Origin of the sequence: Glycomyces arizonensis DSM 44726 (assembly GCF_000482705.1) — a bacterium.
GTDB lineage: Bacteria > Actinomycetota > Actinomycetes > Mycobacteriales > Micromonosporaceae > Glycomyces > Glycomyces arizonensis.
The window spans coordinates 398,174-454,374 of the sequence record NZ_AXWO01000001.1 but is presented as its reverse complement, the minus strand read 5'-3'; the positions used below and the strand labels follow the sequence as shown (position 1 = coordinate 454,374).

At 70.4% G+C, this 56,201-nt stretch carries 54 protein-coding genes, 1 tRNA gene and 1 pseudogene (1 of these 56 cut by a window edge); 33 read left to right on the top strand and 23 right to left on the bottom strand.

Annotated features, from left to right (window positions below):
- Positions 1-463 carry the 5' end (the start) of an adenylyl-sulfate kinase gene (gene cysC / locus H613_RS0102080; RefSeq protein ID WP_026922491.1) on the bottom strand. 1,082 nt of this gene lie to the left of the window's left edge, so the window shows 463 of its 1,545 coding nt (coding positions 1-463); its start codon is at positions 461-463; its stop codon lies off the left edge, out of view.
- Positions 464-876: 413 nt separating this feature from the next.
- On the opposite strand from cysC, the gene ppc reads away from it, so the two are divergent.
- The gene (gene ppc, locus H613_RS0102075) at positions 877-3,633 is read left to right on the top strand and encodes a phosphoenolpyruvate carboxylase (RefSeq protein ID WP_026922490.1); all 2,757 of its coding nucleotides are present in this window, start codon (positions 877-879) and stop codon (positions 3,631-3,633) included.
- A gap of 13 nt (positions 3,634-3,646) precedes the next feature.
- Here ppc and H613_RS23865 read toward each other — a convergent pair whose 3' ends face one another.
- Entirely contained in the window at positions 3,647-4,513 is an 867-nt protein-coding gene (locus H613_RS23865; RefSeq protein WP_051392819.1) for an arylamine N-acetyltransferase family protein, read from the bottom strand.
- A 141-nt stretch (positions 4,514-4,654) separates the two neighbouring features.
- On the opposite strand from H613_RS23865, the gene H613_RS0102065 reads away from it, so the two are divergent.
- The 9 genes from H613_RS0102065 (at position 4,655) to thpD (ending at position 14,652) form a co-directional block, all read left to right on the top strand.
- Complete coding sequence (locus tag H613_RS0102065; protein WP_026922489.1) at positions 4,655-5,500, top strand: metal-dependent hydrolase; 846 nt, start codon at positions 4,655-4,657, stop codon at positions 5,498-5,500.
- Positions 5,501-5,617: 117 nt separating this feature from the next.
- Positions 5,618-9,208: a transcription-repair coupling factor gene (mfd, locus tag H613_RS0102060; RefSeq protein WP_035735534.1), complete on the top strand. Its 3,591-nt coding sequence runs from the start codon at positions 5,618-5,620 to the stop codon at positions 9,206-9,208.
- Positions 9,209-9,239: 31 nt separating this feature from the next.
- Positions 9,240-9,638, top strand: a complete 399-nt coding sequence (locus H613_RS0102055) for a hypothetical protein (protein WP_026922487.1) — start codon at positions 9,240-9,242, stop codon at positions 9,636-9,638.
- A 96-nt stretch (positions 9,639-9,734) separates the two neighbouring features.
- A complete protein-coding gene (locus H613_RS0102050; RefSeq protein ID WP_156925770.1) occupies positions 9,735-10,319 on the top strand; it encodes a hypothetical protein in 585 nt (194 codons plus the stop codon).
- Positions 10,316-11,251 (top strand): MazG nucleotide pyrophosphohydrolase domain-containing protein, encoded by a 936-nt coding sequence (locus H613_RS0102045; protein ID WP_026922485.1) that lies wholly within the window; start codon positions 10,316-10,318, stop codon positions 11,249-11,251. Before H613_RS0102050 ends, H613_RS0102045 begins: the two co-directional genes overlap by 4 nt.
- 75 nt (positions 11,252-11,326) lie before the next feature.
- Entirely contained in the window at positions 11,327-11,884 is a 558-nt protein-coding gene (gene ectA / locus H613_RS0102040) for a diaminobutyrate acetyltransferase (RefSeq protein WP_084546226.1), read from the top strand.
- 187 nt (positions 11,885-12,071) lie between these two features.
- On the top strand, positions 12,072-13,331 hold the full coding sequence (gene ectB / locus H613_RS0102035; RefSeq protein ID WP_026922483.1) for a diaminobutyrate--2-oxoglutarate transaminase: 1,260 nt from the start codon (positions 12,072-12,074) through the stop codon (positions 13,329-13,331).
- Positions 13,328-13,741 (top strand): ectoine synthase, encoded by a 414-nt coding sequence (locus H613_RS0102030; protein WP_026922482.1) that lies wholly within the window; start codon positions 13,328-13,330, stop codon positions 13,739-13,741. Before ectB ends, H613_RS0102030 begins: the two co-directional genes overlap by 4 nt.
- Before the next feature lie 23 nt (positions 13,742-13,764).
- A complete protein-coding gene (thpD, locus tag H613_RS0102025; RefSeq protein ID WP_026922481.1) occupies positions 13,765-14,652 on the top strand; it encodes an ectoine hydroxylase in 888 nt (295 codons plus the stop codon).
- An 88-nt stretch (positions 14,653-14,740) separates the two neighbouring features.
- Here the strand turns inward: thpD and H613_RS0102020 are convergent, their stop codons facing one another.
- From H613_RS0102020 to H613_RS0101990, 7 genes are all read right to left on the bottom strand, one after another.
- Positions 14,741-16,213, bottom strand: a complete 1,473-nt coding sequence (locus H613_RS0102020) for a hypothetical protein (RefSeq protein WP_026922480.1) — start codon at positions 16,211-16,213, stop codon at positions 14,741-14,743.
- Positions 16,214-16,232: 19 nt separating this feature from the next.
- Positions 16,233-16,745 carry a SigE family RNA polymerase sigma factor gene (locus H613_RS0102015; RefSeq protein WP_026922479.1) on the bottom strand — a complete coding sequence of 171 codons (513 nt, stop codon included), beginning with the start codon at positions 16,743-16,745 and terminating at the stop codon, positions 16,233-16,235.
- Between the two features lie 237 nt (positions 16,746-16,982).
- Positions 16,983-18,542 carry a hypothetical protein gene (locus H613_RS0102010; protein ID WP_026922478.1) on the bottom strand — a complete coding sequence of 520 codons (1,560 nt, stop codon included), beginning with the start codon at positions 18,540-18,542 and terminating at the stop codon, positions 16,983-16,985.
- Positions 18,543-18,549: 7 nt separating this feature from the next.
- Positions 18,550-19,068, bottom strand: coding sequence for a SigE family RNA polymerase sigma factor (locus H613_RS23860; protein WP_035735531.1), 519 nt, complete (start codon positions 19,066-19,068; stop codon positions 18,550-18,552).
- Between the two features lie 103 nt (positions 19,069-19,171).
- On the bottom strand, positions 19,172-19,987 hold the full coding sequence (locus tag H613_RS0102000) for a hypothetical protein (RefSeq protein WP_026922477.1): 816 nt from the start codon (positions 19,985-19,987) through the stop codon (positions 19,172-19,174).
- A gap of 39 nt (positions 19,988-20,026) precedes the next feature.
- The gene (locus H613_RS28820; protein WP_026922476.1) at positions 20,027-20,629 is read right to left on the bottom strand and encodes a permease prefix domain 1-containing protein; all 603 of its coding nucleotides are present in this window, start codon (positions 20,627-20,629) and stop codon (positions 20,027-20,029) included.
- Complete coding sequence (locus tag H613_RS0101990) at positions 20,626-20,943, bottom strand: PadR family transcriptional regulator (protein WP_026922475.1); 318 nt, start codon at positions 20,941-20,943, stop codon at positions 20,626-20,628. Before H613_RS0101990 ends, H613_RS28820 begins: the two co-directional genes overlap by 4 nt.
- 79 nt (positions 20,944-21,022) lie before the next feature.
- On the opposite strand from H613_RS0101990, the gene H613_RS23850 reads away from it, so the two are divergent.
- On the top strand, positions 21,023-21,598 hold the full coding sequence (locus H613_RS23850) for a hypothetical protein (protein ID WP_051392818.1): 576 nt from the start codon (positions 21,023-21,025) through the stop codon (positions 21,596-21,598).
- Between the two features lie 99 nt (positions 21,599-21,697).
- A tRNA-Gln gene (locus tag H613_RS0101980) sits at positions 21,698-21,769 on the top strand.
- A 371-nt stretch (positions 21,770-22,140) separates the two neighbouring features.
- Here H613_RS0101980 and H613_RS23845 read toward each other — a convergent pair.
- Both H613_RS23845 and H613_RS32510 read right to left on the bottom strand, forming a co-directional pair.
- Complete coding sequence (locus H613_RS23845; protein ID WP_035735529.1) at positions 22,141-22,656, bottom strand: hypothetical protein; 516 nt, start codon at positions 22,654-22,656, stop codon at positions 22,141-22,143.
- Between the two features lie 77 nt (positions 22,657-22,733).
- Positions 22,734-23,081: an NmrA family NAD(P)-binding protein gene (locus tag H613_RS32510; protein WP_342673002.1), complete on the bottom strand. Its 348-nt coding sequence runs from the start codon at positions 23,079-23,081 to the stop codon at positions 22,734-22,736.
- A 151-nt stretch (positions 23,082-23,232) separates the two neighbouring features.
- On the opposite strand from H613_RS32510, the gene H613_RS0101970 reads away from it, so the two are divergent.
- Positions 23,233-24,105, top strand: a complete 873-nt coding sequence (locus H613_RS0101970; RefSeq protein WP_026922474.1) for a tetratricopeptide repeat protein — start codon at positions 23,233-23,235, stop codon at positions 24,103-24,105.
- A gap of 57 nt (positions 24,106-24,162) precedes the next feature.
- Here H613_RS0101970 and H613_RS0101965 read toward each other — a convergent pair whose 3' ends face one another.
- Together H613_RS0101965 and H613_RS31255 are read right to left on the bottom strand one after the other, a co-directional pair.
- The gene (locus tag H613_RS0101965; RefSeq protein WP_051392817.1) at positions 24,163-25,338 is read right to left on the bottom strand and encodes a TIGR02679 family protein; all 1,176 of its coding nucleotides are present in this window, start codon (positions 25,336-25,338) and stop codon (positions 24,163-24,165) included.
- 221 nt (positions 25,339-25,559) lie between these two features.
- Positions 25,560-26,012: a MarR family winged helix-turn-helix transcriptional regulator gene (locus tag H613_RS31255; protein ID WP_026922472.1), complete on the bottom strand. Its 453-nt coding sequence runs from the start codon at positions 26,010-26,012 to the stop codon at positions 25,560-25,562.
- A gap of 84 nt (positions 26,013-26,096) precedes the next feature.
- On the opposite strand from H613_RS31255, the gene H613_RS31250 reads away from it, so the two are divergent.
- The gene (locus H613_RS31250) at positions 26,097-26,732 is read left to right on the top strand and encodes a hypothetical protein (protein ID WP_026922471.1); all 636 of its coding nucleotides are present in this window, start codon (positions 26,097-26,099) and stop codon (positions 26,730-26,732) included.
- 41 nt (positions 26,733-26,773) lie between these two features.
- Here the strand turns inward: H613_RS31250 and H613_RS0101950 are convergent, their stop codons facing one another.
- On the bottom strand, positions 26,774-27,439 hold the full coding sequence (locus tag H613_RS0101950; protein ID WP_026922470.1) for a type 1 glutamine amidotransferase domain-containing protein: 666 nt from the start codon (positions 27,437-27,439) through the stop codon (positions 26,774-26,776).
- A gap of 136 nt (positions 27,440-27,575) precedes the next feature.
- Between H613_RS0101950 and H613_RS0101945 the strand changes: the two genes are divergently transcribed.
- Positions 27,576-28,295: a DUF981 family protein gene (locus H613_RS0101945; protein ID WP_026922469.1), complete on the top strand. Its 720-nt coding sequence runs from the start codon at positions 27,576-27,578 to the stop codon at positions 28,293-28,295.
- Between the two features lie 6 nt (positions 28,296-28,301).
- Here H613_RS0101945 and H613_RS0101940 read toward each other — a convergent pair whose 3' ends face one another.
- Both H613_RS0101940 and H613_RS0101935 read right to left on the bottom strand, forming a co-directional pair.
- Positions 28,302-29,582 (bottom strand): MFS transporter, encoded by a 1,281-nt coding sequence (locus H613_RS0101940; RefSeq protein WP_051392816.1) that lies wholly within the window; start codon positions 29,580-29,582, stop codon positions 28,302-28,304.
- Between the two features lie 58 nt (positions 29,583-29,640).
- On the bottom strand, positions 29,641-30,087 hold the full coding sequence (locus H613_RS0101935) for a MarR family winged helix-turn-helix transcriptional regulator (protein ID WP_026922467.1): 447 nt from the start codon (positions 30,085-30,087) through the stop codon (positions 29,641-29,643).
- Positions 30,088-30,201: 114 nt separating this feature from the next.
- Between H613_RS0101935 and H613_RS31595 the strand changes: the two genes are divergently transcribed.
- Positions 30,202-30,927, top strand: coding sequence for a hypothetical protein (locus H613_RS31595; RefSeq protein WP_026922466.1), 726 nt, complete (start codon positions 30,202-30,204; stop codon positions 30,925-30,927).
- 80 nt (positions 30,928-31,007) lie between these two features.
- Here the strand turns inward: H613_RS31595 and H613_RS0101925 are convergent, their stop codons facing one another.
- On the bottom strand, positions 31,008-32,192 hold the full coding sequence (locus H613_RS0101925; RefSeq protein ID WP_026922465.1) for a homogentisate 1,2-dioxygenase: 1,185 nt from the start codon (positions 32,190-32,192) through the stop codon (positions 31,008-31,010).
- Positions 32,193-32,511: 319 nt separating this feature from the next.
- Between H613_RS0101925 and H613_RS0101920 the strand changes: the two genes are divergently transcribed.
- Both H613_RS0101920 and fahA read left to right on the top strand, forming a co-directional pair.
- Entirely contained in the window at positions 32,512-33,309 is a 798-nt protein-coding gene (locus H613_RS0101920; protein ID WP_026922464.1) for a hypothetical protein, read from the top strand.
- Entirely contained in the window at positions 33,306-34,520 is a 1,215-nt protein-coding gene (gene fahA / locus H613_RS0101915; protein WP_026922463.1) for a fumarylacetoacetase, read from the top strand. The genes H613_RS0101920 and fahA overlap by 4 nt, the downstream gene beginning before the upstream one ends.
- Positions 34,521-34,761: 241 nt before the next feature.
- Here the strand turns inward: fahA and H613_RS0101910 are convergent, their stop codons facing one another.
- Positions 34,762-35,256 (bottom strand): Lrp/AsnC family transcriptional regulator, encoded by a 495-nt coding sequence (locus H613_RS0101910; protein ID WP_026922462.1) that lies wholly within the window; start codon positions 35,254-35,256, stop codon positions 34,762-34,764.
- 164 nt (positions 35,257-35,420) lie between these two features.
- Between H613_RS0101910 and hppD the strand changes: the two genes are divergently transcribed.
- The 8 genes and pseudogenes from hppD to H613_RS0101870 all read left to right on the top strand — a co-directional run bounded on the left by hppD (position 35,421) and on the right by H613_RS0101870 (position 45,552).
- On the top strand, positions 35,421-36,638 hold the full coding sequence (gene hppD, locus H613_RS0101905) for a 4-hydroxyphenylpyruvate dioxygenase (protein WP_084546223.1): 1,218 nt from the start codon (positions 35,421-35,423) through the stop codon (positions 36,636-36,638).
- A 229-nt stretch (positions 36,639-36,867) separates the two neighbouring features.
- Positions 36,868-38,505 carry a urocanate hydratase gene (hutU, locus tag H613_RS0101900; protein ID WP_026922460.1) on the top strand — a complete coding sequence of 546 codons (1,638 nt, stop codon included), beginning with the start codon at positions 36,868-36,870 and terminating at the stop codon, positions 38,503-38,505.
- Between the two features lie 22 nt (positions 38,506-38,527).
- Positions 38,528-39,730 carry an allantoate amidohydrolase gene (locus H613_RS0101895; RefSeq protein ID WP_026922459.1) on the top strand — a complete coding sequence of 401 codons (1,203 nt, stop codon included), beginning with the start codon at positions 38,528-38,530 and terminating at the stop codon, positions 39,728-39,730.
- Positions 39,724-41,022 carry a formimidoylglutamate deiminase gene (locus H613_RS0101890; protein ID WP_026922458.1) on the top strand — a complete coding sequence of 433 codons (1,299 nt, stop codon included), beginning with the start codon at positions 39,724-39,726 and terminating at the stop codon, positions 41,020-41,022. The genes H613_RS0101895 and H613_RS0101890 overlap by 7 nt, the downstream gene beginning before the upstream one ends.
- A complete protein-coding gene (gene hutI / locus H613_RS23840) occupies positions 41,019-42,206 on the top strand; it encodes an imidazolonepropionase (RefSeq protein ID WP_051392855.1) in 1,188 nt (395 codons plus the stop codon). The genes H613_RS0101890 and hutI overlap by 4 nt, the downstream gene beginning before the upstream one ends.
- Positions 42,207-42,229: 23 nt before the next feature.
- Positions 42,230-43,762 (top strand): annotated as a pseudogene (gene hutH / locus H613_RS23835) (histidine ammonia-lyase); the annotation flags it as partial.
- 666 nt (positions 43,763-44,428) lie between these two features.
- The gene (locus tag H613_RS29735) at positions 44,429-45,043 is read left to right on the top strand and encodes a helix-turn-helix domain-containing protein (protein ID WP_211234659.1); all 615 of its coding nucleotides are present in this window, start codon (positions 44,429-44,431) and stop codon (positions 45,041-45,043) included.
- Positions 45,040-45,552 (top strand): DUF6036 family nucleotidyltransferase, encoded by a 513-nt coding sequence (locus tag H613_RS0101870; RefSeq protein ID WP_026922457.1) that lies wholly within the window; start codon positions 45,040-45,042, stop codon positions 45,550-45,552. Before H613_RS29735 ends, H613_RS0101870 begins: the two co-directional genes overlap by 4 nt.
- A gap of 141 nt (positions 45,553-45,693) precedes the next feature.
- On the opposite strand, the gene H613_RS0101865 is transcribed toward H613_RS0101870, so the two are convergent.
- Positions 45,694-46,380, bottom strand: a complete 687-nt coding sequence (locus H613_RS0101865) for an IclR family transcriptional regulator domain-containing protein (protein WP_026922456.1) — start codon at positions 46,378-46,380, stop codon at positions 45,694-45,696.
- Between the two features lie 67 nt (positions 46,381-46,447).
- Here H613_RS0101865 and leuC point away from each other — a divergent pair, with 67 nt between their 5' ends.
- From leuC to H613_RS23825, 3 genes are all read left to right on the top strand, one after another.
- Complete coding sequence (gene leuC, locus H613_RS0101860) at positions 46,448-47,875, top strand: 3-isopropylmalate dehydratase large subunit (RefSeq protein ID WP_051392814.1); 1,428 nt, start codon at positions 46,448-46,450, stop codon at positions 47,873-47,875.
- Between the two features lie 14 nt (positions 47,876-47,889).
- Positions 47,890-48,489, top strand: coding sequence for a 3-isopropylmalate dehydratase small subunit (gene leuD / locus H613_RS0101855; protein WP_026922454.1), 600 nt, complete (start codon positions 47,890-47,892; stop codon positions 48,487-48,489).
- Positions 48,490-48,726: 237 nt separating this feature from the next.
- Entirely contained in the window at positions 48,727-49,290 is a 564-nt protein-coding gene (locus tag H613_RS23825; RefSeq protein ID WP_084546219.1) for an HU family DNA-binding protein, read from the top strand.
- A 73-nt stretch (positions 49,291-49,363) separates the two neighbouring features.
- Here the strand turns inward: H613_RS23825 and H613_RS23820 are convergent, their stop codons facing one another.
- Positions 49,364-50,758, bottom strand: a complete 1,395-nt coding sequence (locus H613_RS23820) for a D-arabinono-1,4-lactone oxidase (protein ID WP_084546218.1) — start codon at positions 50,756-50,758, stop codon at positions 49,364-49,366.
- Between the two features lie 212 nt (positions 50,759-50,970).
- On the opposite strand from H613_RS23820, the gene H613_RS0101840 reads away from it, so the two are divergent.
- Positions 50,971-51,390 carry a hypothetical protein gene (locus H613_RS0101840; protein ID WP_026922453.1) on the top strand — a complete coding sequence of 140 codons (420 nt, stop codon included), beginning with the start codon at positions 50,971-50,973 and terminating at the stop codon, positions 51,388-51,390.
- Positions 51,391-51,518: 128 nt separating this feature from the next.
- Here H613_RS0101840 and H613_RS0101835 read toward each other — a convergent pair whose 3' ends face one another.
- From H613_RS0101835 to H613_RS23815, 3 genes are read right to left on the bottom strand one after another with little or no spacing between them, the layout of a single operon-like run.
- The gene (locus H613_RS0101835; RefSeq protein WP_026922452.1) at positions 51,519-52,409 is read right to left on the bottom strand and encodes an NUDIX hydrolase; all 891 of its coding nucleotides are present in this window, start codon (positions 52,407-52,409) and stop codon (positions 51,519-51,521) included.
- A 49-nt stretch (positions 52,410-52,458) separates the two neighbouring features.
- Entirely contained in the window at positions 52,459-52,668 is a 210-nt protein-coding gene (locus tag H613_RS0101830) for a hypothetical protein (RefSeq protein ID WP_026922451.1), read from the bottom strand.
- 6 nt (positions 52,669-52,674) lie between these two features.
- Positions 52,675-52,890, bottom strand: a complete 216-nt coding sequence (locus tag H613_RS23815) for a hypothetical protein (RefSeq protein ID WP_211234658.1) — start codon at positions 52,888-52,890, stop codon at positions 52,675-52,677.
- A gap of 388 nt (positions 52,891-53,278) precedes the next feature.
- Here H613_RS23815 and H613_RS0101820 point away from each other — a divergent pair, with 388 nt between their 5' ends.
- Genes H613_RS0101820 through H613_RS0101810 form a run of 3 tightly spaced genes read left to right on the top strand, consistent with a single transcriptional unit; the run spans position 53,279 to position 56,119 of the window.
- Positions 53,279-54,061, top strand: coding sequence for a lysophospholipid acyltransferase family protein (locus tag H613_RS0101820; RefSeq protein ID WP_211234657.1), 783 nt, complete (start codon positions 53,279-53,281; stop codon positions 54,059-54,061).
- 11 nt (positions 54,062-54,072) lie between these two features.
- The gene (locus H613_RS0101815; RefSeq protein WP_026922449.1) at positions 54,073-55,077 is read left to right on the top strand and encodes an NAD(P)H-dependent glycerol-3-phosphate dehydrogenase; all 1,005 of its coding nucleotides are present in this window, start codon (positions 54,073-54,075) and stop codon (positions 55,075-55,077) included.
- The gene (locus tag H613_RS0101810) at positions 55,070-56,119 is read left to right on the top strand and encodes a D-alanine--D-alanine ligase family protein (RefSeq protein WP_026922448.1); all 1,050 of its coding nucleotides are present in this window, start codon (positions 55,070-55,072) and stop codon (positions 56,117-56,119) included. The genes H613_RS0101815 and H613_RS0101810 overlap by 8 nt, the downstream gene beginning before the upstream one ends.
- The last annotated feature ends 82 nt before the right edge of the window (positions 56,120-56,201 follow it).

The following is a 56,201-nucleotide window of genomic DNA, read 5'->3' as shown; positions in this document are numbered from 1 at the left end:
CGACCAGCGCCAGCACCCGCGACTTCGTGTAGGTGGTCTTCGCCTGCTCGGGGGTGGCCCGCAGGCCGATGAACACGCCGTGGGCGGCGTCGGCGATGCGCCGGACCGGCCCGCCGACGCGGACGATGTCGGGCCCGAGCGGGTCGAGCGAGTGGCACTCGACGGCCGCCACCGGCGCGCCCTCGGGGTCGGTGATGCGCAGCACCCGGCGCTTGCGGTCGGGGTTGTCGAGCTGCTCGGCGAGTTCGACGGGCACGTCGAGCGTCACCGGCACCGGCCAGGCCGTGCCGTCGCTCAGCATGCCGGTCCGCGTGACGTGGCGGGCCTCGGCCTCGCTCATGAAGCCGCGGAGGGGGGCGTAGGCGCCGTAGAGCAGCAGTTCGAGGTCGGCCAGTTCATGGGGCAGCGGAGTGTGGCTCGGCGCCTCGGCGAGGACCTCGTCGGGCAGTACCCAGTCAGACATCGTTGGTCGCGATCCCTTCGAGTGCTCGGGCGGTTGTGCACTGTCGGCCGGTTCGGTGGTGGCACCAGGGTATTCCACGGCTCCGTCACGCGCCTCACCCGCTGTGCGGGAGTGCGGACGATCTCGGCGGCCCGACCGGCGCCGATGCCGCGGCCGTCCCGCATCGCGGGCCGAGCGAGTGACGCGACCGTCGCCGGTAAGTTACGCTGGCAGCGCTGATTTACGGCTCGCAAGCATCGCCGAGGGTGCCTATCCACGGCTCTGAAAGCGTCGTCATCGGGAGCGAGACCGCCTCGCGGACGCGGCCCCGGCAGCCGTGCGATCGGCAGTAGTGCAGCAGTGACCGCGGACATCGGCGTCGGCGCGAGCGGCCCCAGGACCGGGGTTTGCCCAACCCACCTACGGAGAACTCCATGGACTACTACGACACGCCCGGCGAAGGAGACGACAAGCAGCTCCGCCGGGACATACGCCGCCTCGGCAACCTCCTCGGCCAGGCGCTGGTCCGCCAGGAGGGGCCGCAGCTGCTCGAACTCGTCGAGGAGGTCCGCGGCCTGGTCCGCGACAAGCCCGCGGCCGTCGCCGCCCGCCTCTCCAAGCTCGACGTCACCGAAGAGGTCGACCTGGCGCGCGCGTTCGCCACCTACTTCCACCTCGCGAACATCACCGAGCAGGTCCACCGCGCCCGCGACATGCGCCGCTCCCGCGCCGAGAACGGCGGCTGGCTCGAGCAGGCCCGCGCCGAGATCACCGCCGAGGACATCCCGGCCGACCAGATCGCCGCCGCCGCCGACCGCCTCGAGGTCCGGCCCGTCTTCACCGCCCACCCCACCGAGGCCGCGCGCCGCTCCATCCTCGTCAAACTGCGGAACATCGCCGACCTGCTCGACGCCGAGACCGCCGAGCGCGCCGTCCTCGGCTCGGCCGACGTCGACGCCGTCAACTCGCGCCTCGCCGAGATCATCGACCTGCTGTGGCAGACCGACGAGCTGCGCGTCGAGCGGCCCGAGCCCACCGACGAGGCCCGGAACGCGATCTACTACCTCACCGACCTGTACCGCGACGCCGCGGCCCGCGTCCTGACCGACCTCAACGCCACCCTCACCGACCTCGGCGGATCGCCCCGGCCCGGCTCCGCCCCGCTCAAGTTCGGCACCTGGATCGGCGGCGACCGGGACGGCAACCCCTTCGTGACCCCCGAGGTCACCAAACAGGTGCTCTTGATGCAGCACGAGCACGGCATCGCCGCCGCGGAAGGCGCCGTCGCGGAACTCATCAACGAGCTGTCGGTCTCCCAGGCCGTGCGCCCCGCCGCCCAGGAGCTCGTCGACTCGGTGGCCGCCGACCTCGACCGGCTCGACAACATCCCGGCCCGCTACCGGCGCATCCACGCCGAGGAGCCCTACCGGCTCAAGGCCCGCGCCATCGAGGCGAAGCTCGCCAACACCCGCACCCGCCACGCGAAGGGCCTGGCCCACCGGCCGGGCATCGACTACGCCGACGGGCGCGAGCTGATCGCCGACCTCCAGGTCATGCGCGACTCGCTCGCCCGCCACCGCGGCCAGCTCGCCGCCAAGGGCGTCCTCGACCGCGTCATCCGCACCGTCGCCGCCTTCGGCCTGCAACTGGCCACGATGGACGTCCGCGAGCACTCCGAGGCCCACCACGCGGTCCTCGCCGAGCTGTACGACACCGCCGGGGAACTCGACAAGCCCTATGCCGAGCTGACCGACGCCGAGCGCGACGAGCTGCTCGCGCGCGAACTGTCGGGCCACCGCCCGCTCGCGCCCGCCGACGTCGCGCTCTCCGAGGCCAACCGCAAGACCTTCGGCGTCTTCCGCGCCATCAAGGACGCCCAGGAGGAGTTCGGCGAGTCCATCGTGGAGTCCTACATCATCTCGATGACCCACGAGCCCGCCGACGTCCTCGCCCCGGCGATCCTCGCCCGCGACGCCGGACTGGTCGACGTCGCCCGCGGCAGGGCCGACGTCGGCTTCGTGCCGCTGCTCGAAGAGGTCCGCGAGCTCGCGGGCGCCGAGGCCCTCATGGACCGGCTGCTGAGTCTGCCCGCCTACCGGGCGATCGTCGCCGCGCGCGGCGACGTCCAGGAGGTCATGCTCGGCTACTCCGACTCCAACAAGGACGCGGGGATCACCACGAGCCAGTGGTCCATCCAGGCCGCCCAGCGCCAGCTGCGGGACGTCGCCGCCAAGCACGGCGTGCGCCTGCGCCTGTTCCACGGCCGCGGCGGCACCATCGGCCGCGGCGGCGGCCCCACCCACGAGGCCATCCTCGCCCAGCCCTCGGGCACGCTCGACGGCGCCATCAAGATCACCGAGCAGGGCGAGGTGCTCTCCGACAAGTACACGCTCCCGGCGCTGGCCCGCGAGAACCTCGAGCTGACCGTGGCCGCCTCGCTGAAGGCGACGCTGCTGCACACCGAGCCCAGGCACCAGCCGGACGTGCTGCACCGCTGGTTCGACGTCATGGAGCAGACCTCGGGGGCCGCCAAGGCCGCCTACCGGGAGCTGACCGCCATGCCGGGCCTGTCGGACTACTTCTGGGCCGTCAGCCCCACCGAGCTGCTCGGCGCGCTCAACATCGGCTCGCGTCCCTCCAAGCGTCCCAACACGAGCGCGGGACTGGAGGGCCTGCGGGCGATCCCGTGGGTGTTCGGCTGGACCCAGTCGCGGCAGATCGTGCCCGGCTGGTTCGGCGTCGGCTCGGGCCTGGCCGCGGCTCGCGAGGCGGGACTGGGCGACGAGATCGCCGAGATGCACGGCAAGTGGCACTTCTTCTCCAACTTCATCTCGAATGTGGAGATGACGCTGGCGAAGACCGATCTCGACATCGCCGCGCAGTACGTGGCGGCGCTCGTCCCCGAGAAGCTGCATCCGGTCTTCGAGGCCATCAAGGTCGAGCACGCGCGCACCGTCGCCGAGATCCTCGCGCTCACCGGCGAGGAGCGGCTCCTGGACGCCAATCCGCAGCTCGCACGCACCCTGGAGGTCCGCGACCGCTACCTGGCGCCGCTGCACCACCTGCAGGTCTCGCTGCTCAAGCGCTACCGCGCCGAGGGCGGCGCCGAAGGCGGCGTGGACCCGCAGCTCAAGCGGGCCCTGCTCATCACCGTCAACGGCATCGCCGCCGGGCTGCGCAACACCGGCTGAGCCGCAAGGGCACTCAGCTCGCCGAGGGCGCCTTCTCCGCGTCCTCGGCGAGTCGCCGCTCGTGCTGCTCGCAGGCCCGCTCCCACAGCACTTCCATGTCCTCTTCGGACAACGCCAGGCCGAACCGGCCGCCGAGCAGCTCGGCGAACTCGCCGTGGTCCTCGACCAGGTGCACCGACTTCCCTTCGGGGAGCGTCGGATCGAAGACGGTGAGCGTGCGCGCCCGCAGCACCGTCGTCGCCGCCGAGCCCGGCCGCTGGACGGTCAGCGTCTTGACGAACGGCGAGTCCGGCGAGGTCGACAGCTCGCGGCACTTCGGCGCGAACTCCTCGACGGACCTGGCCGACGTCTCGAAGTCGAACGAGAGGTCCTGCACGCGCGGGTCGATCGAGCAGCGCCACAGACCCGCGTCGTCGTCGATGCGCCACAGCCCGAAGTTGAACGCCCCCACCCGGTGGCTGCCCTCCCGCAGCGGCAGGGGGTCGCGGAAGCCCACGCCGAGGCCGGCGTCCACGAGGTATTCCCCGCGCCCGGCGCGCACGATCAGCGGCAGGTGGTTGAACCAGTTGCCGTCGCCCTCGACGGCGCGGGCGACCCCGCCCAGGACGCGGCGCACCTCGAAGCCGACGGCCTCCAGCGCCAGCGCCAGCGTGTGGTTCTGCTCGTAGCAGAAGCCGCCGCGCCGCCCGGCGACGATCTTCTCGAACAGCGCGCCCTTCTCCAGGCGGATCGGCCGCCCGAGCTGGATCTCGAGGTTCTCGTACGGGACGGTGTCGATGTGCGCGCGGTGGATCCGGGCCAGCGCGTCCGCCGTCAGTCGCTTCGGCCTTGCGAGCCCGATCCGCTCCAGGTAGGCGTCGAGCTGGGAGGTGCTGAACACCCTCTGACCCTATCGCGGGCGTGTCGCACCATCGACATAGATTGGGAATGCGCCCGCCGCCGTGACCGCACTCCTTGCGGTGGTATGGCATAGTCGCATCGTCCTCCCCCGGAACCGCCCTGTTTGAAGGAGACCTCAACCATGGTCATGGGCCCCACCCACGCCATGTCCGGAGCCGCCCTCTGGCTCGCCGGATCGGCCATCGCCTCCTTGGCGTTCGACATCGACCAGTCCTCAGCCGAACTCATCGTCGGCACCATCGCCGTCTCCGGCGCCTCCCTGTACCCCGACATCGACTGCGCGGGCAAGGTCACCGAGAACAAGGGAGGGTCCACAGTGGCCCGCTCCTTCGGCGTCGTCTCGCTGTTCTTCGCCGAGTGCGTCGAGCGGCTGTGCTACTGGTTCTACCTGCTCACCAAGTCTAAAAAGGACAAAAAACGCAAGAACGGGCACCGGACCTTCACCCACACCGCCGTCCACGCCGCGCTCGTCGGCACCGGCGTCGGCTACCTCGGCGCCTACTTCGGCAAACCGGCGGTCATCGCCGTCCTGTTCGTCCTCACCGGACTCGCCGTCCGCGGGCTGCTCCCCTCGGCGGTGAACAAGAAGGGCTGGATCGTCACCACCGCCGTCGCCCTCGCCGGTGCCTACGGCATGTACCGCCTGCTGCCGCCCGACCGCTCCTACTGGATCGTCGGCCTCGCCATGGGCATCGGCTGCTTCATCCACATCCTCGGCGACATGATCACCAAGATGGGCTCGCCCCTGCTGTTCCCCATCCCGATCAAGAAGCGCCGCTGGGCCGACCTCGGCCTGCCCAACAACATCGCCCTGCGTGCCGGAGGCAAGGCCGAGAACCGGATCCTCCTGCCGGTCCTCACCTTCATCGTCGTCCTCGGCATGTTCTACAACCTCCCCGAAGTCCAGGAGTTCCTCTTCGGCGGCTCCGTCGACGGCACGGCCATGGGCAGCCTCCTCGGGCGATGAAGCCCGCAGAGCGGACGCCGAGCGCGAGGTAGACTCGACCGGTTGCCGGTTCCGCGCCTCTCCCAGTCGCGGCACCGGCCCGTCCGCGTGCCCAGAACACGGGTTGGGAGTCCCCGAATGTCCGAAGGCAAGGCCGCCTCCAAGCTCACGAGCCTGCTCGACGCCGCGTCCGCCTCCGCGAAGCTCGCCCGCGTCGCCGAGCTCGCGCGCGCCTCCGACCGGGCGGTGGACGTGATCGCCGTGCCCGGCGCCCGCCCGCTCGCCCTCGCCCAGGCCGCCCGGCACGCGCCAGGACCGCTCCTGGCCGTCACCGCCACCTCCCGCGAGGCCGAAGAGCTCGCCGAGGCCCTCGCCTCCTTCATCCCCGAAGACGACATCGCGCTCTACCCCGCCTGGGAGACCCTCCCGCACGAGCGCCTCTCGCCCCGCTCCGACACCGTCGGCACCAGACTCGAACTGCTGCACCGCATCCACGGCGGCGACGTGCCCCGCGTCATCGTCACCCCGGTCCGCGGCGCCCTCCAGCCCCAACTCAAGGGCCTGGGCGCGCTCGAACCGATCCACCTGCGCCGCGGCGACGAGACCGACCTGCCCGAATTGTCCGAACGCCTCCTCGGCCTCGCCTACGAGCGCGTCGACCTCGTCGAGAAGCGCGGCGAGTTCGCCGTGCGCGGCGGCATCCTCGACGTCTTCCCGCCCACCGCGCAGCACCCGCTGCGCCTGGAGTTCTTCGGCGACGAGGTCGACGCGATCCGCGAGTTCTCCGTCGCCGACCAGCGCTCGCTCGACCCGGCCGACGAGCTCCGCGCCACGGCCTGCCGCGAGCTGCTGCTGACCGACGACGTCCGCGCCAAGGCCGCCGCGCTCGCCGACTCGCACCCGGGCATCGCCGAGATGTGCGCCAAGCTCGCCGAGGGCATCCCCGTCGAAGGCATGGAATCGCTCATGCCCTCCCTGGTCGGCCCCGAGAACCTCGAACTGTTCAGCGAGACGCTGCCCGCCGACGCCCTGGTGGTCGCGATCGAGCCCGAGCGCATCCGCACCCGCGCCACCGACCTGGTCGCCACGTCGAACGAGTTCCTGGAGGCCTCCTGGGCCGCCGCGGCGGCCGGGGCCCAGGCCCCCGTGGACCTCGGCGCCGGGATCTTCCGCGACCTGGCCGACGCCCGCACCGTCGCGCTCGGCGCCGGGCAGCGCTGGTGGACCGTCTCCCCGTTCGCCGCCGCCCCCGAAGAGGACGCGCTCGCCGCCGAACTGGCGGCGATCACCGGCGAAGGCCCGTCAGGCGATGTTGCCGATGACTCGATCACCATCGACCTCGGCATCACCGAGGCCCCGCGCTACCACGGCGACGCGGCCAAGCTCACGGCCGACATGAAGGCGTGGACGCAGTCGGGCCGCGCCGTGGCCGTGGTCTACCCGGCCCTCGGCGGCGCCGAGCGGGCCGCCGAGCAGCTCCGCGGCGCCGGAGTCGGCGCCCACCTGGCCGCCTCGCCCGCATCGTTCGCCCCCGGCGAGGTGACCGCCTGCGTCGGCACCCTCGCCGTCGGCTTCATCGACGAGGCCGCGGGACTGGTGGCCGTGACGGCCGCCGACATCGCCGGAGGCAAGGCCCTCGCCGCGCAGCGCCCCCGCAAGGGCAAGGCCGTGGGGCGCCGCGGCACCATCAATCCGCTCGAACTCTCGCCCGGCGACTACGTCGTCCACGACTCGCACGGCGTCGGCAAGTACCTGGAGATGGTGCGCCGCAGCATCGGCGGCGCCGAGCGCGAGTACCTCGTCATCGAGTACGCGGCCTCCAAGCGCGGCCAGCCCGGCGACCGCCTCTTCGTGCCCACCGACTCGCTCGACCAGCTCACCCGCTACGTCGGCGGCGAGCAGCCGTCCGTGCACAAGCTCGGCGGCACCGACTGGCAGAAGACGAAGCGGCGCGCCCGCAAGGCCGTGCGCGAGATCGCCGCCGAGCTCATCCAGCTGTACGCGGCCCGCCAGGCCGCCGAGGGCCACGCGTTCGCCCCGGACACGCCGTGGCAGCGCGAGATGGAGGACGCCTTCCCCTACATCGAGACGCCGGACCAGATGTCGGCGATCGTCGACACCAAGGCGGACATGGAGGCCCGAGTGCCGATGGACCGCCTGGTGATGGGCGACGTCGGCTACGGCAAGACCGAGGTGGCCGTCCGCGCCGCGTTCAAGGCCGTCCAGGACGGCAAGCAGGTGGCGGTCCTGGTGCCCACCACGCTCCTGGCGAGCCAGCACTACACGACCTTCATCGAGCGCATGGCCCAGTTCCCGGTGCGCATCAAGCAGCTCTCGCGCTTCCAGTCGGCGCGCGAGGCCGCCGAGATCCAGAAGGGCATCGCGAACGGCGACGTCGACATCCTCGTGGGCACCCACCGCCTCCTCCAGGCCGAGACCCGCTTCAAGGACCTCGGCCTCATCATCGTGGACGAGGAGCAGCGCTTCGGCGTGGAGCACAAGGAGAAGCTCAAGGCCCTGCGCACCGCCGTCGACGTGCTCACCATGTCCGCCACGCCGATCCCGCGCACGCTGGAGATGGCCGTGACCGGCATCCGCGAGATGTCCACGATCGCCACGCCCCCCGAGGAGCGCCACCCGGTGCTGACCTATGTGGGGGCCTGGGAGTCCAAACAGGTCGCCGCGGCGGTCCGCCGCGAACTCCTGCGCGACGGGCAGGTCTTCTACCTCCACAACAGGGTCGAGTCGATCGACCGCGCCGCCACCCGGCTGCGGGAGCTCGTCCCCGAGGCCCGCGTCGCCGTCGCCCACGGCAAGATGGGCGAGGGCCAGCTCGAGAAGATCATGCAGGGCTTCTGGGAGGGCGAGTTCGACGTGCTCGTCTCCACGACGATCATCGAGTCGGGCATCGACATCCCCAACGCCAACACGTTGATCGTCGAGCGCGCCGACCTGCTCGGCCTGTCCCAGCTCCACCAGATCAGGGGCCGCGTCGGCCGCAGCCGCGACCGGGCGTACGCCTACTTCCTCTACCCGAGCGAGCAGCCGCTGTCCGAGACCGCCCACGAGCGGTTGGCGACGATCGCCCAGCACTCCGAGCTCGGCGCGGGCATGTACGTGGCGATGAAGGACCTGGAGATCCGCGGCGCGGGCAACCTGCTCGGCGCCGAGCAGTCGGGCCACATCGCCGACGTCGGCTTCGACCTCTACCTCCGCATGGTCGGCGAGGCGGTGACGGCCTTCAAGGGCGGCGGCGAGGAGCCCCCCGCGCCGGTCAAGGTCGAACTGCCGCTGGACGCCAACGTCCCGGTCGACTACATCGAGGTCGAGCGGCTGCGCCTGGAGATGTACCGCAAGATCTCCGAGGTCCACGACGAGGCCGAGCTCGAGGAGGTCCGCGAGGAGATGGAGGACCGCTACGGTCCCGCGCCCGAGCAGGTCCAGACCCTGTTCCACCTGGCCCGCTTCCGCCTCCTGGCCCGAGCCCACGGCCTGACGGACATCACCTTGCAGGGCAAGAACCTCCGCTTCTCCACCGTCGAGCTGCCCGACTCGAAGCAGATGCGCCTGCGCCGCCACTACCCGGAGGCCCACTACAAGGCCCAGGCCGGCCTGATCAGCGTCCCGCGCCCCACGACCTCCCGCATCGGCGGCAAGCCGATCGAGGGCCTCGCCCTCCTCCAGTGGTGCGCCGACCTCATCACCGACACCGTCCCCGAAGCCGCATGAGCGCCTGGCGGCGCCGTGGCATCGTGGAGTGATGGCGAAGGGCAGGGCAGTGCGGCCTCGCGCCGCCGACGAGGCGTTCGGGCAGCGGCTGGCTCGGCGGTACCTCCGCGCCGATTTCCGCGGCGGAGAGAACGCCGTCCCTCATCCGGCCGGGGGCCTCGCCGCGCGGCACTCGCTGAACTCCTACCTCGAATCGTCCCGGACCTCACGCTGGTTCGAACGGTGGTTCTGGTCGTTCGTCCTGCTGTGCTGCCTCGTCGCGCTCTTCTTCACCGGGCTCGCGTTCTTCATCGACCAGGCGCCCACGGGCGGCGCCGCCGTCGTGCTGGTCGCCTTCGGCCTGCTGATCCTCGTCTTCGCCGTGCGGTTGCAGGCGGGCGTGCGATGCATGTTCCGCCACCGCCACGACAAGCGGAAGTCGAGGCGCTGACCGCCCGGCGGCACTCGAACCGGTGGCCGGATAGGGACCGGCATCGCGCTGCGACTAACCTCACAGAGGCAATCGCATGAGCGGAAGGGTATGACCGTGCGCACATTGAAACTGGCCGGACTGGCGGCAGTCGGAGTGGCGGCGCTGACGGCGTGCAGCAACGTGCAGGGCGCCGCGCTGTACGTCGGCGAGGAGCGGGTCTCCGAGGCCTCGCTCGACGGCTACGTCGACGACACCGTCACCTCCTACCTCGACCAAGGCGCCGCGCCCGCCGACATCGACTACGCCGCGAGCCGCGAGCAGGCGGTCCTGTGCCTGATGTTCGACGAGCTCGGCCGGGCCCTCGACCTGCCCGAACCCGACACCGGGCAGGCCGTGAGCGACCTCGACGAGCGCTGCATCGCGGCGCAGGGGTACCTGAACACGATCGCCGCCGACGCCGAGCCGAGGGAGCTCACCGAGCCCGAGCTCGCCAAGCTGCGCGAGATCGGCTTCGAGTTCGCGCAGCTCCCCGACCAGAACAAGGCCGACCTGAAGTTCTCGGCGGGCTTCTCCGATCTCCTGGGCGGGTACATCGAGGAGTACGACATCCGCGTCAACCCCCGCTACGGCGTCGACGCCTTCAGCGTCATGCCCGAGGAGCTCCAGGGCCTGTTCGACGTGGAGATCCCGCAGCGTTGAGCGCCGCAGAGGCGAGCACTGTCGTCTGGCTCCTGACCTCCCCGCGCATCCCCGCGGGCCTGCTCACGGTGGAGGCCTGGGACGCCCTGCACGAGGCCGAGGCCGTCGCCGCGTTCGACTCCTCGCCCACCGTCGAGGCGGTCCGCGACGCCGGGATCGAGGTGCTGCTCGTCGACGACGCCGCCGCCTTCCTCGAAGAAGGCGGCGTCTGGATCGTCGGCGAGGACGGCGACGAGGAGCTCCGCGAGGCCCTCGCCGAGTACGTCGCGGGCGGGGAGCTCGAACTGGAGGTCGTCTACGGCTCGTGGGACCCGCCGGGGGCCAGGCTGCTGGACCTCGTGGCGGCCGTCGAGCAGCTCCACGCCGATGAGGGCGGCTGCCCCTGGCACCGCTCGCAGACGCACGAGAGCCTGGCGCCGTTTTTGATGGAGGAGTCCTACGAGGTCCTCGACGCGATCGCCGACGGCGACGCGGCCGATCTCGAAGAGGAGCTCGGCGACCTGCTGTTCCAGCCGGTCCTGCACGCGCGGCTCGCGGCCGGGCGCGGCGAGTTCGACATCGACGACGTCGCCGGGGCCGTGGTCGACAAGATCATCCGCCGCCACCCGCACGTGTGGGGCGACGCCGACCCCGACGAGCTCTATGAGCATTGGCACAGCGCCAAGGCCGCCGAGAAGCCGCACCGTGACCACCCGGCCGACGGCGTCTCCCGCCGCCTGCCGTCGCTGGCGTTCGCCTCCAAGGTCATCGATCGCTTCGCCGACGCCGGGGCCCCGCTCGACCTCCCCGAGCTGCCCGGCGGGGCGAAGGTCGACGCCGATGACGTGGGGGAGTTCCTGCTCGCCGCGGTGGTCGCGGCCAGGGCCGCCGGGGTCGATCCCGAGCTCGCCCTCAGGCGCGCCGTGGTCGTGAAGGCGGGAATCGAGGAGTAGCACCGCGCGTCTGGCTTCACAATACCGTTCGGCTGGGCTTAACAGTCGGGCCCGTTTTTTGCTACCCTAGTTCCCATGCCACCCGGTGACGCAAGTGAATCAGCCCATATCGGGCAAGACACCCAGGTCCGAGGCAACCAGGCCCGCGGGTCAGCCGAACTGACCTTCGATGCGCCACGCATCGACGACGGGCCGCGACTGTGGGAGCTCGCCGCGAACGCGGGGGCCCTTGACGTCAACAGCAGGTATGCCTACCTGCTGTGGTGCCGCGATTTCGCCGGCACCAGCGTCGTCGCCCGCGACGCCGACCGTCTGGCGGGCTTCATCACCGGTTACCGGCGGCCGCAGGCGCCTGACACGTACTTCGTGTGGCAGGTCGCGGTCGGACAGGACCACCGTCGCCGTGGTTTGGCGCGGCGCATGCTCGACCACGTGGTCGAGCGCCTGCGCCCGCAAGGAGTTCGCTTCGTGGAAGCGACAGTGACTCCGGACAATAAAGCGTCCATCCGCCTGTTCGAGTCGTTCGCCGAGGCGAACGGTGCGACCATGGGGGTGGACGTGCTGTTCTCTGAGCGGGAACTCGGATCCGGCCATGAGCCGGAGCTGCTCCACCGCATCGGTCCACTGGACTGAGCCGGAGGGCGGCGGTCGCGAGGCCGCCGCGAGTTCTGGGTCCCTTCGGGCCGCCGCGCAGCGGAGGCCCGGCCGCGGGCCCGCCACCCGTCCTACCCGGGCATCGAGGATGCCGGCCCGGGTAAGCGCCTGGCGGTCACACCGCCCGGGAAGCAGAGGCAGCTCATCAGGCCGACCAAAAGAGACAATGCAGGTTTTCGAAAAGGTCGAATCAGAAGTCCGTTCCTACTGCCGCAGCTGGCCGGCGGTGTTCACCACCGCGCGGGGCAGCAGGCTCAACGCCGAAGACGGGAAGTCGTACATCGACTTCTTCGCCGGGGCGGGGTCGCTCAACTACGGCCACAACCACCCCGTGCTCAAGGAGGCGCTCCTCTCCTATCTCGCCGACGACAACGTCATCCACTCTCTGGACACCTATACGGCCGCGAAGCGGACGTTCCTCCAGACGTTCGACGATGTCGTCCTCAAGCCCAGAGGTCTCGACTACAAGGTCCAGTTCCCCGGCCCGGCCGGGAACAACGCCGTCGAGGCCGCCCTCAAGCTCGCCCGCAAGTACACCGGCCGCGAGACGATCGTCTCGTTCACCAACGGCTTCCACGGCATGACGCTGGGGGCCCTGGCCGTCACGGGCAACTCGATGAAGCGCGGCGGCGCGGGCGTGCCGCTCAACAACGCCGCCACCATGCCCTACGACAACTACATGGACGGGCAGACGCCCGACTTCCTGTGGCTGCGGAGCCTCCTGGAGGACTCCGGCTCCGGGCTCGACCAGCCCGCCGCGGTCATCGTGGAGACCGTCCAGGGCGAGGGCGGCATCAACGTCGCCTCCGATGAGTGGCTCCGCGGCCTCCAGGAGGTGTGCCGCGAGCACGACATGCTGTTCATCGTCGACGACATCCAGATGGGGTGCGGGCGCACCGGCCCGTTCTTCTCCTTCGAGCGCGCCGGGATCACGCCCGACATCGTGACGCTCTCGAAGTCCCTCTCGGGCCTGGGCCTGCCGTTCGCGGTCACGCTCATGCGCCCCGAGCTCGACGTGTGGGAGCCCGGCGAGCACAACGGGACCTTCCGCGGGTTCGCGCCCGCGTTCGTCACCGCCGCCGCCGCGCTGGAGACGTTCTGGCGCGACGACGAGTTCACCAAGGCGGTCGACGTCAAGGCCGAGTGGCTCGACGCCGAGCTCGGCAAGATCGCCGAGTCCTACCCCGAGCTGGAGCTGTCGACGCGCGGCCGCGGGCTCGCCCGCGGCCTGGTGTTCGCCGAGGCCGAGCTGGCGGGCCGCACCTGCAAGGAGGCCTTCCGGAACGGCCTGCTCATGGAGACGTCGGGCGCGGAGGACGAGGTCGTCAAGTTCCTCCCGCCGCTGAATACGTCCTATGAGGACTTCGAAGAGGGCGTGGCGATCCTGCGCGACGCCGTCACCGCGATCGCGAAGGAGCAAGCATGATCGTCCGCCGCCTCGCCGACCTGATCGGCACCGACCGCGACGTCGAGGGCAACGACCGAGACAAGGCCAAGGGCACGTGGCGCTCACGCCGCCTGATGCTGGCCAATGACAAGGTCGGATTCTCCCTGCACGACACGGTCCTGTTCGCCGGGACCTCCACCACGATGCACTACGCCAACCACGTTGAGGCGGTCTACGTCATCGAGGGCACGGGGAAGCTCCACGATCACGACAACGGCGATGTCCACGAGCTCGCGCCCGGGACCATGTACCTCCTCAACGGCCACGAGCGGCACACGCTCGTGGCCGAGACCGACGTGCGCACCGTCTGCGTCTTCAACCCGCCGGTGACGGGGAAGGAGGTCCACGACGAGCACGGTGTCTATCCGCTGTTGACCGAAGACGACTGATCACCATGAAGGAGTGACCCATCATGAACACCCGCGACAACTACCCGACGCGGGTCGCCAAGGAGCCGCGGCTGATCTACCGCAACGAGGACCCGGCCGTCTGGGGACGACCCGGCGACGGCCCTCTCGACGCGGGACAGCTCGACGCTCACGAGGCCAACGGATTCACCGCGATCGACCAGCTGCTGGAGCCCGATCAGCTCCAGGCGGCGCAGGACGAGCTGCAGCGCATGCTGCACGACTCCTCGCTCGACGGCGACGAGCGCGTGATCCGCGAGAAGGACTCCAAAGAGGTCCGCTCGGTGTTCGACGTCCACAAGATATCGGAACTGTTCGCCGATCTGCTGCGCGATGAGCGCATCGCGGGCACGGCCCGCCAGATCCTCGGCTCGGACGTCTACGTCCACCAGAGCCGGGTCAACTACAAGCCCGGGTTCGGCGGCAACCCGTTCTACTGGCACTCGGACTTCGAGACCTGGCACGCCGAGGACGGTATGCCGCGGATGCGGGCGGTCAGCCTCTCGCTGGCGCTCACCGCGAACTACCACTTCAACGGCTCGCTGATGATCATGCCCGGCTCGCACAAGACGTTCGTCTCGTGCGTGGGCGAGACGCCCGACGACTACTACAAGGCGTCGCTGACCGAGCAGGAGATCGGCACGCCCGATCAGACCTCGCTGCGGCTGCTCGCCGACAAGCACGGCATCGAGCAGTTCACCGGCGACGCCGGCTCGGCGATCTGGTTCGACTGCAACTGCATGCACGGCTCGAACGGCAACATCACGCCGTTCCCGCGCTCGAACCTGTTCATCGTGTTCAACAGCGTCGACAACGCGCTGACCGACCCGTTCGCGGCGAAGGAGCCGAGGCCCGAGTTCCTCGGCTCCCGCGACTGGCAGGTCCTGCGCTAGCGCACCGACCGCGCAGTGCGGCGGCCCCGACTCGGTTTCGAGTCGGGGCCGCCGCGCTTCTTGGTGTGCAACAGTCTCGCTGCGAGCGTCAGTCGCCCGCGGGGACGGCGTCCTCGTCGTAGACCGGGGCGGGCATCGCCGCCGCCAGCTCGGTGAACTCATCGAGCGTGAGGTCGAACTCGCCTTCGAAGGTCATGAACAGGTTCACCGCCCAGCCGTCCTCGTCGAAGACGGTCACCTCGTAGATGCCGGCCTCGGGGTTGGACTCGAGGACGGCGGTGCGGCCGTCGACCTCGACCTGCTCGCACGCGGCGTCGACCTTCCCGTCGCAGTCGGGCAGCTGCCCGGCGTCGAGGTTCTCATCGTCGGGGCTCCAGGCGGACCAGCCGCCCGGCAGCGTGTAGGTGACGTTGACGTCGGCGTCGCCCTCGCCCGCGAACGCCTCGTAGGGCAGCTCCACCGCCATGCCGTACTGGTGCAGGGCCGTCGTGTCCCCCTGGTCCAGGGTCATGGCGCCGACCGACTCCTCGATCAGGCCGGCCTCCGGGTAGAGCGCGGTGAGCGCCTCCTCGACGGCCTCGCCGGTCGCGACCGCGTCGGCCTGGGCCTTCCCGTCCCAGTCGTCGTCGGTGGGCCAATCGGAGGGGTCGACCACCGCCTCCACCGGCGCGAGTCCGGCGGTGTCGAAGTCGAACTCCGGCATCGACAGGACGGCGTCGGTGAGCGCGTCCAGGTCCACCGGGCGCTCGCCCTCGCAGCCGGTGTCCCACGAGACGCGCAGGCCCGACTCGTTCGGGTAGACCACGGCCAGGTCGTAGCCGCACTCGCCGTCGGCGATCGTGAGCGTCCGGCCGTCGTCCAGCTCCTCGCTGGTGAGCTCGGCGCCCTCGCCGTCGATGAGGTGCTGCGGGAACGCCTGCCCGCCGACGGGGCCCGGCTCGGCGGTCCAGCCGCCCGGCAGCAGCGCCTCGGCCGTGAACGCGGGGGACTCCGCCTCCTCGTTGCCGTCGGCGAGCCAGTAGCTGCGCAGGTAGACCTCGCCGCCGTTGGCCGGCGTCTGGTTCGCCTGGTACGCCAGGCCGAGCGGCTTGCCGAGGCACTCCTCGTAGACCTCGGGCGTCTCGGCGAACATGGAGCAGTCGTCCTCGGTCGCGGTGCGCTGCGCGTCGTTCCAGATGCCGGCGTCCGCCAGCAGCTGCCCGAACGCCTCGGTGGCCGCGTCCTTGACCTCCCTCGCCTCGCCGCGGGGCTCGGCGGTCTCCTCCTCGTCCTGCGCGGCGCCCCAGTCCTCGTCGTAGGGGTAGCCGGCCATGGCCGGGTCGAAGTCGAATCCGTCGGCGGCCGCGGGACCGCCGCCCCCACCGGGGTTCAGGCCGATGACCAGCGCCATCGCTCCGGCGAAGGCCGCGACTCCGGCGGTGGCGGCGCCGCCGAGGACGGCGCGGTGGCGGCGCCTGGCCCGGTAGCCGTCGCTCACGGCCCGGTCGAGGTCGAAGCGCGCCGGAGGCGGAGCGTCGGGCAGCGCCCTTCCGATGATGTCTGTGGGATCATGATCGTTCATAGTGGTTCCTTTTCTGCCGCTATGCCTGGACCGGGACGGAGGAGTGGGCCAGGAGCTCCTTCAGCTTTCGCAGGGCCTTGGAGGTCTGGCTCTTCACCGTCCCGGTCGAGCAGCCCATCGCCGTAGCGGTCTCGTCGACGGACAGCTGCTCCCAATACCGCAGGATGAGCGTCGCGCGTTGCCTGGAGGGCAACTGATTCAGCGCCGCGAGCACTTCGAGTCGCACCTCGACCGCCTCCTGCGGGTGGCTGAAGGCGTGGTCGGGGAGGTCGGCGGAGGCGCGTTCGCGCCGCACCCACGCCAGGCGCCGGTGGGAGAGGAAGACGTTGGTGACGATCTTGCGCACGTACGCGCCGGCGCCCCCGGGGTCGACGCGGTTCCAGGCGCTGAAGAGCTTCGTCAGCGCCTTCTGGACGATGTCGTCGGCCTCGTACCAGTCCCCGCACAGCAGGAACGCGTATCTTCGCAGGCTGTCGCGCTGGGCGACGGCGAAGGCCCGGAACTCGGCCTCCTGTTGTTCGTTCGGCTTCACAGGGCTCTCTCTCGACGGGTCGGATCTCGAGGCCGACCGGCGCCGCGGGTTGACTCGGTGCGGTCGGCATAGCTGGATACGGTGCCGGGGCCGCGCGGGTTGCCCGCGAGCGAAGCAGTTCTTCGGAGCATTGGGCAGGGTCGTTCAAAGGCAGAGTCGTTCAAAGGCAGAGCCGTCAAAGATAGCGCCGCGGCCCCGACTCGGCTCGGAGTCGGGGCCGCGGCGTGAGCGGGGGGACTACTCGGTGGGGACCTCCGGGACCGCCTCGGCGTCGTAGGGCGGCGCGGGGAGAGCCAGCACCAGGTCCACGATCTCGTCCATCGTCAGGCCCGCGTCCGCGGCGGATTCGATCCAGATCGAGGCGGCCCAGCCGTCGGGGTGGTGGACGGTCACGCTGTAGTTGCCGTCGAGCCCCTCCTCTTGCTCGGTGACGACCGTCCGGCCGTCCCGCTCGAACCGATTGCACGTGGCGCCCTCAGCGCCCTCGTCGTCCCGGCAGACCGCCAGGTACGGCTCGCCGACGTAGCCGTCTCCCAGCCCGGGGAGCCAGCCGCCGGGCAGGAAGTAGTGCATCTCGTAGCCCACCGGGAACACCTCGCCGTCGATGTCGGTCGTCATCGGCAGCGTGCCGCTGAACCGGTAGACGCGGAGGTGCGTGGCGCCGCGGTATTCGACGCCGTTCTGCGTCGGCGTCGCGCTGCCCACGGTGGCGCCCGGGTAACGCTCGTCGAGGACCGCCAGCGCCGCCTCGCCCGCGGCGGCGGCGTCGCCCGCCGCCTCGGACTCCCACGACGGGTCCCACAGCCAGCCGGTCGGGATGTCCCAGAGCTCGTCGACCGGTTGCAGCTCTGGGGATTCGTAGTCGAGTTCGGGCATCGTCAGGGCCGCGTCCACCAGTGATTCCAGTTCCACCGGGTACATCCCCTCGGTGCCGGGCTCGCAGCCGATCTCCCACGACAGCCGCAGCGCGGTGCCGGTCGGGTAGGCGATCAGGACGTCGTAGGCGCAGCCGTGGTCGGCGGTCGACACCGTCCGGCCGTCGTCGAGCGTCGTGGACTCGAACACGGGCGCCTCGTCGGTGTAGTAGGCGGCCCTGCTGATCAGGTGCTGGGGAAAGACCTGCCCGGTGACCGGCCCGGGTTCGGCCGTCCACCCGCCGGGCAGGTAGAGGTCCATGTTGAACACCGGATGCTCGATCGCGTACTGGTCGCCCCACACCTCGGCGTGGTATTCGCGCAGGAACACCTGCCCGTAGTTGCCGGGGCGCTGCTCCGCGTTGAGCAGGAAGTCGACGTCGCCGAAATCGCAGCCCTCGCCGGTCATGGCGGGGTCCCCGCTGAGCAGGTCGCATTCGGCGGTGGGCTCGGGGATCGCCGACTCGTCCCAGAGGCCGCCCTCGACCAGCAGTCCGGCGAACGCGGCGGCGGTGGCCGCCTTGAGATCGAGGTCGAGGCCCCCGGGGGAGCCGTAGCTCCACGCCTCCGTCCACGGGTACCCGGCCATGGCCGCGTCCGTCGGGTCGACGGCGGGCGCCTCCTCCTCTTCGGCCGCCGTGGTCTGCGGCGCGGGGTCGGCGGTGTCGACCGGGGCGCTCTCCGGTGACATCGTCAGGACCAGCGCGATCGCGCTCACCGCGGCGACCACGCCCGCCGCGGAGGCGCCGCCGAGCGCGAGCCGATTGCGGCGGCGCAGGCGGCGGCCGTCCGCCATGATCCGGTCGACGTCGAACTCGACCGGTGGCACGAGCTCGGGTCGGGCGTTGCGGAGCGACTCGACGATGTGCGAATCGTCGTGCATGGCGGTCTCACCTTCCGTGGTACTCGGGTTGCGGCGTCGCGGGAAGCAGCCTGCGCAGCGCCTGTATGGCCTTGGAGGACTGGCTCTTCACCGTCCCGATCGAGCACCGCATGGCGTCGGCGGTCTCCTCGAGCGTCAACTGCTCGCAGTACCGCAGGACGACGGTGGCGCGCTGCCTCGGCGGCAGGCGCTCCAGCGCGGTGAGGATCTCCATCCTGGTGTCGACCGCCTCCTGCGGGCTGCCGTGGGCCACGGGCTCGGGCAGCTCGGTGGTCGCCCGCTCCCGGCGCACCCACTCGCGGCGCAGGTGCGAGAAGTAGGTGTTGGTGACGATCCTGCGCGTGTACGCGGCGGCGCCGCCGGGCTCGATCCGCCGCCAGGCCGCGAACAGCTTCGTCAGCGACTTCTGGACGATGTCGTCGGCCTCGTACCAGTCCCCGCACAGCAGGTACGCGTATTTGTGGAGGCTGTCGCGCTGGGCGGCGGCGAAAGTGCGGAACTCGGCCTCATGCTGTTCACGGTCCACGGGGCTTCTCTCACGTCGAGGGGGCGGGCCGGTAGAGCGAAAAGACCCGTCGCGCTTAATACGCGGCCGAATCGAGGAAGGTTGCCTCCGCTACGCGCCGTTTTCAGTCTTCGAGCCGGACGCCGAGCAGCGCGTCCACGGCCTCGTCGTAGCCGTCGGTGGCGCCGTGGTGGGCGGTGACGGTGCAGCGGGCGGGCGCCCGGGCGCCGCGGTCGATGTAGAGGTAGGCCTGGGCGCGGGTGTAGTCGACCGCGGTCGGGCCCGCCTCGGGGTCGTCCCACTGCGTCCAGTGGTACTGGATCTCGACGAGGAAGGCCTGGCGGCCGTCGATGATGTAGTCGCTGTACTCGGGCCCGGCGGTGATGGCGTACTCGTCGCCGTCGCCGCGGCGCTCGTGGTCGCGGGACTCCTCGGCGGCGAACCAGGCCTCGTGGTCGGTGAAGCCCGTCGGGTAGCTCCCGAGGCGGTCGCGGATGTCGCCGCAGATGAGGATGACCGTGTCCTCGGCGGCGTCCTTGTCGAAGGTGGCGCTGGTGTCGCCCGTGTCCTGGAGCGACCAGTGCTGTCCCTGCGGGGTGGGGAGCCAGGCGTCCTGCTCGAGGGTGAACGGGTGGTAATCGGCCTGGTCGGGGTCGAACGGCCCGAGGTCCTCGGTGAGGTCGGTGCCGACCGGAGTGAAGCCGGGGGCCTCCGGCTCGTCGCCGAGGAGCACGAACGCGGTGGTGCCGCCGCCGAGCACGAGGGCGGCGAGGAGGCCGATCGTCACGGCCAGCGTGGTGCGGCGAGACCGCCGCGGCTTCCGGCGCGGGGGTGGGGGCGGGGCGAACTGCGGCTCGGGGGCGAACATGTCGGGGGCGCCCGGCGGCGGATCCTCGCCCAGGCGCCGGTGTTCGCGCGGAGTGTCGTCTTCGGAGGGCATGGAACCGCCTCACCTGACTCGGGGAATGACCTACGCATTCTAAGTCCGGCGCCTGACCGCACCGACGAGCAGCGCCCGCAGGGCCGAGGCGGACACCCACACCGTCCCGGCCGCCGAGGCGAGCACCAGGAACGGCAGTGCGGACGGGGTGTCGGACGGCTCGGCGAGGGCGGCGATGGCGGCCGAGCAGCCGAGGGCGACGCCTATGGCGCAGAAGCCGAGCGCGCCGCACGCCGAGGCGGCCCGGCGTTCCAGGCGGCCGGTCAGGACGAGGGCGGCGGCGGTGAACGCGGCGGCGGAGGCCGCGTCGGTCAGGCGCGCGAGCACCGTGACGGCGAGGCCGGGGTCGCCGTCGCCGCCGAGGAGATCCCACAGGATCGTCATGGCCGGGAGTGCGACCACCAGCGTCCAGGCCGTGCGGCGGGCCTGGGCGGTCTCCAGCTCCCGCTGCATCGCCGCGGCGACGATGTCGGGGGAGCCGAAGTCGGCCGACGCCCGCTCGACGGCCTGCTCGCGGCTGAGGCCGTGCTCGACGCCGTCGGCCACGGCCTCTTCGAAGCCGTCGCCGAGCTCGGCGAGCATGTCCTCGCGCAGCCGCCGGGGACCGCGCAGCGGCGCGGCCACCTCCTCGAGGTAGCTCATGCGTCCAGGACCGCCGTCATGACCCGGCGGAGCGCGAGCCAGTCCTCGCGGCCCTTCTCGAGCGCGCTGCGGCCCTGCTCGGTGAGCTCGTAGACGCGGCGGCGGCGCCCCCCGGCCTGCGTCCACTTGCCGGCGACGTGCCCGGCCCGCTCGAGGCGGCGCAGGGCCGGGTAGACGGTGCCGCTGGGGAGGTCGAGCTGCTCGCCGCTGCGCTCACGAAGCGCCCCGATGATGGCGTAGCCGTGGGCCTCGCCGCGCCGGAGTGTGGCGAGGATGAGCGTGTCGAGTTGGCCGTGAATGCCGTCTGCGTCCATGGCATACCAGCGTACGTCATAGATAGGCGGGCTTGTTATGTAGAACAACTACATGTAACCTGTCTACATGATCAGATACATGCGTTTCACTTCACTCATCGCCGGCCCGCTCCTGATGGCGGTCTCGACCTTCCTGTGGGACGGCGAGCGCTACGGGGTCACCGCCGGCGTCGTCATCATGATCGCCAACACGCTGTGGATATACGGCCTGATCGGCGTCTGGGAGCGGATCGCCGAGGTCAAGCCGCTGACCGGCGCCGTCGGCCTCGTCCTGGCCCTGGTCGGCTGCATCGGCGGCGTCGCCTTCGGCCTCCAGGCGTTCTTCGAGGGCATCTTCGAGGTCTCCGGCGCCGAGTCCCTCGCCGCCGCGGAGGCCTACCCGACCGCCTCGACGATCGTGCTGTGGCTGCCGGGCTCGATGATGCCGATCAGCCTGGTCGCCCTCGGCATCGCCCTGGCCTGGTCCAGGCTCGCCCCCCTCTGGCTCGGGGCTCTGCTGTTCGCCAGCGGCGCGGCCTTCCCGCTCAGCCGCATCACCCGCACCGAGTCGATCGCCCACCTGGCCGACGCCTTCATCCTCGCCGCCTTCGCGGTCCTCCTCGTCCACTACCTGCGAGAACGAACGAACGCGGTGCGCGCGCCGCAACCCGCCTGAAGTAATCTCCGTCACGGGAACCCGTTTGCGCGCGCGCAAACGGGTCCGGTACAGTTGTTCCGCGTCGGCGCGATGAACTTCGGAGCGCTCGAACACCATTGGGGTATGGTGTAATTGGCAACACGGCTGATTCTGGTTCAGTTGTTCTTGGTTCGAGTCCAGGTACCCCAGCAAAGCGAGGCCGCCTTCGGGCGGCCTTTTCGTTTGCGTGGTGGGTGCCGTGCGGGGGCAACACGGCTGCTGTGCCGTTGGGCGCACTCCGTGCGCGTGGTTCAGTTGTTCTTGGTTCGAGTCCAGGTACTCCAGCAAAGCGAGGCCGCCTTCGGGCGGCCTTTTTGTTTGCGTGGTGGGTGCCGTGCGGGGGCAACACGGCTGCTGTGCCGTTGGGCGCACTCCGTGCGCGTGGTTCAGTTGTTCTTGGTTCGAGTCCAGGTACTCCAGCATGTGAAAGGCCGTCCTAAGACGGCCCTTTTATTGTCGGGGCAGCCGATCCCGATCCTGGACGGTGCAGATTTGAGTATTCCCGTCGCAAATGTGTGAAGTCAGCGGTTTGCGTTATCGTCTGTGATTGCCCTGGCCAGGCCCCCGAAGTATCGCTCGGCGGCTTCCGACGACTCGAACAGGTATCCGGACGTGTCGCTGTAGCCGAGGCTGACCGCCTCGAGCCACTCGTTGAGGAGCCACAGGTGCTCGCATTCTGGGTAGGCGGCCTCGGGTCGGTTGTCGAAACTGAGGTACTCCTCGTCAAGGAGCAGCTGGGTCAACCGCATGGCGGCAAGGGGGAATCGAAGTGAGCCTGAGAGGTAGGCGCTGGCGGTTTCGCGAGCTCGAGTGAACACAGCCTCCGGTAGGGGAGCCAGGTCGAGCGCCAGCTCTTCGATGACCGACGGTACGAGTTCGCGGACTTCGTATGCCGCGTCGCGTGGCTGCCCCGCCAATTCAGCCAGCGCCCGTGAATCGAGCCCGCGAGTCAAAGCATGGGCGGCCTCCATCGGCAGGTCAAGCGCGGAGTCGAGGTCGTAGAGGTAGTCCTCCAAGGCACGTCTCAGCTGTTGCACTTGACCATCATTTCGCATGCCCATGCTGGGAGCCAAGTGTTTTGCCTGGCTGCTCGCACGGAGGCTGATCTGGGAAGTCATGGGCACCGAGTCGGTCGTACAGAGCCATTACCTGCGAATATAGATCGTATTCGCTTCCGGAAGGCCAGCCGACATGAGGCCGCCTTCGGGCGGTCTTTTTCCTCGTTCCGGCCATGCGGGTCGTAGGCGACGGGCGGGACGGCGAAGACGCCGTGGACGCCCGCGGTGGCGGCGGTGAGGGTGCCGGGTTCGTCGAAGTCGCCTCGGACGAGGGCGGCTCCGGCCTCGGCCAGGGCGCGTGCCGCTGGGGCGTCGAGGTCGCGAACCAGGGCGCGGACCTTCCATCCGCGGTGGAGCAGGTGCCGGGTGGCCGCGCCGTCCTGCTGGCCGGTGGCGCCGGTGATGAGAACGGATCGGGCTCTCGACCAGTCCAGCTCCCGAATGGAGGATTCGTAACGTGCAGCGCTCCACCGCTTCGTCTATACGGCCCGGAACGCGGCAACGCTCGTCGGTGCCTACAACAGTCCGATCGACCTCGGCTCCATCGCCACCGGTGTGCGGCCCGAACCGCTTGAGGACCAGGAGCGGGCGGTCGCATGGTCGAACGCTGAGCTGCAGGTCATGCTCGCCTGCGTGGGCGCGGCTCATCGCGCGGGCCTGGACTCGCACACCTGGAAGCTCGCGCTGTTCATGTTCAACATGCTGCTGCGCGGCGGTGGTATGCGGGAGGGTCTGGAGGTCATGAAGCTCGGGCTGCGGGCCGCCGAGCGCGACGGAGCGAGCATCGGGCAGATCCGGCTCCTTCGGCACGTCGCGATCATGAGCCTCCATCTGGGACTGGAAGAAGACGCCGTCGCCGAGCTCGGACGGGCGCTGGCCCTCAGCGCTGAACTCGACGATCCGGCGCTCCTGGCCCAGGCGCACCGCAGTATGGCACTGGTGTGCGGCAGGTTGGGACGCTACGGCGAGGCATTGGAGCATGGGCAGGTGGCGCTGCGGAGGTTCGAGGAGCTCGGCAACGCGACGGCCACGGTCATGACGCGCAACAGCGTCGGCTGGTACTTCGCCCATCTCGGGCGATTCACGGAGGCCATGGAGCATTGCCGGCGAGCGCTCGAAGGCTCCCGAAGCATCGGCGACCGCTTCCATACGGCCTCGGCGCTGGACAGCATCGGCTACATCCACCACTGCCAAGGCGATCACCGCACCGCGGTCACGTACTTCCGGGAGGTGCTGGACGACTTCGCCCTCCTCACCAGCCGACACGTGCTCTCCGTCAGTGCCGAACACCTGGGCGACGCCTACCACGCCCTGGGTGAACTCGACGCCGCCCGCGAGGCCTGGCAGCGGGCCCTCGCGATTCCCGAAGGGCCGACACCGGCCGAGTCCGACCGCATTCGAGGAAAACTCCGGGGCGTGCGGCATTGAGGGCGATGGCGCGACAGGCCGTTCGCGATCGCGTCGGTATCCGCCCTCGCGGCGGCTTCAGCGGGTGTCGAGATCGGACAGCAGATCGGTGAGGAGGGATTCCTCCACGACGGACCGGCCGCGTCCGGCCATCGCGTCGGCGAGCGCGGGGTCCCATGGGGTCTCGGCCGGGGGGCCGTCCAGCGTGATGCCCGCCTGGGCGCCGCGGTAGTCGGCGGTGGACATCCTCCACGGCCGGGCGTTCGCGTAGCGGCCGAGCGCGGCGGCGGTGTGGCGGACACCGGCCCAGTCGAAGTCGTTCCGCCACAGGATCTCCGCATCGGAAGCGGAGGACAGGAGCCGGTGGGCGGCGGCCGAGGCGGTGCCTTCGGCGCAGACCAGCGGGGCGCCGGACGCGCCGAGCCCATCGGCGGCGGCGCGCAGCACGGCGGGGTTCTCGCAGACGAAGATCCTCGCGGCCTTCACGGACATTTCGGCGAGGCGGAGCTGGTGGAGGGTGAGCCGCAGGGGGATGCCGTGCGCGGCGGCCTCGGTCATCCACGACCCCACCGGTCCGCCCGCGGCCGGCACGTTCAGGACCAATACCTGGCTGTCCAGGTCGTCGGGGGTCAGGCCGGCCCATTCGAGCAGCTTCCGCTCGGCTTCGGCGGTGGCCGGCTCCTCGGTGCCGGCCCATGCGGCGAGTGCCGCCAGCAGCAGCGTGCGGTGGCGTTCGGTGTTCAGCGCCTTGGCGTCGGCCAGGACGCGTTCGGCGAACGCGGGCAGCGGTTCGCCCCGAGCGGGGAGCGCGTCGAGCGCGGCGCGGACGGCGATGAAGTCGCTGCCGTCGATGGCGATGCGGGCGATCGAACCGAACCGGACGAGCTGGTCGACCCACCGCTCGAACCAGCGCTCGCCGCGGTGGCGGCAGGCGCGGGCCTGTTCGAGGACGATGCGGCGGCGCCGCTCGCGGGCGGCGCGTTCGGCGTGGCGGTCCCGAGGAGGCGAGCCGGTGACCTGTGCGATGGCGTCGTTCAGCGCGAGCCCGTAGGCGAATTCGAGGTATTCGGCGAGGTCGTCCAGTTCGAGCACGGTCAGGCCGGTCGTCGAGCGCCGGTAGGCCCCGGTGACGGCGATGATGAGCTTCCGCTCATCGTCGTCGGGGCGCCGCAGGGAGATCCGCTGCTGGTGCTGTTCAACGCCGCGCTTGGCGGCCTGGAGGAGGCGAGTCCATTCGGGTCCGAATTCGGTCACACCGCCGCTCCTTCGGGTGCGTGCCGGTGCTCGGCGGTCGCTCGGCCGGAGACGTCCGGCCCGCATCCTGATGAAGCGTCTTGGGTCACACCAGATTTCCTCCATGCGGCAATGTCGACATCGAGATTAACGGCGCGATCCGACATCCGCGGGTCCGCCGTCACCCGGTCGGGGGACCCGTATCCGAGCGCAGCCTGTGATGTCCAACTCACGCAAGGGGTTCAGAGGCGTCCTTGCTCGGCCGCGCGCCTGCGCAGGCTCCGGCCGAGACCGCCCATCAGCTCGATGAGCCGGTCGACTGCGGCCTCGTCCATCTCCGCGACGGTGTAGTCGGCGAGCTCGCAGTACAGCTCCTTGAGCGAGGGGATCACCGCCCGCCCCTTGTCGCTGAGGTCGACGATCTGGGCGCGGGCGTCGTGCGGGGACGGGCGCCGGACGATGAAGCCGCCGGATTCCAGCTTGCGGAGCATGACCGTCATGGTCGGGGGTTCGACGTCCGCCGCGGCGGCCAGGCTGCGCTGGTTCTGCGGCCCGTCGGCGTCGAGCGAGAGCAGCACGACCTCGTGCCCGAGGTGGAGATCGAACTTCGCCAGCGCCTGTGCCGCCCGGGCGCGGTGCCTGGCGGCCACGATCCGGATCGAGGAGTTGACGGCGTTGGCTCGGTCGTAGATCACAGAAGGGGCTCCTTGTCGGTGGATGGTTAGTATACTAATATTTAGTGTGCTAACCGATTCTAGCGCTTCAGAAAGGCGACCGCCATGAACCTCCACGAACACGAGACCGAGTTCGAGCGCGCCGCGGCCGACCCCGCCAACCTCCGGGTCGACCTGCCGCCGATCGACGTCAACGCCGTCCTCGCGGCGCACTACGACCTCGACGAGCCGCTCGAATTCACCCGCACCATGCTGTGGGACATGGAGCTCCGCAAGGCCCGCCGGCCCGATCTCTACCTTCCCGGCGGCGTCGCGCCCGGTTCGGCCCGGACCTGGACGACACCGGCGCTCGAAGCCACCGGCGACGACGTCTTCGTCCGCGTCAGCGAACAGCGGAATCTGGAAGACCCGACCGACTCCGGCCCGGTCATCGAGCAGGTCGGCATCGACCACGAGGCCCGGACGGTGACGTTCATCGGCACCGCCGAGCACGTCGGCCCCGACGGCGGCGTCCTCCGCGCCGCAGAGGGCCGGTCGCTGTTCCACGTCGAGCACGGCGCGGGCGGCACCGAGTCGCGGCCGCTGAACACCATGCGGTGGGTGTTCCTCGCGCCGGAGGACCGCGACGGCACCGAGGCGCGCCTCAGGGGCATCATCGGCCAGCCCGCGCGCCTGCCGGAGTTCATCGAGATCTACATCCGCGACGTGCTCGGCGTCGGACTGCGCCGCCGAGCCGCGTGAGCGCGGCGCGGCCGGTCCCGCCTTCGGGACCGGCCGCGGCGTCAGGAGAGCTCGTCGACCACCAGGCGGGCCGTCTTCGCCGCCGAGGCGGGGTTCTGGCCCGACACGAGGCGGCCGTCGGCTATCGCGTACTCGCCGAACGCCCTGCCGCCCTCCCATCGCGCGCCGCGATCCTCCAAGCGGCTCTGGAGCAGGAACGGGACGACGTCGTCGCGCTTGACGGCGGCCTCCTCCTCGTTGGTGAACGAGTTGAACCGCTTGCCGTCCACGAGATAGGAGCCGTCGGAGAGCTTCGCGTTCACCAGCGCCGACGGGCCGTGGCAGACCGAGGCGACCACGCCGCCGCGCTCGTAGATGTCGACGGCGGCGCGCGCGAGGGCCGTCGCGTCCGGGAAGTCCCACATGGTGCCGTGCCCGCCGACGAAGAAGATCGCGTCGTACCGGCTCGGATCGACCTCGCTCGCCTTCGGCGTCGACCGCAGCCGCTCGCGCTCCAGGTCGAGGAACTCCCGCTCGACCGGGTCGTCCTCGTCGACGCCCTCGTGCGGCGGCTCGCCGCCCTCGACCGACACGAAGTCGACGTCGACGCCCGCGTCGCGGAAGACCTGCCACGGGCGCGCGGCCTCCGGCACGGTGTACCCCGTCCGCTCCCCGGTGCCGTCGAGCTCGGCGTGGCTGGTGAGCGCCATCAAGACCTTCTTGCTCATCGATTCGTCCCCTCTGATCCCTCGTGCGTGCGGCCGGGGGAGTACCCATGGGCCCGCGATTGATTCCGGCGCCCGAACGGCGAGGACAATTCGCGAATGCCGCATGCTGCGGCCGCCGGGCTCCTAGCATCCGCATATGGCAACCGGGGAGATCGTCGCGCAGGGCCTCAAGATCGACTGGGCCCACATGCCGACCTACAACACCGTCATGGCCGTCGCGGCGGGCGCGGGCCTGCTCATGGTCGTCGGCTTCATGCGCCGCCTCGGCGACCCCGAGCGGCCGCTGGGCGCCGAGGGCTGGGCGATGGGCTTCGGCACCGTCGGCACCATCCTCGCCCTGACCGGCCTGCACATGACCCTGACGTGGCCGCTCGCGGCGGGCGGGTTCCCGTTCGACAACGTCATCTTCGGCGAGCCGAGCCTCGCCTTCGGCGTGCTGCTCGTCTTCGCCGCGTTCTACCTGTGGCGGCGCGCCGAAGTGCTCGACGCCGCCGGTGACCGCTTCGCGCCGCTCGCCTCCGCGGCGCACCCGGTGTCGGTGTTCGTGCTGGGCATGGGCCTGGCGTGCTTCGGCATCGCCGCCGCCGGGGTGGGCTACGAGCTGTTCGCCGCCCCGCCCGAGGAGCCGATATCCGGCGAGTTCGCCGACTACCCGATGGTCGAGGCCGTCTTCATCTCCGGCCTGTACGCCCTGGTCGGCATCGGCGCGGTCCTGTTCCCGTTCGCGCTCAAGCCGGGACGGCGGGCGGTGACGGGGGTGATCCTCGTCGTCTGGTTCCTCGCCGGGCTCGCGTTCCTGCTGTTCGGGGCCCTGAACTACTTCACGCACATCGGTTTGATCGTCAACACCATGTAGGCGCCCTCAGGCCTCGGCGCCCGCGGTGACCGCCTCGGCCTCCTTCTGAGCGGCCAGGTGCGGGCGGGCGAGGTGGGCGAGCGTGCCGCTGCCGATGGCGAGCGCCACGATCGAGGCGACCAGTGAGGCGACGCCGAACCAGTAGGGCGCGCCCTCGCCCATCGCCTCCGCGATGCCGCCCGAGACCGCCGGGGCGACGGCCCCGCCGAGGAACCGCACGCCCGAGTACGTCGACGACGCCACGTTCCGGGGCAGGTCGGTCGCCTCCATCACGGTCTGGGTCAGGGCCGTGTTCAGCACGCCCAGGAACAGGCCGGAGACGACGACCACGGTGATGAGCACCGGCACCGAGTTCACGCCGACCGCCATGACCGCGAGCCCGACTCCGAGCAGCGACAGCATCGTGAACAGCACCGGCAGCAGCCCGAACCGCCGCGTCAGGATCGGCGCGACGAAGACCGAAGTGATGGCCAGGGCCGTGCCCCAGCCGAAGAAGACCAGGCCGAGCTCGTGCGCTCCGAAGTCGAGGCCCGCCTGCGACGCGGCCTCCTCCAGCGGATACGGCGTGTAGGCCAGCAGTGTGAAGAAGCCGTAGTTGTAGAACAGCGCGGTGATGGCCAGGGCCAGCAGCGCCGGGTTGCGGACGGCCGACAGCCCCGCCGTGAACGGGACCGGTTCCGGCTTCGCGCCGGAGTCGCGCAGGAGGACGACGATGGCGAGGAGGGCCACGGCCATCAGCACGGCGGTGCCGAAGAAGGGCCCGCGCCAGGAGATCTCGCCGAGCGCGCCGCCCAGCAGCGGACCGGCGGCCATCCCGATGCCGAGCGCCGCCTCGTACAGGATCACCGCTCGGGCGCTGCCGCCGGTGGCCGCGCCGACGATCGCGGCGAGGGCGGTGGAGATGAACAGGGCGTTGCCGAGGCCCCAGCCCGCCCGGAAGCCGATGATCTGGCCGACGGTGTCGGAGGCGCCGGCCAGCGCGGCGAATACCACGATGAAGACCAGGCCCGCCAGCAGTGTGCGCTTGACGCCGAGGCGGCTGGAGATGAAGCCGCTGAAGAACATCGCGACCGCGGTGATGAGCAGGTAGCTCGTGAAGAGCAGCATCGTCTGCGACGGCGAGGCGTGCAGCTCCTCGCTGATCGCGGGCAGGATCGGGTCCACGAGTCCGATGCCCATGAACGACACCGCGCAGGCGAACGCGATCGCCCACACGGCCGTCGGCTGCCGCAGGATCGAGCCTGCCTGTGCACCTTCTTTGCTCTTGTGGGCGCGGTCTTTGCTCATCTGAGTGCTTCCTCGTTCCTTGTTCGCGGGACCGGCGGGCGGCACCGGCCCAGGGTGTTCAGCGTTCGTTCAGCCGGTCGGCGAGGTGCTCGAGCAGCTCCGCGGCCCGGTTCAGGACGGCGAGGTCGTCCTCGCCGAGGGCTTCGAGGTCGCGGTGCACCCCGGCGGCGGCCCGCATGCGGAACGCCTCGAGCTTGGCGGCGCCGGCGTCGGTGAGCCGTACTACGGAGGCGCGCGCGTCGGCCGGGTCCGAGCGGCGGGCGACGAGCCCGTCGGCTTCGAGCCGGTTCACGGTCGCGGTCATCGCGGGCTGCGTGATGGTCTCGCGCAGCGCGAGCTCGCCGACGCGGAGGTCGCCTTCGAACTGGAGGTTCGCGAGCACGCGCAGGGCGATGAGGGAGCGCTGCTCGCCGGACTTCCGCGATGCGGTCCGGGCGAACCGGCTCCCCTGGGAGATCAGGCGCGCGGCGAGCTCGTCGATGCCCTCGGGACTCCGTGAAACCATAGAACAAGTATATACATTCTTTATATAAATCGTCGAGGCCGCCTTGCGAGGCGTGGGTAAGGTACGGCTCATGGCCGCGAACACCGCCCTCCCCGCTCACCGCCCGGACCGCCGATGAGACGCATCCGTGGATCGGACTGGTGGATCGAGCTGGGCCTGGTGCCGCTCGCGCTCGCGTCGGTGTTCTGGGCGCTCTGGCACAGCGCGTTCCTGGCCGCGTCGGGAGGCGATTACGGCGTGGGCGCACTCGTGCTGAGCGTGTTCTGGCTCCTCGTCCTCTTCGTAATCGACATTCAGCGCTTCCGGCACCGCGCCGCGATCCTGCTGGCGGTGGCTCCCGCGCTGGCGGTCGTCATCGCGTGGTCCGCCGTCGCCGACACGGCCATGGCCTACCGCGGTGTCGTCGAGGAGTGCCCCGTCTCCGGCTCGTCCACGTACGAGGTCCACCCCGCGCGCGGCGCGGCCTATTGGGAGACGAAGTACACCCTCGCCTGCGAGCAGCGCGAGGTCGAGGTGGCGTTCGCCGCCTCCGCGCCCGAGGCGACGAGCGAGGAGGACGACTACGGATTCGGCGACGATTTCGGCGGCGGCGACGACTACGGATTCGACGACGATTTCGGCGGCGGCGACGATTTCGGCGACGACTTCGACAGCATGTGGGACGACGAGCCGAAGTCGATCGAAGTCGAGTACGACCCTCGCGGCCTGGTCGGCCCCAACACCGACCACTTCGTGACCGAGAGCGACCAGAACCCCGTCGGACTGCTCTGGTTCGCGGGCGTCGTCGCCGCAGCCGGGATCGGTGCTCGCCTTGTCGCCGCCCGCTCCCGGGCGGAGTAGACGCGCTGCGGCGGCTCGCGCAGCGCGTCAGGCGGCCCGCCCGCAAGCGAAGTCGTTCCGCGGCGAGCGGTGCCGCGGCCTCACACGCCGGGATCGCGGTTCCACGTCCAGGCGTACTCCGTGTCCTCGCAGTCCAGGGCCGCCTCGCACAGTTCGAGCGGGCGGAACGTGTCGACCATGACCGCCAGTTCGTCGAAGTAGTCCGCGCCGATCGACCGCTCCGGGGCGCCCGGCTGCGGGCCGTGGGTGAAACCCGACGGGTGCAGCGAGATCGAGCCCTGCTCGATCCCCGAGCCGCGCCTGGCCTCGTAATTCCCGCCGCAGTAGAACATGACCTCGTCCGAGTCCACGTTGTGGTGGTTGTACGGCACGGGGATCGCGTCCGGGTGGTAATCGACCTTGCGGGGGACGAAGTTGCAGATCACGAAGTTCGAGCCCTGGAAGACCTGGTGGGCCGGCGGCGGCTGGTGGATGCGCCCGGTGATCGGCTCGAAGTCGTGGATCGAGAACACCCACGGGTACAGGCATCCGTCCCAGCCGACCACGTCGAACGGGTGGTGCGCGTACGTGAACCTCGTCCAGATCGTCGACGAGCCCCGGCCGCGGTGCTGGACGTAGACGTCCACGTCCTCGCCGTCCACGAGCAGGGGCTCATCAGGGCTGCGCAGGTCCCGTTCGCAGTACGGCGAGTGCTCCAGGAACTGGCCGCGCACCGAGAGGTAGCGCTTCGGCGGGGTGATGTGCCCGGTCGACTCGACCACGAGGGTGCGCAGCGGCTCGTCGCCGGTGGGCACGATCCGGTAGATCGTCGACATCGGCATGATCAGGTAGTCGCCCTGCGCGATGTCGATCGCGCCGAACGAGGTCTCGACGCGCGCCGCGCCGTCCTCGACGTAGAGGCACTCGTCGCCGATCGCGTTGCGGTACAGCGGGGACGGCTCCGTGGCGACCGAATAGGAGATGCGGCAGTCGGCGTTCGAGAGCAGATGGTCGCGGCCGAGGACGGCGTCGCCCGCGCCGTCGAGCTTGTGCGTGCGCATGTGGCGCGGCTTGAGCGGGTGGTTCGGCACCGGCTCGGCCCTCTCGGGCCGGTGCTCGGTGCTGGAGCTGATCGCGGTGGGCCGGTACTTGTGGTACAGCAGCGAGGAGTCCGAGGAGAAGCCCTCCTGACCCATGAGCTCCTCGGAGTACAGGCTCCCGTCGCTTTGACGGAACTGCGTGTGTCGTTTGTCGGGGATCTGCCCGACCGAACGGTAGAACGGCACGACGACTCCTTTGTCGGTGCGCGGGCTCCTGACCGGACGCACGGCTCGCAAGCGTCGCCGCTCTGCCAATTTACGGCTCGCAAGCTTCGCCGTGGTGCCAATTCACGGCTCGCAAGCTTCGCCGTGGTGCCAATTCACAGCTCGCAAGCGTCGCCGCTGTGCTCATCCACGGCTCGCAAGCTTCGCCGTGGTGGTCACGAGCCCGCTACGGGTGGCTATGCCCACGACAATAACGCCCCGGACCGGTTGGCGGCCCGCAAGTTCGGCCGAGACCGCGTTGCTTGTCGACATCGCGGTCCCGCCGCCGTACCCTCAGGGCATGTCCGATGCCATCCCTGCGGTGCTGCAGAACCTCATCGATGACGCGGCGGTCTTCCCGCCCGGGAACGCGGCGCTCGAGGACGCCGTCCCGGCGCACCGGGGCCACCGGCAGTCCTGGTACGAGCCGATGGTGGGCCCGCTCCTGGTGCCGGCCAGCAGGCTGGGGGAGCTGCGGCCCGGCCGCACCGAGCTGCGGATCGGCGTCATCGTCGACGTCGAACCGGAACAGGTAGCCGAGCTCGTGGACGCGCTCGACGGCTCGGTGACCGTGGCGCAGTACGAGTCGCGCGCCGCGCTGCACCACCTCGTCGGCGCCGCGAAGGAATGGGAGGCGCCGGTCTTCGCCGAGCTGCCGTTCGGCGAGGACGGCCTGGACGCGGTCGTCGGCACCGGCCTCGTCCCGAAGTTCCGCACCGGCGGGCCGAGCGCGGAGTTCTTCCCGCCGCCGGAGGTCCTGGCCGCCGTGATGGTCGGCTGTGCGCGGCGCGGTCTGCGGTTCAAGCTCACCGCCGGGCTGCACCGGGCGGTCCGCCACCGCGACGCCGAGACCGGGTTCGTCCACCACGGCTTCCTCAACGTGCTCGCCGCCTCGGCCGAGGCCTCGGGTGGCGCGGACGAGGCAGCGGTGGCCGCGATCCTGGCCTCGACGGACGCCGAGGAACTCGCGGACCGCGTCCGCGCGATCGCCGACCGGCCCAGACTGCTGTGGAGCGGCTTCGGCTCGTGCAGCATCATGGAGCCGCTCGAAGACCTGATGGCATTGTCACTGCTGCGGAGAGGCGGAGCTGAATCGTGAGCTGGGTCGAAGGCGCCGACGGGAGCCCGTACGGCATCAACCACCTCCCGTACGGGATCTTCTCCACCGCGGAGGATCCGACGCCGCGCGTCGGCGTCCGCATCGCCGACCGGGTGCTCGATCTGCGCAAGCTTGCGACCGGCACGTTCTTCCTGCCGTGGATCCGCCCGGCGTTCCAGGAGCACTCGCTGAACGCGTTCATGGCGATGGGGCGGCCCGCGTGGCGCCTGGTGCGCCTCCAGCTGACCGAGCTGCTCAGCGACGCCCGCTACCGCGAGCAGTCCGCGACGCTGTTCACGCCAGTCCACAAGACCCGGATGCACCTGCCGTTCGACGTGGCCGACTATGTGGACTTCTACGCCTCGGAGCACCACGCCGCCAACCTCGGTCGGCTCTTCCGGCCGGACGGCGATGCGCTGCTGCCGAACTGGAAGCGCCTGCCGGTGGGATACCACGGCCGCGCCGGGACCGTCGTCGCCTCCGGCACGCCGATCGTGCGGCCCAGCGGCCAGCGCAAGGGAACCGGCGGCGACATCGAGTTCGGGCCGAGCCTGCGGCTCGACATCGAAGCCGAGGTCGGCTTCGTCGTCGGCGCGCCCACGCAGCTGGGCTCGCCGGTGGCCGCGGACGACTTCGCCGAGCACGTCTTCGGGGTGGTCCTGGTCAACGACTGGTCGGCCCGGGACATCCAGGCGTGGGAGTACCAGCCGCTCGGGCCGTTCCTGGGCAAGTCGTTCGCGACCTCGATCGGCCAGTGGGTGACGCCGCTGGAGGCGCTGGAGGCGGCGAAGACGGCCGCGCCCGAGCAGGACCCGGCGCCGCTGGCGTACCTCAAGGAGTCCGACCGCTTCGGCTACGACCTGTCGCTCGCGGTGTCCTGGAACGGCGTCGAAGTCTCGCGGCCGCCGTTCGCGCAGCTGTACTGGACGCCCGCGCAGCAGTTGGCGCACATGACCGTGAACGGCGCGAGCCTGCGCACCGGTGACCTGTTCGCCTCCGGGACGGTCTCCGGCCCCGGCCAGGACCAGCGCGGCAGCTTCATCGAGCTGACGTGGGGCGGCTCCGAACCGGTCCGTCTCGGCGACGGCGCCGAGCGGACCTTCCTGGAGGACGGCGACACCGTGACGATCACCGCCACCGCTCCCGGTCCGGACGGCGAGACCATCGGCCTGGGCGAAGTCACGGGAACCATCGTCGGTGCCGCCCACTGAGCATCGTTCTTATAGCCTATAACTTTATGGAAGCTATAGGCTATAACTTATTCCTCCCGTGTAAGAGCGGCCGTGGTTCCATGACGTCGCGCCCGCTCCCGCCCACTTGCTCTTCGCGCGGAAAAGTGGCCACTACGCAGGTTATAACTTATATGATCTAAAGACGATATAGGGTATAAGTTATAACCTGTTTATGACAGTGTCGACGCTCAGAGACTTTATAGCCTATAAGATATAGGTCTTATGGGTGCGGCCTGTGGTTGGCGGCCTCGGTTACCAGCGGAAGGGTCCGGTGGGGGATCTGCTCGGCCAGGGCTATCACCGTTGAGGCTCGCAGCACGCCCTCGCAGGCCAGCACGCGGTCGATCACGCCTTGGAGGCCGGCGTTGGTGCGGGCGACGATGCGGCACAGCATGTCGCCGGTTCCCGTGACGGTGTGGGCCTCGAGCACTTCGGGCACGCGCGCGAGGTTCCGCGCCACGGAGTCGTGGCCGACGGCCTGACGCAGCTCCAAGGTTACGAATGCCATCACGGGGTAGCCGAGCGATGCGGGGTCCACGTGGGGCCCGTAGCCGCGGATGACGCCGCGCGCGGCGAGCTTGTCCATGCGCGCCTGCACGGTCCCGCGCGCCACGCCGAGGCGCCGGGAGCATTCGAGGACGCCGATGCGCGGCTCGTCCTCCAGCAGGGCGATGAGCCGGGCGTCGAGTGCGTCGATCGATGATTCGGTGGTCATACTGTCCAGTCTATGGCCCGAACAACAGGGCCATATGTACAAGATGACCACCGTTTTCCCGGCGACTTGCCCAAAGGCGGGGCACCGGTGATGATCGAGGCCACAGCACCGGTTCAGTGAGATCCGCGAGCCGCGAGCGCGTTCAGAGACTTGAGGAGACGGCCATGGTCGACATCGCAGGCAACACCCGAACCCACGACTCCGCAAGCGTCGCCGAGGATGACGCCCGACTGGTGGGTGCCGTCGAGCACGACATCAACGCCGACGACTTCCCCATCAAGGGCTGGGACCACGTCAGGTTCTACGTGGGCAACGCCAAGCAGGCCGCCCACTACTACTCCACCGCGTTCGGCATGACCTGCACTGCCTACCGCGGCCCCGAGCAGGGCTTCCGCGAGCACGCCGAGTACGTGCTCCGCTCGGGCGGCGCCACGTTCGTGCTAGTCGGGGGCGTCACCGCCGATTCGGCCGCCACCAAGCACTACGCCGCCCACGGCGACGGCGTCATCGAAGTCGCCCTCGAAGTGCCCGATGTGGACAAGAATTATCGGTACGCCGTGGAGCAGGGCGCCGTCGCCCTCGAAGAGCCGCACGACCTCGCCGACGAGCACGGCACCGTCCGCGTCGCCGCCATCGGCACCTACGGCGAGACCCGCAACGTCCTCATCGACCGCTCGGGCTACACCGGGCCGTTCCTGCCCGGCTTCGTCGCCCGCGAACCCATTGTGGACCGTTCGTCCGCCGTGGCCGCCGGCCTTGAGCCCAAGCGCTTCTTCCAGGCGATCGACCACATCGTCGGCAACGTCGAACTCGGCCGCATGCGCGAATGGGTCGAGTACTACGAGAAGGTCATGGGCTTCTCCAACATCGTCGAGTTCGTCGAGGACGCCATCGCCACCGAGTACTCGGCACTGATGAGCAAGGTCGTCGCCAACGGCACCCGCAAGGTCAAGTTCCCGATCAACGAGCCCGCGCCGGGCAAGAAGAAGTCCCAGATCGACGAGTACCTGGAGTTCTACGGCAGCCCCGGCGTCCAGCACATCGCCTTGGCCACCAACGACATCCTCGCCGCGGTCGACGCGATGCGCGCCAACGGTGTGGAGTTCCTCGAAGCGCCCGACGCCTATTACGACGACCCGGAGATGCGCGATCGCATCGGCGAGGTCCGCGTCCCGATCGAGGAGCTCAAGGAGCGCCGCGTCCTGGTCGACCGCGACGAGGACGGCTACATGCTCCAGATCTTCACCAAGCCGCAGCAGGACCGCCCGACGGTCTTCTACGAGATCATCGAGCGCCACGGTTCGCTCAGTTTCGGCAAGGGGAACTTCAAGGCGCTGTTCGAGGCGCTCGAGAAGGAGCAGGAGCGGCGCGGCAACCTCTGAGCCACGCCGCCGCCGTCCGGGCGCGGCCCTCCGCGCCCGGACGAGATCTCGTATCGGGCGAATCGGGGCCTACGGTCAGGCGGGGTCGTCCGCATCTGACTGCGGCCTTATTTCCTATAGATTATATCCTATAAGATTGATGGTCGCCTTGTTCACTCGACCACGTGTCGCCAAGCGGCGAACGGGAATTCTGCAAGACTGGCATCACCTCACAGCGAAGGCGGACCGGATGCGCGCACCACACGGCACCACCCTGCACTGCCGCGACTGGCAGGCCGAGGCGGCCTGGCGGATGCTCCAGAACAACCTCGACCCCGACGTGGCCGAGCGTCCCGAGGACCTCGTGGTCTACGGCGGCACCGGCAAGGCCGCCCGCAGCCGGGACGACCTGGAGGCGATCCTGCGGACGCTCCAGACGCTCGAAGCCGACGAGACGATGCTCGTCCAGTCGGGCCGCGCCGTCGGCGTCATGCGCACCCACGAGTGGGCGCCCAAGGTCCTGCTGGCGAACTCGAACCTCGTCGGCGACTGGGCCACCTGGCCCGAGTTCCGTCGCCTCGAAGCGCTCGGGCTGACCATGTTCGGGCAGATGACCGCCGGGTCGTGGATCTACATCGGCACCCAGGGCATCCTCCAGGGCACCTACGAGACGTTCGCGGCCATCGCCGCGAAGCGTTTCGGCGGCACGCTGAAGGGCACGCTGACCGTGACGGCCGGGTGCGGCGGCATGGGCGGGGCGCAGCCGCTGGCGGTCACCATGAACGACGGCGTGTGCCTCATCGTCGACGTCGACCCCGAAAGACTGCGCAGAAGAGTCGAGCAGCGCTACCTGGACACGGTCGCCGACGACCTCGACGACGCGCTCAAGCGGGCCCTGGCGGCCCGCAAGACCGGTGAGGCGACCTCGATCGGCCTGGTCGGCAACGCCGCCGCCGTCATCCCCGAGCTCCTCGCCCGCGGCGTCCCCGTCGACATCGTCACCGACCAGACCTCGGCCCACGACCCGCTCGCCTACGTCCCCGAAGGCGTCGACCACCGGGACGCTCCGGCGCTCGCCCGCGAGGACCCCGCCTCGTTCACCGAACGCGCCCGCGCCTCCATGGCGAAGCACGTCGAGGCGATGGTCGGCTTCCAGGACGCCGGCGCCGAGGTCTTCGACTACGGCAACTCGATCCGCGGCGAGGCCCTCGAAGGCGGCTTCGAGCGCGCCTTCGCGTTCCCCGGCTTCGTGCCCGCCTACATCCGGCCGCTGTTCTGCGAGGGCAAGGGCCCCTTCCGGTGGGCCGCGCTCTCGGGCGACCCGGCCGACATCGCCCGCACCGACGAGGCGATCCTCGACCTGTTCGGCGACAACGAGTCCCTGCATCGCTGGATCTCCCTGGCCCGCGAGCGCGTCGCCTTCCAGGGCCTGCCCGCCCGCATCTGCTGGCTCGGCCACGGCGAGCGCGACCGGGCCGGGGCCCGATTCAACGAGATGGTCGCCGACGGCACCCTCAAGGCCCCGATCGTCATCGGCCGCGACCACCTCGACTGCGGCTCGGTCGCCAGCCCGTACCGCGAGACCGAGGCCATGCTCGACGGCTCCGACGCCATCGCCGACTGGCCGCTGCTCAACGCCCTGGTCAACACCGCCTCGGGCGCCAGCTGGGTCTCGATCCACCACGGCGGCGGCGTCGGCATGGGACGATCCCTCCACGCCGGGCAGGTCACCGTCGCCGACGGCACCCGCCTCGCCGCCGAGAAGATCGAGCGGGTCCTGTCCAACGACCCCGCCATGGGCGTCATCCGCCACGTCGACGCCGGATACGACGCCGCCGAACGGGTAGCCGAGGACCACGGGATCAGGATCCCGACCAAGGAAGCGTGACGAAGCAGCAGAGGGAGAGCAGATGGACGCCGCCGAGTTCAGAGCGCTATGGGACGGGCTGTCGCCGATCGGGCGGTCCAAGCGCGGCTACGAGCGCTACTCGTGGACCGACGCCGACCAGCAATGCCGCAACTGGTTCCGCACCCAGGCCGACAAGCGCGGCATGGAGGTCGAGACGGGCAGGAGCGGCAACATCTTCGCCTGGTGGGGCTCGCTGAGCGACGGGGACGCCGTCCTGACCGGCAGCCACTTCGACTCGGTGCCGCACGGCGGCGCCTTCGACGGCCCGCTCGGCATCGTCTCGGCGTTCCTCGCGATCGACGTCCTGCGCCGGACCGGCGCAAAGCCCCGCAGGCCCATCGGCATCGTCGCCTTCACCGAAGAGGAGGGCGGCCGGTTCGGCGTGCCGTGCGTCGGCTCCCGCCTCATGACCGGCGCCCTCGACCCCGACGTGGCCCGGAACCTCACCGACCGCGATGGCATCACCCTCGCCGAGGCCATGGAGGCCTCGGCCGCCGACCCGAGCATCCTCGGCGTCGACCGCGACCGCCTCGCGAACCTCGGCGCGTTCGTCGAGCTCCACATCGAGCAGGGCCGCGCCCTCGACGCCGAGGACGCGCCCGTCGGCGTCGCGAGCGCGATCTGGCCGCACGGGCGCTGGCGCTTCACCTTCACCGGCGAGGCCAACCACGCCGGGACCACGGTCATGGCCGACCGCCACGACCCGATGCTGACGGCCGCGTTCATGGTCCTGGCCGCCCGCAAGGAGGCCCGCATCGTCGGCGGCATCGCCACCGTAGGGCGCCTCGATGCCGAGCCCGGAGCGGCCAACGTGATCCCCGGGACGGTCCGCGCCTGGCTCGACGCGCGCGCCCCCGACGAGGCCGTCCTGGGCCAGATCGTCGACGGCATCGAGTCCAAAGTGGTGGACCGGGCCGAGCGGGACCGCACCCGCGTCGCCATCGAGGCCGAGTCCGAGACGCCCCTGGTCGAGTTCGACGCCGGGCTCCGCGACCGGATCGCCGAGCTGCTGGGCGGCGTCCCGATCCTGCCCACCGGCGCCGGACACGACGCGGCCGTCCTCGCCCAGCACGTGCCCACCGCGATGCTGTTCGTCCGCAACCGCACCGGCGTCTCCCACGCCCCCGGCGAGAAGGCCGACTACGAGGACTGCGCCGCGGGCGCCGACGCCCTCGCGGCAGTGCTGCGGGAGCTGGCGTGCTGACCTACTGGGCCGAACGGGCCTGGCTGGAGGCGGGCGTCGCCGAAGGCGTCGCGATCGAGACCGCCGAAGGCCGCATCACCTCGGTCGTGGCCGGCGTCGAGCCCGCCGGAGCCGAGGTCCTGCGCGGCCTCGTCATGCCCGGCCTGGCCAACGCCCACTCGCACGCGTTCCACCGGGCCCTGCGCGGCCGCACCCACGGCGAAGGCGGCACCTTCTGGACGTGGAGAGACCAGATGTACGCCCTTGCCGAGCGCATCGACCCCGACGCGTACTTCCGTCTCGCCAGGGCCGTCTACGCCGAGATGGCCCTCGCGGGGATCACGTGCGTGGGGGAGTTCCACTACCTGCACCACGCCCCCGGCGGCCGCCCCTACACCGACCCGAACGCGATGGGCCAGGCCCTCATCGCCGCCGCGGCCGACGCCGGGATCCGCATCACCCTCCTCGACGCGCTCTACCTCGCCGGCGGGTTCGGCGAGCCCCTCGACGGCGTCCAGCGCCGCTTCGGCGACGGCGGACTCGAATCGTGGATGAACCGCGTCGACAAGCTCGAAGCGGCCCCCCACGCCCTCGTCGGCACCGCCGTCCACTCGGTCAGGGCCGTTCCCGAGACGGCGATCGAGGCGTTCGCCTGCTCCACAGAGGGCCGCCCCGTCCACGTCCACGTCTCCGAGCAGCGCGCCGAGAACGAGGCCTGCCGCGCCGAGCACGGGTGCAGCCCCACCGAACTGCTCGAGCGGTGCGGGCTGCTCGGCCCCGACCTGACCGCCGTCCACGCCACCCACCCGGCGGGCGGCGACCTCGAACTGCTGCGCCGCTCGGGCGCCACCGTGTGCCTGTGCCCCACCACCGAACGGGACCTCGCCGACGGCATCGGCCCGGCCCGCGCCATGGCCGAGGCGGGCATACCGCTGTCGCTGGGCACCGACTCGGGCGCCGTCATCGACATGTTCGAGGAGGCCCGCGCCCTCGAGATGCACGAGCGCCTCGTCTCCGAGCGGCGCGGCCACTTCGCGCCCGGCGAGCTGCTGGGCGCCGCCACCCGCCACGACAGCCTCGGCTGGGGTGACGCGGGGGCCATCGCCCCCGGGCGCCGCGCCGACCTGGTGGCCGTCGATCTGGACTCGCCGCGCACCGCCGGGATCGCGCCCGAAGGGATCCTCTACGCCGCCACCGCGGCCGATGTCACCGACGTCGTGGTCGACGGGCGCCGCGTCGTCGCGGACGGGCGCCACACCGCGGTCGACGCCGCGGCCGAACTCGCCGAGTCGATAGGGGAGCTGTGGCGATGAGCCTCCTGGTCGACAACATCGGCGAGCTGTTCACCGCCGACGACGAGCACCGTGTTCGCAGCGGTGCCGCCCTCGTCGCCGACGGCGGCACCGTCGCCTGGATCGGCCCGGCCGCCGAGGCGCCCGAGGCCGACGAACGGCTCGACGCCCGCGGCGGCGCCGTCATCCCCGGCTTCGTCGACAGCCACGCCCACCTCGTCTTCGCCGGGGACCGCACCGCCGAGTTCGCCGCCCGCATGAGCGGCGAGCCCTACACCGGCGGCGGCATCCGCACCACGGTCACCGCCACCCGAGCCGCGAGCGACGACGAACTGCGCGCCACCTGCGCCCGCCTCACCGCCGAGATGCTCCGCCAGGGCACCACCGCCGTGGAGATCAAATCCGGCTACGGCCTCACTGTCGCGGACGAGGAGCGGCAGCTGCGCATCGCCGGGGAGTTCACCGCCGAGACCACCTTCCTCGGCGCCCACACCGTCCCGGCCGACACCGATCCCGACGAGTACGTCGACCTCGTGTGCGGCGAGATGCTCACCGCCTGCGCCCCGCACGCCAAGTGGGTCGACGTGTTCTGCGAGCGCGGCGCCTTCGACGGCGACCAGGCCCGCCGGGTCCTCATGGCGGGCATCGAGGCGGGGCTCGCCCCCCGCGTCCACGCGAACCAGCTCACCGCCGGGCCCGGCGTGCGGCTCGCCGTCGAACTCGGCGCCGCCTCGGCCGACCACTGCACGCACCTGACCGACGCCGACGTCGACGCGCTCGCCTCGGGCGCCACGGTCGCCACGCTCCTGCCGGGCGCGGAGTTCTCCACACGTTCGCCGTACCCGGACGCGCGCAGGCTCATCGACGCGGGCGCTGCCGTCGCCCTCGCCACCGACTGCAACCCCGGCTCGTCCTTCACCAGCAGCATGGCCTTCTGCGTCGCGCTGGCCGTCCGCGAGATGGGCATGAGCCCCACCGAAGCCGTCGCCGCCGCCACCGCGGGCGGCGCGAAGGCACTGCGCCGAAGCGACATCGGCCGCCTCACTGTCGGCGCCCGGGCCGACCTGGCCGTGCTCGACGCGCCCAGCCACGTGCACCTGGCCTACCGGCCGGGCACGCCGCTCGTCAGCGCCGTCGTACGCGGCGGCATCGTATTCGACAGCACTGCCGCGCACACCCGTCTCCGACCACCCGAACCGGAGTGAACACCGTGCCGAGGAGCCGCCGAATGAACACCGTCCACATCAAGCAGCACGGCGTGAGCGCCGCCGACGTCATCGCCGTGGCCCGCCGCAGTGCCAGTGTCGTCATCGACCCGGGCGCCGTGGCGGCGATGGAGCGCAGCCGCGCCGTCGTCGACGGCATCGAGCGCGAGGGCCGCCCCGTCTACGGCGTCTCCACCGGCTTCGGCGCCCTGGCGGGCACGTTCATCGAGCCCGAGCGCCGGGCCGAACTCCAGCACGCGCTCATCCGCTCGCACGCCGCGGGCGTCGGCGAACCGATGCCGAAGGAAGTGGTGCGCGCGATGATGCTGCTGCGGCTGCGCTCCCTGGCGATGGGCCATTCGGGCGTCCGCCCCGAGACGGCGGCGGCGATAGGGGCCCTGCTGAACGCCGACGTCACCCCGTGGGTGCCGAAGTTCGGCTCGCTCGGCGCCTCCGGCGACCTCGCGCCGCTGGCGCACTGCGCGCTCGTGATGCTCGGCGAGGGCTGGGTCCTCGGCGACGACGGCGCCCGCGTCGACGCCCCGAGCGCCCTGGACGCGGCCGGATTGGCACCGGTCACGCTGTCGTCCAAGGAGGGCCTGTCGCTCATCAACGGCACCGACGGGATGCTCGGCATGCTGATCCTGGCCGGGGCCGACGCCGCGCACCTGCTCGCCATGGCCGACGTGTGCGCCGCGCTGTCGATCGAGGCGATGCTGGGCTCCGACCGGCCGTTCATGCCCGAGCTCCACGAGATCCGCCCGCAGCCTGGCCAGGCGGCGAGCGCGGCCAACATCCACATGCTGCTGCAGGACTCCGAGATCATGGACTCCCACCGCGACAATCTGACGCACGCGGTGCAGGACGCCTATTCGATGCGCTGCGCCCCGCAGGTCGCCGGGGCCGCCAGGGACGTGCTCGCCTACGCCGCGGCCGCCGCCGACCGCGAACTGCGCTCCGTGGTGGACAACCCGGTGGTGCTGAGCGACGGCCGCGTCGAGTCCACCGGGAACTTCCACGGCGCGCCGCTGGGGTACGCGGCCGACTTCCTGGCGATAGCCGCGGCCGACGTCGGCTCGATCGCCGAGCGCCGCGTGGACCGGCTGCTCGACGTCACGCGCTCGCGGGGCCTCCCGGCGTTCCTCAGCCCCGACCCGGGGGTGAACTCGGGGCTCATGATCGCCCAGTACACGGCGGCGGGGATCGTCGCGGAGAACCGGCGCCTCGCGCAGCCCGCCTCGGTCGACTCGGTGCCGACCTCCGGCATGCAGGAGGACCACGTCTCGATGGGCTGGTCGGCGGGCTGCAAACTGCGCGAGGTCCTCGACAATCTCGGCAGTCTGCTGGCGGTGGAGCTCTTGAGCGCCGTGCGCGCGCTCCAGTTGCGCGAGCCGATGCGGCCCTCCCCGGCCGCGCGTGCCGCGATCGCCGCGGTCGAGCGGATCGCGGACAAGCCCGGCCCCGACCAGTTCATGGCCCCGGTCATCGAGCAGGTCAAGGATCTGGTCACCGGACCGCACCTCAAAGCCGACATCGAAGCGGCCGTCGGCCCGCTCCGCTTATCCGCCGGGGCACCGGGTGTCGCCGCCGCTGCGTTCGATGCACACGTTCGAGTGCGACGGCTCCGAATCGACCGGCGTGGGCGCCGTCGCCGATGCATACACCGAGTACATGAGCGCGAGGATCCCCAGCACGATGGCGATGAGCACATAGGCCCAGCCGGTGTTGCGCATGCGCAGGACGAAGGCCACGATCGCGATGACCACGGGGCCGACCAGGAACGCGGTGACGGTCAGCTGCTCCAACTGGTCCTGGCGCGCCAGTTCTTCGTCGCTGCACGGCAGTGCCAGGCCGCACAGGCCCGCACTGACCGCCGACATGAACAGGATCCCGACGGTGAGCAGCCACAGGAAGGTCACGGCGGCGATCGCGAAGGCACACGTCAGAGCGCTGTCGTATCGGACCCGGTCGAACCGCTGCGGGCGGCTCGGCGTCCGTTCATCGGGCGGGGGAGGGGGAGGCGCATCCATGCATCCAGTGTGGTGACTCTGTCAATTCGCGAAGCGGGCGAAGCGGACACGTTTTGTAGCGGTCGGACAACGGCTCGGCCCCTGCGGGTGCTCGTCCCCGCGGAAAACTGTGGATTCCTCTAAGCGGGCCGGGTCCTGGAGCAGTTTGGCAATGGCGCTCGCATATTATAGCGCATACGCTATAATCGCTTCGTGAACAGACTTTCGTCGACGGTGGTCGAGCGCTTGCGGGCGGCTCGGATCGAGTTGAGGCTGTCGCAGGCCGACATCGCCGAGAGGATCGGTACGACCCAGTCCGCCATCGCCCGCCTCGAATCCGGTCGCTCCGATCCGCGGCTCAGCACGCTGGAGCGGTACGCCCGAGCCGTCGGCGTCGAGCCGACATTCGCTGCCGGGCGCCCGGCAGCGCCGTCGCTGGAGCGAACGGCCGACGAAGTCCGGGCCTCGCTGAAGGCGGGGGATGCCAGTGAGGCGCTCCGCCACGTCATTCAGTTCCTCGACGACATCGACGGTGCCGACCGGGCCGTAGTGCGACGGGCCGTGCGCGTCGAGCCCGACGGCACCGGAGACGAGCGCTGGGACGCGCTCTTGGCCGGGATAGCCGAGTATGTCAGCCGCCGTGCGGGCCTTTCCGTTCCTGGGTGGGCAAGCGCGCCGGGCCGGTTTCTTCGGCGGTTCTGGTTCGTGATCGAAGAACTGATGGGCAGGCCGATGCCCGGACTCGCCGCGCTGTCCGCCGGATCCGCTCAGCAGGAACTGGCCAGCCGCGGCGTGTTCCTCGACCATGCGTCGCTGGAGAGCGTATGAGCCTGCTCGACCGAGACGCCATCCTGGAGTTGCTGACGGATCTAGGGGTGACGCTCGCCGAGGCCGATGAGCGGGCGGAGCTCTTCCTCGTCGGCGGGGCGGTGATGGCCTTGGCCTACAACACCAGGCGCGCCACCCGCGATCTCGATGCGGTCTTCGAGCCGAAGCAGGTCGTCTACGAGGCGGCCAGGGAAGTCGGGGAGCGCCATGGCCTTCGCGATGACTGGCTCAATGACGCGGTGAAAGGCTTCCTTCCCGGCATGGACGCGAACGCGACGGTTCTGTTCGACGCGCCCGGGATCGCGGTGCGAGTGGCCTCACCTCGATACCTGTTCGCCATGAAGGCGATCGCCGCCAGGGTTGAGCGGGACGCCGAAGATCTTCTGACGCTGTACCGCCTATGCGGATTCGCCTCCGTCGATGAGGCCCTCGCCTGTGTCGTGGAGACCTATCCGCCGCATCTGCTCCCACCTAAGACCGAGTTTCTGGTGCGGGAGCTCCTTGGCTGAGGGAGTCCGAATCCAGGTCGGCCTCGCGCGGCAGCTCGCGGCGGAGGTCGGTGGTGTCGGGGAAGTCGTCGATGCAGGGCGGTTCGCGAAGCAATGTCTTGAAGGACGGCGTTTCGTCGCGTGACATAGCCGCTTCCCCGGTCAGAGGCCGGAGAGCTTCTGGCCGGCGCGGATGACGGCCATGCCGAGGCGGTCGCCGGGGCGGCGGCCGAGGCGCTCCAAGGGACCCGAGACCGAGATCGCGGCCACCACGCGGCCGGTCTTGTCCCGCACGGGCGCCGAGACGCTGACCACGCCCGCCTCGCGCTCGGCCACCGACTGGGCGAAGCCCCGGCGGCGCACCTCGGCGAGGGTCTTGGACGAGAAGCGGCACTTCGGCAGCAGCGGCAGGATGCCCTCCGGCGGCTCCCAGGCGAGGAGCACCTGCGCGCCCGAACCGGCCGTCATCGGCAGCGTCGCGCCCACCGGGACGGTGTCCCGCAGTCCGGAGGCCCGCTCGGCGGCGGCCACGCAGATGCGCTCGTCGGCGCGGCGGCGGTACAGCTGCGTCGACTCCCCGGTCTGGTCCCGCAGGAGGTTCAGGACCGGCTCGGCGGCGCTGAGGAGGACGTCGGCGGTGGACCCGGCGAGCTCGCCGAGCTTGGGGCCGGGCCGCCAGCGCCCTTCGTGGTCGCGCTGGAGCATCTCGTGGGCTTCGAGGGCCTGCGCGAGGCGGTGGGCCGTGGCCCTGGGCAGTCCCGTCTCGTGCACGAGTTCAGCCAGGCTGGCGCCGTTGGTGCAAGCAGTGAGGATGAGCACCGCCTTGTCGAGGACGCCCACTCCGCTGATAGTATTCGTTCTCACGAGCTGAACATTACCTCCCATTATTCGAGAAGTCCAACGACTGGGATAGAAGATGTCACGTACACCACAAGGAACCGAGGCGACGCGGCCGCGAACCTTGGCCGAGAAGGTCTGGGACGACCACGTAGTGCGATCCGACGGCGAACAGCCCGATCTGCTCTACATCGACCTGCACCTGCTCCACGAGGTCACCAGCCCGCAGGCGTTCGACGGCCTGCGCCAGGCCGGGCGCAAGGTGCGCCGCACCGACCTCACCCTCGCCACCGAGGACCACAACACGCCCACCGACAACCTGTTCACCATCGCCGACCCGACCTCGCGCAAGCAGATCGAGACGCTGCGGGCGAACTGCGAGGAGTTCGGGGTGCGGATCCACTCCCTGGGCGACGCCGAGCAGGGCGTGGTCCACGTGGTGGGCCCGCAGCTGGGACTCACCCAGCCGGGCATGACCGTCGTCTGCGGTGACTCCCACACCTCCACGCACGGCGCGTTCGGCTCGATCGCGTTCGGCATCGGCACCAGCGAGGTCGAGCACGTGCTCGCCACCCAGACGCTGCCGCAGTCCAAGCCGAAGACCATGGCCGTCACCGTCAACGGCTCGCTGCCCGAAGGCGTCAGCGCCAAGGACCTCATCCTGAAGGTCATCTCGATCACCGGCACCGGCGGCGGCAAGGGCCACATCGTCGAATACCGCGGCCAGGCCGTCGAGGAGCTCTCCATGGAGGGCCGCATGACGGTGTGCAACATGTCCATCGAGTGGGGCGCCAAGGCGGGCATGATCGCCCCCGACGAGAAGACCTTCGCCTACGTCAAGGGCCGCGACCACGCGCCCACCGGCGAGGACTGGGACGCCGCCGTCGCGTACTGGCGCGGCCTCAAGACCGACGAGGGCGCCGTCTTCGACCGCGAGATCGTCATCGACGCGGCCGAACTGAGCCCGTTCGTCACCTGGGGCACCAACCCCGGCCAGGGCGTCGAGCTCTCCGGCGCCGTGCCGGACCCGGCCGCCTACGAGGACCCGATCGAGCGCTCGACCGCCGAGAACGCCCTGGCCTACATGGGCCTGGAGGCGGGCACGCCGATGCGCGAGGTCGGCGTCGACGTCGTCTTCCTCGGCTCGTGCACCAACGGCCGCATCGAGGACCTCCGGGCCGCCGCCGAGGTCATCAAGGGCCGCAAGGTCGCCGACGGCGTCAACATGATGGTCGTGCCCGGCTCGGCCCGCGTGCGGGAGCAGGCCATGGCCGAAGGGCTCGACAAGGTCTTCACCGAGGCCGGCGCCGACTGGCGCTTCGCGGGCTGCTCGATGTGCCTGGGCATGAACCCGGACCAGCTGACGCCCGGCCAGCGGGCCGCCTCGACCTCGAACCGCAACTTCGAGGGCCGCCAGGGCAAGGGCGGGCGCACGCACCTCGTGAGCCCGGCCGTCGCCGCCGCCACCGCCGTCGCCGGGCGCCTCGCCGGCCCGGCCGACCTGTGAGAGAGGACAGGGACATGGAGAAAGTCACGACGCACACCGGCACCGCGCTCCCGCTGCGGCGCTCGAACGTCGACACCGACCAGATCATCCCCGCCGTCTACCTCAAGCGGGTCACCAAGACCGGCTTCGAGGACGGCCTGTTCGCCGAGTGGCGCGACGACCCGAAGTTCGTCCTGAACCAGGACGACTTCCGCGACGCCACCATCCTGATCGCCGGAACCGAGTTCGGCACCGGATCCTCGCGCGAGCACGCGGTCTGGGCGCTGAAGGACTACGGGTTCAAGGCCGTCGTCGCCCCCCGATTCGGTGACATCTTCCGCGGCAACTCGCTCAAGAACGGTCTGTTGACTGTGGAACTGCCGAGCGAGGCGGTCGAGGAGCTGTGGGGGGCCGTCGAGGCCGACCCGACCGTGGAGGTCACGGTCGACCTGGTCGAGAAGGAAGTCCGCGCGCAGGGCCGCAGCTGGGCCTTCGAGTTCGACGACTTCGCCCGCTGGCGCCTGATGGAGGGCCTCGACGACGTCGCCCTGACCCTCCGCGACGAGGCCCGGATCGCGGCCTTCGAATCGAATCGGGACGCTTGGCGGCCTAGGACTCTGCCCAGTGCCGCCTAGCGGCGGGCGCCGATAATCGCATTGTTCACGTCTGGAGCCGGTGGGACGCCCACCGGCTCCAGACGTGTTTCGGCCCGTCCCAACGGGGTTGTGAGCGTCGATTTCGGGCGTCCAAATAAAAAAGCCCTGCGACACAAGGGGTTTTTTCCCCGAAACAGTTGCGTTCGCTTTCGAAACGTCATACCGTGCGCTTAACGGCTGGTTTAGCTAGACAACCTTATCGGGAGGGAAGGACTCGTGAACAAGGCAGAGTTCGTAGACCGGATAGCCGCTCGCACCGGTGACCGTCAGGCCGCGAAGGAAGTCGTGGATGTGGCGATCGACGAGATTCAGCGGGCTGTGGTGAAAGGAGAGAAGGTCTCCTTCGCCGGATTCGGCGTCTTCGAGAAGCGCCAGCGGGCCGCGCGCATGGCGCGCAACCCGCGCACCGGTGAAGCGGTGAAGGTCAAGAAGACGGTAATCCCGGCGTTCCGGCCCGGTACTGGTTTCAAAGAACTGGTGACGGGAAAGCGGAAGATGTCGAGGGCGTCCACCGCGAAGAAGAGCGCCTCGTCCGCCACGAAGTCGACGGCGAAGAAGACCGCCAAGAAGGCGGCCAAGAAGACCACGCGGGCCGCCAGTTCCGGCACCCGCTCCGTCGCCACGGGCAGGGTCGGGGGCGCCAAACGGGCCGCCGCCAAGAAGACCGCCGCACCCAAGAAGGCCACGCGCAAGGCGGCCACGAAGACCACCGCGAAGAAGACCGCGGCGAAGAAGACGTCGGGGCGCGGCACCGCCGCCAAGCGCAGCGGGCGCCGCTGAAGATCTACGGCCCGGTGGCATTCCGGGTCTCCGCGGCGCATCAACATTGCACTCGCACGGGGACAGAGGGCATTCAGGATCCACCTGAATGCCCTCGGCTATGCCCGCGTCCTCGTACCGTCGGATAGGCCGACACTACGCGTAATCGGGCGCTTCCCCCGAGCAGTTCCGCGCAGAAGTCGTTCACGAACTTCCCCTCTGGATCGGTGCGGTCCCGCAGTTTTTCGAAGTCCCCCATTCGGGGATATTGCGAGCGGATTTCGGGAATGGGAATCGTGAACAATTTCCCCCAATGGGGCCGCGGAGCGAACGGAGCGAGCACTTCCTCCACCACTCCCATGACGGGCCGAACCGAGGCATAGTCGCGCACCCACGTGAAGTGGAGGCCCACAGTGTCCCGTCCATAGGCCGGCGAAAGCCACAGATCATCGGCCGCCATCGTGCGCACCTCACTGATCTGCACCACCGGCGCCAGCCGCTCCGAGACCGCCCGCAGCGCCTCCAGCGCCGCCGGGGCGTCGGCCCGGTCCACCAGGTACTCCGACTGGAGTTCCTCGCCCGCGCTGGGTGTGAACTCGGGCCGGAAGTGCGGCAGCCGCTCGTGCGCCGGACCGGTCCGCCCCTGCTGCTCGGTGCACGCCGCCGGATCGACGCCCGGAATCGGGTGGCGCGGCCCGTCGGCCAGCGGCGCGCCGAACCGCTGCGAGGCCGGGAACGGCTGCGTCTGGTCGGCCACGCGCTGCTTGGTCCAGAACTGGAACGACGGATCGGCGCCCCACGGCGTGAACATGCTCGTGCTGTACGCCGAGGAGGTCAGCTCGTCGAAATGGGCCACCGCCGCGTCGAACGACAGGCCGTCGTAGACGTACTGGCGCATCTCGAACGCCGGCAGCAGGTCCAGCGTCACGGCCGTGATCACCCCCAAGGCCCCCAGATGGACCACGGCGCCCGCGAAATCGGGCTCGCCGCGCCTGAGGGTGCGGACCTCGCCGTCGGCGCCGATGAACTCCAAGGCCGCCACGGCGGTCGCGAGGTTGCCGCTGCCGTCGCCCGAGCCGTGCGTGCCGGTGGCGATCGACCCGGCCACCGAGATGTGGGGGAGCGAGGCGAAGTTGTGCAGCGCGAACCCGGCCTCGTGGACGGCCCGGCCCAGGGCCGCGTACGTGATCCACCCCGAGGCCCGCACCTCGCGCGCCTCGGCGTCGATCGTCACCTCCGGCTCGATCCCGCTGAGCGAGAGCAGGACGGCGGAGGAGTCCGCGATGGCGTTGAAGGAGTGGCCCGAGCCGAGCACCCGCAGCCGCGGCGCCGCGGCCACGATCTCGCGGGCGGCCTCGATGCTCGAGGCCGGTTCGAAGCGTTCGGGGGCGAACGCGACGTTGCCCGCCCAGTTGGTGAGCGGCGCGTCCCCCGGACCCCCGGGGGCGCTCGATCCCGTCGGCGACGCTGGCGAGCCGTAACCTGGCACGATGTCCTCCTTATGCTGACTGGCGGAGGCAACGGTACCGCGGCGCCCGCCCGCTACCGGTTCCAAGGGATCGGCGGTCGCGGAGCCGCAGTTCCGGACTGTCGGATATCAGCAGCCGCGCCATTCCCGGTTTCGTCCCTGGATTCCGATAATGCTGGAAACATCGTCGGTGCGGAGATTCCGCCGCACACCGATGAATCAAGGAGCGAAACATGAGAAGCACAAGGCTGTTCGGTTCGGTCGCGGCCCTCGGCGGCGCCTTGGCGCTGACGTTCGCCGCCGCCTCGCCGGCCTCGGCCGAGACCGTCGAGGAGCAGATGCGCCCCCAGGGCTCGGTCTCGCCCTCCGACGTCGATGTCGACCAGGACGCCGACGACACCGAGCAGACGACCTGCGCGGTCTACACCGACCGCACGGAGGTGCGCGTCAGGGTGGAGCCGACGACCGACAGCGAGTACTTCGACTACCTTGAGCCGGGCGAGTACTACGAGGCGTCCTGCGACTCGACGCCCGGCGGGGAGTACGGGGACCCGTGCGGCGAGGGCTTCCACTGGGTGGAGGTCTACATCGGCGACACCGTCGGATACGCGGCGCTCATGTGCCTCGACGGCTGGGTCCAGGTCGACGTCTGAGCGCGGACGCCGGACCAGGTGCGAAAGGCGGCCGCTGAGCGGCCGCCTCTTTTCGTGATCCTCGAACAGATTCTTATATCGTATAAGCTATAAGCTGCGATCTTAACCTATATCTTATATTCTATAATCTATAGCCGTTCGACGCCTATGAGGCGCTGCCCCGACAGCGACAGGACCCACCCCTCGCCCGCGCGCGTGGAGACGTCGGCGACCGCCAGCTCGTCCTCGTCGGCCAGGATCGCCACCGTGTCGCTGACGACCTCCGGTCCGGCGCACACGATCGCGCACCCGCCCGGCCCCGCCAGTTCCCGCAGTCGCATCCCCGAACGAGCCGGGTTGCGCTCGTGCGCATCGGCGTCGAACGCCGAGTCGCCGCCCAATTCGCATCCCACCGCCGCCGCCACCGGCTCAAGCGTCTGCACGCTCGCCCTGCCGGTCGCGCTCAGCGCCCGCTCGGGCTGGTACAGCGCCGCCAAGGCCGCCAGGCGCACCGCCTGCTCGCGGCCGACCGAGCTGAGCGGCCGCGTCACGTCCGGACCGTCGAAGCCGCCCTCGAGTTCGGCGGGGGCCACCAGGAGCACAGTGGCGGTGACCGGCGGCAGTGCCGAGAACGCCTTGAGCGCCTGCTGGTCGCGCGGCCTGGAGAGCCGATCGCGCGCCTCGGCCAGGGAGAGCCAGCGCCGCTCGCCGATCTCCTCGTCGGCCACGAAGCCCGCGTCGGGCTTCTCGGTGCGCATCGACCAGAAGTCGACGGTCTTGTACACGTCCCCGGCCGGGTTGGGCAGCACGTACGCGGCCCGGCACAGCCACATCTGCGGGATGACCGGCACGCCGGTCTCCTCCTCGACCTCGCGGCACGCGGCCGTCAAGGGGTGCTCCCCGTCGTCGAGCTTGCCCTTGGGCAGCGACCAGTTGCCGACCTTGGGCCGCCACACGGCGACCACTTCCATGCGCCCGCCCTCGACCGTGCGCCACAGCACGCCGCCGGCCGCCGCCACCCGCTTCCGTGTCCCGCTCACGCCTCATACCGTACTGGGATCGGACGAGGAAAGGGAACCCCTGACACTCCTACGCGCGCATGGTGGGAATGCGGATCGCGACCACCGATCCCGCTGTGTCGACATCGAGCTGGACGCGCTGACCCGGGCGCAGGAAGCGCAGCCCTGAGACGGCGAAGGCCGCCGCGCCGAATGCGACGCGGCGGCCCGCCTCAGCGGCACTGTCGAGGACGACCTCGCCGGAGCCGTCCTCATTGAAGCGTGCGACGGTACCCTGCAAGTGGGGCTACCTGCGGAGCTGCTTGCGGTCGGAGCCGCCGATGGCGTTCTTGGCCTTCCAGCCGAGGAACACCAGGCCGCCGACGACGCCGACGATGAGGGCGATCTTGATGAGGGCCCCGATGGCTCCGAAGATCCATCCGATCACGGTGGCGACGAGCCAGATCGCGACGATCGCGCCGCCGAACAGGGCAACGAGCCATCCGAGGAGACGCCAGTTCATGTTCATTCACTCCGGTCGGGTTCGAGGACATTGCCGCCACAACGTGTCGGCAGGATCGATGTCATTGTGACTCTATGATGACATCATTCGATTATCGGCGCAAGGCGCCATACGGATATGGCACACCGCACCGGGCGCGCACCGCCCCGTACCGGCGGCATCACGTCACGTGTCGGCAGGTGGCGGACCCTGAGGCAGACCCCACGGCCCGCTTCCCGTCTCCCTCCCCGGGCGGGAAGGGCTATAGAGTGCTCACACACAGACGATCCCACAAGTCGCGCCGACAGTGGGCACACAGGCCGCCCCTCCGGGCGGAGCCCGCGAGCCACGAGCCGGCGCCGCGGTATCCGCGGGCCGCGCGTCGGCATCATCCAGAAGGAGCAATCAGGTGACCAAGGAGACGGCCGAGGCGCACTACGCCTGGCGCCGGCCCGGAGGCGACCGGCTCAGCGGCATCGTCCACGCCGCGGGCGGCATCGTCAAAGGCGGCCTGGTGCTCCTCACCAAGCGCAAGTGGGCCGGCATGCACCACATCCCCCTGACCGGCCCGGTCATCCTCGTGTGGAACCACTACTCCGACTTCGATCCGCTCCCGGTCGCCCACTTCGTCTACAACTCCGGACGCCACCCCCGCTTCCTGCTCAAGCACTCCCTCGTCAAGATCCCCGTCCTCGGCCCCGTCATCAAGGCCACCGAGCAGATCCCGGTCTACCGCGGACGCAGCGACGCCGCCGACTCTCTGCGCAAAGCCATCGAGGTCCTCACCGCGGGCGGCTCGGTCGTCATCTCGCCCGAAGGCACCGTCACCAAGGAGCCGGACCGCTGGCCGATGCGCGGCAAGACCGGCGTCGCCCGCCTCGCCCTCACCACCGGCGCCCCCGTCATCCCCATCGCCCAATGGGGATCGCTGGCGATCCACGACCGCCACCGCAAGCCCAAGTTCAAGCTCGGCCGCCGCAAACTCGTCACCGTCGTCGCCGGGCCCCCCGTCGACCTCTCCGAATGGGAAGGCGCCGAGCCGACCCGCGAGCGCCTCACCGCCGCCACGGACAAGATCATGGAGGCGCTGCGCGAGGGCGTCGCCGAGCTTCGCGGCGAACAGCCCCCGCCGCTGTTCGACCTCCGCGAATATAAGAAGCATCAGCGCGAAGAAAGCGAGCCGACCGAGTGAGAGCAGCCGTCATGGGAGCCGGATCGTGGGGAACCGTGTTCGCCAAGATCCTCGCCGACGCGGGCACGCCTGTCACACTCTGGGCCCGGCGACCGGACGTCGCCGACGCGGTCAACCGCCAGCGCCGCAACCCCGACTACTTCCCGGACGTCACTCTCCCGGGCGGCGTCTCGGCCACCGGCGACCCGGCCGAGGCCCTGCGCGGCGCCGCGATCGTCGTGCTCGCCGTCCCCAGCCAGACCCTCCGCGAGAACCTCGCCGCCTGGTCGGCCCACCTCCACCCCGACGCGACCCTGCTCAGCCTGATGAAGGGCATCGAACTGGGCACCACCGCGCGCATGACCGAAGTCGTCGCCGAGGTGACCGGCGCCGACGAGAAGCACGTCGCGGTCCTGTCCGGCCCCAACCTCGCGCGCGAGATCGCCGAGGAGCAGCCGACTGCCTCCGTCGTCGCCTGCGCCGACCACGACCGCGCCGTCGCCGTCCAGCGCGCGGTCACCACCGCCTACTTCCGCCCCTACACCAACACCGACGTGGTCGGCTGCGAGCTCGGCGGGGCGACCAAGAACGTCATCGCGCTCGCCTACGGCATGGCCGCCGGGATGGGCCTGGGCGACAACACCAAGGCCACGCTCATCACCCGCGGCCTCGCCGAGACCACGCGCCTGGGCATCCGCCTCGGCGCCGACCCGGCGACCTTCGCCGGGCTCGCCGGGCTCGGCGACCTCGTCGCCACCTGCTCCTCCCCGCTGTCGCGCAACCACACCTTCGGCGAGCAGCTCGGCCTCGGCGCCACCTTGGACGAGGCCGCCCGCATCACCAGGCAGACCGCCGAAGGCGTCAAGAGCTGCCGGTCGATCACCGACCTGGCCCGCAAGGTCGGCGTCGAGATGCCCATCTGCGACGCGGTCGAACGCGTCTGCCACGAGGGACTCGACCCCAGGGCCGCCGTCGCCGAGCTGATGGGCCGCGAGACCAAACCGGAAACCGACACTTTGAGGTCACACCATGACTAAGCCAACCGTCGCCGTGTTCTTCGGCGGCCGCAGCGTCGAACAGCCCGTCTCATGCGCCTCCGGCTCGGGAGTGGCCCAGGCGCTGCGAGAACGGGGCTACGACGTCACCGCCATCGGCATCACCCGCTCCGGCGAGTGGGTGCGGCTCCCGCGGGACGCCGCCTTCGCGATCGACGGCGCCGCGCCGCTGCCGGAGATCACCGCCGACTCGGGCAAGGCCGTCGCCGTCGAGCTCGGCCCCGGTGCCTCGCCCATGGCCGACATCGCCTTCCCGGTCCTCCACGGCCCCTACGGCGAGGACGGTACCCTCCAGGGACTGTTCGAGATGGCCGACCTGCCTTACGTCGGATCCGGGGTGCTGGCCAGCTCGGTGAGCATGGACAAGGAGTTCACCAAGCGCCTGCTCGACGCCGAGGGCGTCCCGCAGGGCAAATGGGCGGTCCTCAAGCCCGGCGAGGAACTCGACGCGCAGGCCGTCGTCGACGAGCTCGGCCTGCCCGTCTTCGTCAAGCCCGCCCGCGCCGGATCGAGCCTGGGCATCAGCAGGGCCAAGTCGGGCGCCGAGCTGGCCGAGGCCGTCGCCAAGGCCCGCGAGGTGGACGACAAGGTGGTCTTCGAGGCCGCGTTCATGGACGTCCGCGAGATCGAGATGGGCGTTCTGGCCACCCTCGACGGCGAGCTGGAGGTCACCTATCCGCTCGAGGTGCTCGCGATGGGCGAGGACGGCTGGTTCGACTTCGACGCGAAGTACCTCGACAACCCCGAGCCGTTCAACCTCAAGCCGGACTTCCCCGAGGGCGTCGCCGAGCAGGCGCAGGAGCTGGCCAGGAAGGTCTTCCGGCTCCTCGATTGCCGCGATCTGGCTCGCGTCGACTGCTTCCTGGCCCCGGACGGCACCGTCTACCTCAACGAGCTGAACACCATGCCCGGGCTCACCCCGATGAGCGGCGTCCCGCAGGCGTTCGCCGCCGCGGGGACCTCGTATGAGGAGCTGGTGGAGCGCCTGGTCACTCTCGCGGCGGCCCGCGCTGGCCGCGCCTGACCTGGCCGCGTACCCTGGTCCAGTGGTCGCATCGCCAATGGTGGTGGGACCGAGCCGTATATCCGTGTGCGCGCCGCACGAG

Excerpts from the sequence above, each read along its gene's own strand:
- H613_RS31250 (WP_026922471.1), top strand. The coding sequence starts at position 26,097 with ATGAACCTCCACGAACACGAGACCGAGTTCGAGCGCGCCGCGGCCGAC.
- H613_RS0101945 (WP_026922469.1), top strand. The coding sequence starts at position 27,576 with ATGGCAACCGGGGAGATCGTCGCGCAGGGCCTCAAGATCGACTGGGCC.
- mfd (WP_035735534.1), top strand. The coding sequence starts at position 5,618 with ATGTCCGAAGGCAAGGCCGCCTCCAAGCTCACGAGCCTGCTCGACGCC.
- H613_RS0101895 (WP_026922459.1), top strand. The coding sequence starts at position 38,528 with ATGGACGCCGCCGAGTTCAGAGCGCTATGGGACGGGCTGTCGCCGATC.
- H613_RS0102030 (WP_026922482.1), top strand. The coding sequence starts at position 13,328 with ATGATCGTCCGCCGCCTCGCCGACCTGATCGGCACCGACCGCGACGTC.
- ectA (WP_084546226.1), top strand. The coding sequence starts at position 11,327 with ATGCCACCCGGTGACGCAAGTGAATCAGCCCATATCGGGCAAGACACC.
- H613_RS23815 (WP_211234658.1), bottom strand. The coding sequence starts at position 52,890 with ATGAACTGGCGTCTCCTCGGATGGCTCGTTGCCCTGTTCGGCGGCGCG.
- ectB (WP_026922483.1), top strand. The coding sequence starts at position 12,072 with ATGCAGGTTTTCGAAAAGGTCGAATCAGAAGTCCGTTCCTACTGCCGC.
- H613_RS0101870 (WP_026922457.1), top strand. The coding sequence starts at position 45,040 with ATGAGCCTGCTCGACCGAGACGCCATCCTGGAGTTGCTGACGGATCTA.
- H613_RS0101940 (WP_051392816.1), bottom strand. The coding sequence starts at position 29,582 with ATGAGCAAAGACCGCGCCCACAAGAGCAAAGAAGGTGCACAGGCAGGC.
- H613_RS31595 (WP_026922466.1), top strand. The coding sequence starts at position 30,202 with ATGAGACGCATCCGTGGATCGGACTGGTGGATCGAGCTGGGCCTGGTG.
- H613_RS0101935 (WP_026922467.1), bottom strand. The coding sequence starts at position 30,087 with ATGGTTTCACGGAGTCCCGAGGGCATCGACGAGCTCGCCGCGCGCCTG.
- thpD (WP_026922481.1), top strand. The coding sequence starts at position 13,765 with ATGAACACCCGCGACAACTACCCGACGCGGGTCGCCAAGGAGCCGCGG.
- H613_RS0101840 (WP_026922453.1), top strand. The coding sequence starts at position 50,971 with ATGAGAAGCACAAGGCTGTTCGGTTCGGTCGCGGCCCTCGGCGGCGCC.
- H613_RS23850 (WP_051392818.1), top strand. The coding sequence starts at position 21,023 with ATGCGTTTCACTTCACTCATCGCCGGCCCGCTCCTGATGGCGGTCTCG.
- H613_RS0102010 (WP_026922478.1), bottom strand. The coding sequence starts at position 18,542 with ATGCACGACGATTCGCACATCGTCGAGTCGCTCCGCAACGCCCGACCC.
- H613_RS0101950 (WP_026922470.1), bottom strand. The coding sequence starts at position 27,439 with ATGAGCAAGAAGGTCTTGATGGCGCTCACCAGCCACGCCGAGCTCGAC.
- H613_RS0102065 (WP_026922489.1), top strand. The coding sequence starts at position 4,655 with ATGGTCATGGGCCCCACCCACGCCATGTCCGGAGCCGCCCTCTGGCTC.
- H613_RS0101910 (WP_026922462.1), bottom strand. The coding sequence starts at position 35,256 with ATGACCACCGAATCATCGATCGACGCACTCGACGCCCGGCTCATCGCC.
- H613_RS28820 (WP_026922476.1), bottom strand. The coding sequence starts at position 20,629 with ATGAGCTACCTCGAGGAGGTGGCCGCGCCGCTGCGCGGTCCCCGGCGG.
- H613_RS0102000 (WP_026922477.1), bottom strand. The coding sequence starts at position 19,987 with ATGCCCTCCGAAGACGACACTCCGCGCGAACACCGGCGCCTGGGCGAG.
- H613_RS0101815 (WP_026922449.1), top strand. The coding sequence starts at position 54,073 with ATGGGAGCCGGATCGTGGGGAACCGTGTTCGCCAAGATCCTCGCCGAC.
- H613_RS0101990 (WP_026922475.1), bottom strand. The coding sequence starts at position 20,943 with ATGGACGCAGACGGCATTCACGGCCAACTCGACACGCTCATCCTCGCC.
- H613_RS0102055 (WP_026922487.1), top strand. The coding sequence starts at position 9,240 with ATGGCGAAGGGCAGGGCAGTGCGGCCTCGCGCCGCCGACGAGGCGTTC.
- hutI (WP_051392855.1), top strand. The coding sequence starts at position 41,019 with ATGAGCCTCCTGGTCGACAACATCGGCGAGCTGTTCACCGCCGACGAC.
- hppD (WP_084546223.1), top strand. The coding sequence starts at position 35,421 with ATGGTCGACATCGCAGGCAACACCCGAACCCACGACTCCGCAAGCGTC.
- leuC (WP_051392814.1), top strand. The coding sequence starts at position 46,448 with ATGTCACGTACACCACAAGGAACCGAGGCGACGCGGCCGCGAACCTTG.
- H613_RS0101920 (WP_026922464.1), top strand. The coding sequence starts at position 32,512 with ATGTCCGATGCCATCCCTGCGGTGCTGCAGAACCTCATCGATGACGCG.
- H613_RS0102020 (WP_026922480.1), bottom strand. The coding sequence starts at position 16,213 with ATGAACGATCATGATCCCACAGACATCATCGGAAGGGCGCTGCCCGAC.
- H613_RS0101810 (WP_026922448.1), top strand. The coding sequence starts at position 55,070 with ATGACTAAGCCAACCGTCGCCGTGTTCTTCGGCGGCCGCAGCGTCGAA.
- hutU (WP_026922460.1), top strand. The coding sequence starts at position 36,868 with ATGCGCGCACCACACGGCACCACCCTGCACTGCCGCGACTGGCAGGCC.
- leuD (WP_026922454.1), top strand. The coding sequence starts at position 47,890 with ATGGAGAAAGTCACGACGCACACCGGCACCGCGCTCCCGCTGCGGCGC.
- ppc (WP_026922490.1), top strand. The coding sequence starts at position 877 with ATGGACTACTACGACACGCCCGGCGAAGGAGACGACAAGCAGCTCCGC.